The sequence below is a fragment of the Paracoccus beibuensis genome, from assembly GCF_026162625.1.
Lineage (GTDB): Bacteria > Pseudomonadota > Alphaproteobacteria > Rhodobacterales > Rhodobacteraceae > Paracoccus > Paracoccus beibuensis.
Genome location: NZ_JAOTBD010000001.1, coordinates 109,668 through 165,585, shown reverse-complemented (window position 1 = coordinate 165,585; position 55,918 = coordinate 109,668). Strand labels below are relative to the sequence as shown.

The 55,918-nt window shown below is 67.4% G+C and carries 54 protein-coding genes, 2 tRNA genes and 1 pseudogene (2 of these 57 only partly in view); 30 read left to right on the top strand and 27 right to left on the bottom strand.

The features are described from left to right. The 3 genes from OC159_RS00860 to OC159_RS00850 form a co-directional block, all read right to left on the bottom strand. On the bottom strand, positions 1–394 hold the 5' portion of the coding sequence (locus OC159_RS00860; RefSeq protein ID WP_265499259.1) for a GNAT family N-acetyltransferase. 86 nt of this gene lie to the left of the window's left edge; the window shows 394 of its 480 coding nt (coding positions 1–394); the start codon lies at positions 392–394; its stop codon lies off the left edge, out of view. After that, on the bottom strand, positions 384–1,556 hold the full coding sequence (locus tag OC159_RS00855) for an aspartate aminotransferase family protein (RefSeq protein ID WP_265499258.1): 1,173 nt from the start codon (positions 1,554–1,556) through the stop codon (positions 384–386). Before OC159_RS00855 ends, OC159_RS00860 begins: the two co-directional genes overlap by 11 nt. A gap of 141 nt (positions 1,557–1,697) precedes the next feature. Next, positions 1,698–2,516, bottom strand: coding sequence for an ABC transporter permease (locus tag OC159_RS00850; protein WP_265499257.1), 819 nt, complete (start codon positions 2,514–2,516; stop codon positions 1,698–1,700). Between the two features lie 116 nt (positions 2,517–2,632). Between OC159_RS00850 and OC159_RS00845 the strand changes: the two genes are divergently transcribed. Further along, positions 2,633–3,235: a GcrA family cell cycle regulator gene (locus OC159_RS00845; protein WP_265499256.1), complete on the top strand. Its 603-nt coding sequence runs from the start codon at positions 2,633–2,635 to the stop codon at positions 3,233–3,235. 83 nt (positions 3,236–3,318) lie between these two features. Here OC159_RS00845 and OC159_RS00840 read toward each other — a convergent pair whose 3' ends face one another. After that, positions 3,319–4,062 (bottom strand): hypothetical protein, encoded by a 744-nt coding sequence (locus tag OC159_RS00840; RefSeq protein ID WP_265499255.1) that lies wholly within the window; start codon positions 4,060–4,062, stop codon positions 3,319–3,321. Positions 4,063–4,249: 187 nt separating this feature from the next. On the opposite strand from OC159_RS00840, the gene metG reads away from it, so the two are divergent. The 3 genes from metG (at position 4,250) to rocF (ending at position 9,224) form a co-directional block, all read left to right on the top strand. After that, positions 4,250–5,965: a methionine--tRNA ligase gene (gene metG / locus OC159_RS00835; protein ID WP_265499254.1), complete on the top strand. Its 1,716-nt coding sequence runs from the start codon at positions 4,250–4,252 to the stop codon at positions 5,963–5,965. Between the two features lie 155 nt (positions 5,966–6,120). Continuing rightward, positions 6,121–8,226, top strand: a complete 2,106-nt coding sequence (locus OC159_RS00830; protein WP_265499253.1) for a TonB-dependent receptor domain-containing protein — start codon at positions 6,121–6,123, stop codon at positions 8,224–8,226. Positions 8,227–8,300: 74 nt separating this feature from the next. Next, positions 8,301–9,224, top strand: coding sequence for an arginase (gene rocF, locus OC159_RS00825; RefSeq protein ID WP_265499252.1), 924 nt, complete (start codon positions 8,301–8,303; stop codon positions 9,222–9,224). Between the two features lie 60 nt (positions 9,225–9,284). Here rocF and OC159_RS00820 read toward each other — a convergent pair whose 3' ends face one another. Beyond that, positions 9,285–11,309 (bottom strand): catalase, encoded by a 2,025-nt coding sequence (locus tag OC159_RS00820; RefSeq protein WP_265499251.1) that lies wholly within the window; start codon positions 11,307–11,309, stop codon positions 9,285–9,287. A 359-nt stretch (positions 11,310–11,668) separates the two neighbouring features. Between OC159_RS00820 and OC159_RS00815 the strand changes: the two genes are divergently transcribed. Next, positions 11,669–11,740: transfer RNA gene (locus OC159_RS00815), tRNA-Leu, on the top strand. A 5-nt stretch (positions 11,741–11,745) separates the two neighbouring features. Here OC159_RS00815 and OC159_RS00810 read toward each other — a convergent pair. Further along, a complete protein-coding gene (locus tag OC159_RS00810) occupies positions 11,746–12,915 on the bottom strand; it encodes an MFS transporter (protein WP_265499421.1) in 1,170 nt (389 codons plus the stop codon). Positions 12,916–12,953: 38 nt separating this feature from the next. Then, positions 12,954–13,505 (bottom strand): LabA-like NYN domain-containing protein, encoded by a 552-nt coding sequence (locus tag OC159_RS00805; protein WP_265499250.1) that lies wholly within the window; start codon positions 13,503–13,505, stop codon positions 12,954–12,956. 108 nt (positions 13,506–13,613) lie between these two features. Here OC159_RS00805 and folK point away from each other — a divergent pair, with 108 nt between their 5' ends. The 4 genes from folK (at position 13,614) to OC159_RS00785 (ending at position 17,502) form a co-directional block, all read left to right on the top strand. Next, positions 13,614–14,225, top strand: coding sequence for a 2-amino-4-hydroxy-6-hydroxymethyldihydropteridine diphosphokinase (gene folK, locus OC159_RS00800; protein WP_265499249.1), 612 nt, complete (start codon positions 13,614–13,616; stop codon positions 14,223–14,225). A gap of 46 nt (positions 14,226–14,271) precedes the next feature. Beyond that, positions 14,272–14,628: a DNA-directed RNA polymerase subunit omega gene (rpoZ, locus tag OC159_RS00795; protein WP_265499248.1), complete on the top strand. Its 357-nt coding sequence runs from the start codon at positions 14,272–14,274 to the stop codon at positions 14,626–14,628. 41 nt (positions 14,629–14,669) lie between these two features. Beyond that, positions 14,670–16,784, top strand: a complete 2,115-nt coding sequence (locus tag OC159_RS00790; protein ID WP_265499420.1) for a RelA/SpoT family protein — start codon at positions 14,670–14,672, stop codon at positions 16,782–16,784. An 88-nt stretch (positions 16,785–16,872) separates the two neighbouring features. Continuing rightward, positions 16,873–17,502 carry a DUF2062 domain-containing protein gene (locus tag OC159_RS00785; RefSeq protein ID WP_265499247.1) on the top strand — a complete coding sequence of 210 codons (630 nt, stop codon included), beginning with the start codon at positions 16,873–16,875 and terminating at the stop codon, positions 17,500–17,502. Here OC159_RS00785 and OC159_RS00780 read toward each other — a convergent pair. From OC159_RS00780 to OC159_RS00750, 7 genes are all read right to left on the bottom strand, one after another. Beyond that, positions 17,496–18,404: a 2-hydroxyacid dehydrogenase gene (locus tag OC159_RS00780; protein WP_265499246.1), complete on the bottom strand. Its 909-nt coding sequence runs from the start codon at positions 18,402–18,404 to the stop codon at positions 17,496–17,498. The two genes, OC159_RS00785 and OC159_RS00780, sit on opposite strands and share 7 nt — an antisense overlap. 4 nt (positions 18,405–18,408) lie before the next feature. After that, positions 18,409–19,548, bottom strand: coding sequence for a rod shape-determining protein RodA (gene rodA / locus OC159_RS00775; RefSeq protein ID WP_265499245.1), 1,140 nt, complete (start codon positions 19,546–19,548; stop codon positions 18,409–18,411). A 4-nt stretch (positions 19,549–19,552) separates the two neighbouring features. Further along, positions 19,553–21,499, bottom strand: a complete 1,947-nt coding sequence (mrdA, locus tag OC159_RS00770) for a penicillin-binding protein 2 (RefSeq protein ID WP_265499244.1) — start codon at positions 21,497–21,499, stop codon at positions 19,553–19,555. A 19-nt stretch (positions 21,500–21,518) separates the two neighbouring features. Then, complete coding sequence (locus OC159_RS00765; protein WP_265499243.1) at positions 21,519–22,040, bottom strand: rod shape-determining protein MreD; 522 nt, start codon at positions 22,038–22,040, stop codon at positions 21,519–21,521. Then, positions 22,037–22,975: a rod shape-determining protein MreC gene (mreC, locus tag OC159_RS00760; protein ID WP_265499242.1), complete on the bottom strand. Its 939-nt coding sequence runs from the start codon at positions 22,973–22,975 to the stop codon at positions 22,037–22,039. Before mreC ends, OC159_RS00765 begins: the two co-directional genes overlap by 4 nt. A gap of 24 nt (positions 22,976–22,999) precedes the next feature. Then, positions 23,000–24,034, bottom strand: coding sequence for a rod shape-determining protein (locus OC159_RS00755; protein ID WP_265499241.1), 1,035 nt, complete (start codon positions 24,032–24,034; stop codon positions 23,000–23,002). 168 nt (positions 24,035–24,202) lie between these two features. Beyond that, positions 24,203–25,765, bottom strand: coding sequence for a 2-isopropylmalate synthase (locus OC159_RS00750; RefSeq protein WP_265499240.1), 1,563 nt, complete (start codon positions 25,763–25,765; stop codon positions 24,203–24,205). 369 nt (positions 25,766–26,134) lie between these two features. Between OC159_RS00750 and OC159_RS00745 the strand changes: the two genes are divergently transcribed. From OC159_RS00745 to OC159_RS00725, 5 genes are all read left to right on the top strand, one after another. Next, the gene (locus OC159_RS00745) at positions 26,135–26,569 is read left to right on the top strand and encodes a universal stress protein (RefSeq protein ID WP_265499239.1); all 435 of its coding nucleotides are present in this window, start codon (positions 26,135–26,137) and stop codon (positions 26,567–26,569) included. 35 nt (positions 26,570–26,604) lie between these two features. Then, positions 26,605–28,146 carry an alanine/glycine:cation symporter family protein gene (locus tag OC159_RS00740; RefSeq protein WP_265499238.1) on the top strand — a complete coding sequence of 514 codons (1,542 nt, stop codon included), beginning with the start codon at positions 26,605–26,607 and terminating at the stop codon, positions 28,144–28,146. A gap of 115 nt (positions 28,147–28,261) precedes the next feature. Further along, complete coding sequence (locus tag OC159_RS00735) at positions 28,262–28,684, top strand: MFS transporter (protein ID WP_265499237.1); 423 nt, start codon at positions 28,262–28,264, stop codon at positions 28,682–28,684. Between the two features lie 73 nt (positions 28,685–28,757). Beyond that, positions 28,758–28,886, top strand: coding sequence for a hypothetical protein (locus tag OC159_RS00730; protein WP_265499236.1), 129 nt, complete (start codon positions 28,758–28,760; stop codon positions 28,884–28,886). Between the two features lie 21 nt (positions 28,887–28,907). After that, positions 28,908–29,465, top strand: coding sequence for an MFS transporter (locus OC159_RS00725; protein WP_265499235.1), 558 nt, complete (start codon positions 28,908–28,910; stop codon positions 29,463–29,465). A gap of 54 nt (positions 29,466–29,519) precedes the next feature. On the opposite strand, the gene OC159_RS00720 is transcribed toward OC159_RS00725, so the two are convergent. Beyond that, positions 29,520–30,212, bottom strand: a complete 693-nt coding sequence (locus tag OC159_RS00720; RefSeq protein WP_265499234.1) for a CDP-alcohol phosphatidyltransferase family protein — start codon at positions 30,210–30,212, stop codon at positions 29,520–29,522. Between the two features lie 64 nt (positions 30,213–30,276). Next, a complete protein-coding gene (locus tag OC159_RS00715) occupies positions 30,277–31,008 on the bottom strand; it encodes an SseB family protein (protein WP_265499233.1) in 732 nt (243 codons plus the stop codon). A 100-nt stretch (positions 31,009–31,108) separates the two neighbouring features. Between OC159_RS00715 and OC159_RS00710 the strand changes: the two genes are divergently transcribed. Then, positions 31,109–32,119: a serine hydrolase domain-containing protein gene (locus OC159_RS00710; protein ID WP_265499232.1), complete on the top strand. Its 1,011-nt coding sequence runs from the start codon at positions 31,109–31,111 to the stop codon at positions 32,117–32,119. A 3-nt stretch (positions 32,120–32,122) separates the two neighbouring features. Here the strand turns inward: OC159_RS00710 and OC159_RS00705 are convergent, their stop codons facing one another. Next, complete coding sequence (locus OC159_RS00705; protein ID WP_265499231.1) at positions 32,123–32,572, bottom strand: outer membrane protein assembly factor BamE; 450 nt, start codon at positions 32,570–32,572, stop codon at positions 32,123–32,125. Positions 32,573–32,690: 118 nt separating this feature from the next. Between OC159_RS00705 and OC159_RS00700 the strand changes: the two genes are divergently transcribed. The 4 genes from OC159_RS00700 (at position 32,691) to OC159_RS00685 (ending at position 35,756) form a co-directional block, all read left to right on the top strand. Then, complete coding sequence (locus tag OC159_RS00700) at positions 32,691–33,224, top strand: YceD family protein (RefSeq protein WP_265499230.1); 534 nt, start codon at positions 32,691–32,693, stop codon at positions 33,222–33,224. Positions 33,225–33,458: 234 nt separating this feature from the next. After that, positions 33,459–33,665 carry a 50S ribosomal protein L32 gene (gene rpmF, locus OC159_RS00695; RefSeq protein ID WP_265499229.1) on the top strand — a complete coding sequence of 69 codons (207 nt, stop codon included), beginning with the start codon at positions 33,459–33,461 and terminating at the stop codon, positions 33,663–33,665. Between the two features lie 22 nt (positions 33,666–33,687). Then, entirely contained in the window at positions 33,688–34,785 is a 1,098-nt protein-coding gene (gene plsX, locus OC159_RS00690; protein WP_265499228.1) for a phosphate acyltransferase PlsX, read from the top strand. Continuing rightward, entirely contained in the window at positions 34,782–35,756 is a 975-nt protein-coding gene (locus tag OC159_RS00685) for a beta-ketoacyl-ACP synthase III (RefSeq protein ID WP_265499227.1), read from the top strand. Before plsX ends, OC159_RS00685 begins: the two co-directional genes overlap by 4 nt. Positions 35,757–35,762: 6 nt before the next feature. Here OC159_RS00685 and OC159_RS00680 read toward each other — a convergent pair whose 3' ends face one another. Then, positions 35,763–36,041, bottom strand: coding sequence for a DksA/TraR family C4-type zinc finger protein (locus OC159_RS00680; protein WP_265499226.1), 279 nt, complete (start codon positions 36,039–36,041; stop codon positions 35,763–35,765). Positions 36,042–36,144: 103 nt separating this feature from the next. On the opposite strand from OC159_RS00680, the gene OC159_RS00675 reads away from it, so the two are divergent. The 7 genes from OC159_RS00675 (at position 36,145) to OC159_RS00645 (ending at position 41,789) form a co-directional block, all read left to right on the top strand. Then, positions 36,145–36,705, top strand: a complete 561-nt coding sequence (locus OC159_RS00675; RefSeq protein ID WP_407674033.1) for a TRAP transporter small permease subunit — start codon at positions 36,145–36,147, stop codon at positions 36,703–36,705. Then, positions 36,695–38,017, top strand: coding sequence for a TRAP transporter large permease (locus tag OC159_RS00670; protein ID WP_265499224.1), 1,323 nt, complete (start codon positions 36,695–36,697; stop codon positions 38,015–38,017). Before OC159_RS00675 ends, OC159_RS00670 begins: the two co-directional genes overlap by 11 nt. 33 nt (positions 38,018–38,050) lie before the next feature. Further along, positions 38,051–39,136 (top strand): TRAP transporter substrate-binding protein DctP, encoded by a 1,086-nt coding sequence (gene dctP / locus OC159_RS00665; protein ID WP_265499223.1) that lies wholly within the window; start codon positions 38,051–38,053, stop codon positions 39,134–39,136. Between the two features lie 108 nt (positions 39,137–39,244). After that, positions 39,245–39,547 (top strand): integration host factor subunit alpha, encoded by a 303-nt coding sequence (gene ihfA, locus OC159_RS00660; RefSeq protein ID WP_265499222.1) that lies wholly within the window; start codon positions 39,245–39,247, stop codon positions 39,545–39,547. Positions 39,548–39,562: 15 nt separating this feature from the next. Then, complete coding sequence (locus OC159_RS00655; RefSeq protein WP_265499221.1) at positions 39,563–40,495, top strand: MerR family transcriptional regulator; 933 nt, start codon at positions 39,563–39,565, stop codon at positions 40,493–40,495. 79 nt (positions 40,496–40,574) lie between these two features. Further along, positions 40,575–40,652: transfer RNA gene (locus tag OC159_RS00650), tRNA-Pro, on the top strand. A 66-nt stretch (positions 40,653–40,718) separates the two neighbouring features. Next, the gene (locus OC159_RS00645) at positions 40,719–41,789 is read left to right on the top strand and encodes a 2'-deoxycytidine 5'-triphosphate deaminase (protein WP_265499220.1); all 1,071 of its coding nucleotides are present in this window, start codon (positions 40,719–40,721) and stop codon (positions 41,787–41,789) included. Here OC159_RS00645 and OC159_RS00640 read toward each other — a convergent pair. The 8 genes from OC159_RS00640 to OC159_RS00605 form a co-directional block, all read right to left on the bottom strand. Continuing rightward, positions 41,786–42,889 carry a THUMP domain-containing class I SAM-dependent RNA methyltransferase gene (locus OC159_RS00640; RefSeq protein WP_265499219.1) on the bottom strand — a complete coding sequence of 368 codons (1,104 nt, stop codon included), beginning with the start codon at positions 42,887–42,889 and terminating at the stop codon, positions 41,786–41,788. The genes OC159_RS00645 and OC159_RS00640 overlap by 4 nt on opposite strands. A gap of 42 nt (positions 42,890–42,931) precedes the next feature. Further along, positions 42,932–43,117 (bottom strand): hypothetical protein, encoded by a 186-nt coding sequence (locus OC159_RS00635; protein ID WP_265499217.1) that lies wholly within the window; start codon positions 43,115–43,117, stop codon positions 42,932–42,934. Beyond that, positions 43,114–43,752, bottom strand: coding sequence for an SMC-Scp complex subunit ScpB (gene scpB / locus OC159_RS00630; protein WP_407674032.1), 639 nt, complete (start codon positions 43,750–43,752; stop codon positions 43,114–43,116). The genes OC159_RS00635 and scpB overlap by 4 nt, the downstream gene beginning before the upstream one ends. A 16-nt stretch (positions 43,753–43,768) precedes the next feature. Continuing rightward, positions 43,769–44,569, bottom strand: a complete 801-nt coding sequence (locus OC159_RS00625) for a segregation and condensation protein A (protein ID WP_265499419.1) — start codon at positions 44,567–44,569, stop codon at positions 43,769–43,771. Positions 44,570–44,642: 73 nt separating this feature from the next. Next, complete coding sequence (locus OC159_RS00620) at positions 44,643–45,620, bottom strand: glycoside hydrolase family 3 N-terminal domain-containing protein (protein ID WP_265499215.1); 978 nt, start codon at positions 45,618–45,620, stop codon at positions 44,643–44,645. Between the two features lies 1 nt (position 45,621). Next, positions 45,622–46,749: an SPOR domain-containing protein gene (locus OC159_RS00615; protein WP_265499214.1), complete on the bottom strand. Its 1,128-nt coding sequence runs from the start codon at positions 46,747–46,749 to the stop codon at positions 45,622–45,624. Positions 46,750–46,829: 80 nt separating this feature from the next. Then, positions 46,830–48,572 carry an arginine--tRNA ligase gene (gene argS / locus OC159_RS00610; RefSeq protein WP_265499213.1) on the bottom strand — a complete coding sequence of 581 codons (1,743 nt, stop codon included), beginning with the start codon at positions 48,570–48,572 and terminating at the stop codon, positions 46,830–46,832. A gap of 67 nt (positions 48,573–48,639) precedes the next feature. Next, a complete protein-coding gene (locus OC159_RS00605; protein ID WP_265499212.1) occupies positions 48,640–50,529 on the bottom strand; it encodes a cation:proton antiporter in 1,890 nt (629 codons plus the stop codon). A gap of 245 nt (positions 50,530–50,774) precedes the next feature. Between OC159_RS00605 and OC159_RS00600 the strand changes: the two are divergent. Continuing rightward, positions 50,775–52,319, top strand: a pseudogene (locus tag OC159_RS00600) (DEAD/DEAH box helicase); the annotation flags it as partial. A gap of 584 nt (positions 52,320–52,903) precedes the next feature. Further along, positions 52,904–54,427 carry an apolipoprotein N-acyltransferase gene (gene lnt / locus OC159_RS00595; RefSeq protein WP_265499210.1) on the top strand — a complete coding sequence of 508 codons (1,524 nt, stop codon included), beginning with the start codon at positions 52,904–52,906 and terminating at the stop codon, positions 54,425–54,427. A gap of 48 nt (positions 54,428–54,475) precedes the next feature. On the opposite strand, the gene OC159_RS00590 is transcribed toward lnt, so the two are convergent. Further along, complete coding sequence (locus OC159_RS00590) at positions 54,476–55,105, bottom strand: J domain-containing protein (RefSeq protein ID WP_265499209.1); 630 nt, start codon at positions 55,103–55,105, stop codon at positions 54,476–54,478. A gap of 81 nt (positions 55,106–55,186) precedes the next feature. On the opposite strand from OC159_RS00590, the gene OC159_RS00585 reads away from it, so the two are divergent. Both OC159_RS00585 and glpX read left to right on the top strand, forming a co-directional pair. After that, on the top strand, positions 55,187–55,438 hold the full coding sequence (locus OC159_RS00585; RefSeq protein WP_265499208.1) for a BolA family protein: 252 nt from the start codon (positions 55,187–55,189) through the stop codon (positions 55,436–55,438). Between the two features lie 81 nt (positions 55,439–55,519). Then, positions 55,520–55,918: the start of a class II fructose-bisphosphatase gene (glpX, locus tag OC159_RS00580; protein WP_265499207.1), read on the top strand. It continues 567 nt past the right edge of the window; the window shows 399 of its 966 coding nt (coding positions 1–399); its start codon is at positions 55,520–55,522; its stop codon lies off the right edge, out of view.

Below are 55,918 nucleotides of genomic sequence, written 5' to 3'. Positions count from 1 at the left end.
CGCGGACGGCGCGCAGGTTTTCGGGGTCGGGATCGATCGCCAGAAGCGACGTCCGCTCCAGCAGCTCATCAGCCAAGGCGCGCAGCCATTCGCCGCCCCGGCCCATGCCCTTGGGGCCGCCGAAGACGTCTATCGCGATGGCATCGGCGGGCAGGTCCGCGAAATGCGGCGCAGGCCAATGGTGGGCCGGAGAATATTGCGCATAGCCAAGCGGCGTGTCGCCATCCATCGCGATGACCTGCGTCATCGCCGCCTCGTCCAGATCCTCCCGGACAAGGCCCAGCTGGTGCTTCGGGTCCGGCCACCAGCGCGCAACCTCTGGCCGCGCCAGCCACAGGGCCAGCATCGGCAGGTCCCCCGCGGTGACGGGCCGGATGCGGATTTCAGGCGGCAAGGCTGCCGGCGGCGCGGTCCAGCCGCTCCACCGCCTCGGCGATCTCTGCGTCCTCGATGTTCAGGGGCGGCAGCAGGCGCAGCGTGTTGTCACCCGCCGGCACCGTCAGGATCTGCTGGGCATAGCAGGCCTTGACCAGATCGGCAGGCGCAGCGCGGCATTTCAGCCCCAGCATCAGCCCCAGCCCGCGCACGCCCTCGAAAACGTCGGGATGGGCGGCGACCAGCCCCTCCAGCTTCTGCCGGAACAGCGCGCCCTTGCGGTTCACCTCGGCCAGGAAGGCATCATCCGCGACGATGTCCATGACCTTGGCCCCGACCGCGCAGGCCAGGGGATTGCCGCCATAGGTCGAACCATGCGTGCCGGCCACCATGCCCGCCGCCGCGGCCCCGGTCGCCAGCACTGCACCCAGGGGAAAGCCGCCGCCGATGCCTTTGGCGACCATCATCACGTCGGGCGTGATGCCCGCATATTCATGAGCGAACAGGCGGCCCGTCCGGCCCATGCCGCATTGCACCTCGTCCAGGATCAGCAGCGTGCCGGTGCGGTCGCAGATCTCGCGGATGCGCCGCAGGTCGGCGTCGGGCAGCGGGCGGATACCGCCTTCGCCCTGCACCGGCTCGATCATCAAGGCGGCGGTGCGGTCGGTGACGGCGGCCTCGATGGCGTCGATATCGCCCCAGGGCAGGTGCCGGAAGCCCGGCATCAGCGGCCCGAAGCCCTTGACCATCTTGTCCCCGCCGGACGCCGCGATGGCCCCGGTGGACCGACCGTGGAAGGCGCCCTCGAAGGTCAGGATCTCGGTCCGGTCGGGCTGGTCCGCGTGGTCCCAATACTTGCGGACCATCTTGATGGCCAGTTCGGCCGCCTCGGTGCCGGAATTGGTGAAGAAAACCGTGTCGGCGAAGGTCTTGTCGACCAGCATCGCGGCCAGCCGCTCCTGCTCGGGGATCTGGTAGAGGTTCGAGACGTGCCAGATCCGCCCGGCCTGCGCGGTCAGCGCCTCGACCAGCGCGGGGTTGGCGTGGCCCAGCACGTTCACGGCGATGCCCGACCCCAGGTCGAGGTATCGCGTCCCGTCCGCCGCGATGGCCCAGGATCCCTCGCCCCGGTCAAAGGACAGGGGCGCGCGGTTATAGGTCGGCAGGACGTGCGAAATCATGGCGGATTCCCCGAAAGTCGATACAGATTGTGATGGCAGGCGTGATCGGACGGTGACTGTGCGTCAACGTCGGGGACGGGCGGAAAGGGCAGTCCATGCGATCATGCCGAATGCCATAGCCTCAAAACCTCCACCACGCAATCACGGTTTCATGCGATAGCCGGTTTTCAGCCAGCGCCAGGCGACCCACAGGACCACGGTCACGACGCCCGCGCAGATCAGCAGCCCGCGCCAGGCCGGCGCGTCGCTGACCCCGGTGACGCCATAGCGGGCACCGTCGATCAGGTAGAAGATGGGGTTCCAGTGCGAGAGCGTGTTGAAGGGCTGCGGCAGCGCCTGCACGGAATAGAACGTGCCGGACAGAAAGCTCAGCGGCGTGATGACAAAATTCGTGATGGCCGCCATCTGGTCGAACTTCTGCGCCATGATCCCGGCCAGAATGCCCAAGCCCCCCAGCAGCAGGGCCGCCAGCAGCACGAAGACCAGTGCCCAAAGCGGATGCACGATGCCCCGACCTGTAACGATGACCATGCCGGTGCCGATGACCATGGCCACCAGCCCCGCGCGCACCACTGAGCCGGCCAAATATCCTGCCAGCAACTCGCCCGCCGACAGGGGCGGCATCAGCGTGTCAACGATGTTGCCCTGCACCTTGGCCGCCGTGATCGAACTGGAGGTGTTGGCAAAGCTGTTCTGGATCACCGTCATCATCAGGATGCCAGGCCCCAGGAACACCAGGTAGGGCAGGCCCATGACCTGCCCCCGCCCCTGCCCCAGCGCCAGTGCGAATACCAGCACGAACAGCCCCGCCGTCATCAGCGGCGCAAAGATCGTCTGCTGCCAGACCGCCATGAACCGCATGACCTCTCGCGTCGCAAGCGTGCGCAGGCCCAGCCAGTTGACGCGGCCAAAGCGGCGCACGCCCATCGCGGGACGGTCGGGGATCATCTGGGGGGTCATCTTGCGGTCCTTGAATTTCTGCGCGTCGGCGGCTAAATCTCGGCATCCCGTTTGTGACGGGATCAATCGCAGGTGACAAGATGGGGCGGCACGATGACCCGCCCGGAAAGGCAGCCATGTCCTGGACGGATGAACGTGTCGAGACGCTGAAGCGCATGTGGTCCGAGGGTCAGTCGGCCAGCGCCATTGCAAAGGAACTGGGCGGGGTGACCCGAAACGCGGTGATCGGCAAGGTCCACCGCCTGGGCCTGTCGAACCGGACCGAGGAGGCCGAGGTCGCGCCCGAGCCGCAGCCCGCCCCCGAACCCGTGGCCGAGAAGAAGCCTGTGCGCCCGGCCCCCGCGCCGCAGCCGGCCGCTGCCGCCCGTCCGGCCGAGCCGCAGCCGGAACCCGAACCCGCGGACGTCGCGGCGCAGCCCGTCTTCACGCCCGTGCCGCGCCGGCCCATCGTGCCTGCGGGCCAGCCCCTGCCGCCTCAGCCCTCGGCCAACGAGATCAGCCCCGAGGCGTTGGCCTCGGTCCGCGAGGTCGAGAAGCGCGCCCGCAAGTTGACTCTTATGGAGCTGACCGAGCGGACCTGCAAATGGCCGATCGGCGACCCCGCGACCGAAAAATTCTGGTTCTGCGGCCTGCCCAGCCAGCCCGGCAAGCCCTATTGCGAGGCGCATGTGGGCGTCGCCTTCCAGCCGATGTCCTCGCGCCGCGACCGCCGCCGCTGAGGTCGCGCAGCCTTCTTGCCGAAACCACCAAAGGGGCTGCCTTTTCCGAGGTAGCCCCTTTCTGGTGCCATCACCGGCTCGCGCTATTCTGCGGCCTCCTGCTGGCGCGGCGGATGCGCCTCCGTCTGCGCTGCGTTCGGCTGAGGTGATGGTGCATGGCGAACAGCACCCAGATCTTCACCCCTCGCAGGGCGCAGCAGCATTACGCAGACGGACTGGAGGATCAGGAGAGAGCCGAACAGTTCCAGCACCTCCTCGGTTCGGCCAGCCAGGTCGTTCAGCCTCCCCGATATCTCGATGCCCCACGGGGCCAGCTTGCGCCCCAACCCGTCCAGCGACTTGGCGACAACATAAAGCGGCAGCGCCAGCCCAAGCAGCCCCCCCTGCCCATTCCTGAGGCCGGCGAGCCAAGGACCAAGGTCGCGGCGCAGCATCCGCACTCCCGCCCAGATCAGCACTGCCAGCACCAAGCTCCCTACCAGCTTCTGGCCCAGAGGGTGAGGCCCGGAGTAAAGGCCGGAGGACAGAATTCCGCGGTCGGTAAAGGCCTTGTCCCAGTCCAGTTCTCGCAGCGCCGCTGCCAGGATCAGGACCACGAGGTGCCAGCGCGGCCAGCGCCCCTGCCACAATTGGTCGGCAGCCAGCCACATCCCAGCCAGGACCAGGTACAGCGCCGACAGCCTTTCGACCGGGCCGGATTCCGAAAACAACCGGTCGGGACCCCAGCCCAGCACGACCGCCGCCAGGACCCATGCCAGCGCCAATGCGCAAGACAGGGCGAACAGCAGGACCGGGTCGCGGCGGACATGAAGATATGGATGAGGCACCTGGGTTCCGTGACGATCTGATGACGGTTGCAAACCTGAACCCTCCTGTTCTTCATGGCAACCTCCGCACGCCGGGTCACGCGGCGTCATCCGCTGCAAAACACCTGGAACACGCGCGCCCTGCCGGACTTACATTCACGCGGCAACGCGGCTAGAGATGCGGCCAATCCCGGAAAGGACGCATGCCATGGCCCGCCACCTCATCACCTCTGCCCTGCCCTATATCAACGGCATCAAGCACCTGGGAAACCTCGTCGGATCCCAGCTGCCGGCCGATCTTTACGCGCGTTACCTGCGGGCGCGGGGGCACGAGGTGATGTTCATCTGCGCGACCGACGAACACGGCACGCCAGCCGAACTGGCCGCAGCCAAGACGGGCGAGGCCGTCGCGGATTACTGCGCACGGATGCATGGCGAGCAGGCGGCGCTGGCAAAGGGGTTCGGGCTGTCCTTCGACCATTACGGCCGGTCTTCCAGCGAACGCAACCGCGTCCTGACCCAGCATTTCGCGGGCCAGCTGGCCGACCAGGGCTTCATCCGCGAAGTGTCGGAACGCCAGGTCTATTCCCATGCCGACGGCCGCTTCCTGCCCGACCGCTATATCGAGGGCACCTGCCCCAATTGCGGCTATGACAAGGCCCGCGGCGACCAGTGCGAGAACTGCACCAAGCAGCTGGACCCGACCGACCTGATCGAGCCGCGCAGCGCCATCAGCGGCTCGACCGATCTCGAGGTGCGGGAAACCAAGCACCTCTACCTGCGCCAGTCGGCGCTCAAGGACCAGATCGCCGCCTGGATCGACAGCAAGGCCGACTGGCCGATCCTGACCACCTCGATCGCGAAGAAGTGGCTGAACGACGGCGACGGGCTGCGCGACCGCGGCATCACCCGCGACTTGGACTGGGGCGTGCCGGTGAAGCGCGGCGACCGGGACTGGCCGGGGATGGAGGGCAAGGTCTTCTATGTCTGGTTCGACGCACCCGTCGAATATATCGGCGCGACCGCCGAATGGGCCGACGCGGGCGGGCTTGACGACGCCGCATGGCGCCGCTGGTGGCGCACCGACGAAGGCGCGGGCGACGTGACCTATACCCAATTCATGGGCAAGGACAACGTGCCCTTCCACACCCTGTCCTTTCCGGCCACGCTGATCGGCTCGGGCGAATCGTGGAAGATGGTCGACTATATCAAGTCCTTCAACTACCTCACCTATCAGGGCGGGCAGTTCAGCACCTCGCAGGGGCGCGGCGTCTTCATGGACCACGCGCTGGAGATCCTGCCCGCCGATTACTGGCGCTGGTGGCTGCTGTCGCACGCCCCCGAATCCGGCGACAGCGAGTTCACCTGGGACAACTTCCAGCAGTCCGTGAACAAGGACCTGGCCGACGTGCTGGGCAACTTCGTCAGCCGGATCACCAAGTTCTGTCGGTCGAAATTCGGCGAGGTCGTCCCCGAAGGCCCAGCCTACGGCCCGGACGAACAGGCGCTGATCCAGTCCCTGACGATCCGCATCCGCGCCTATGAAGGCAACATGGCCGCGATGGAGGTCCGCAAGGCCGCGTCGGAACTGCGCGCCATATGGGTGCTGGGCAACGAATACCTGCAGGCCGCCGCCCCCTGGTCGGTCTTCAAGACCGACCCCGAGCGCGCGGCGATGCAGGTGCGGATGGGCCTGAACCTGATCCGTCTTTACGCGATCCTGTCGCGCCCCTTCATCCCCTTCGCCTCGGCCACGATGCAGCAGGCGATGAACGCCGACGCCGACTGGTCCGACGATGTGGCGGCCGCCCTGTCGGCCCTGCCCCCCGGCCATGCCTTCGCCGTGCCCGACGTGCTGTTTGCCAAGATCAGCGACGAGAACCGGGCCGAGTGGGAAGAACGCTTCAGCGGCACCCGCAGCTAGGACGTCGCATTTCGGCAACATTTGCGGGCGGACCGGCTTAAGGCCTTGCCGCCCGCCGTCTGGAGTCCTATTCCCCAGGAAATCACCCAGGTAGCCGGCTTTTCCCTCTGGTCGCGACCCCAGGCAGACAATCCCTCCTTCCTCCGGAGCAAGATATGTACCTGCCCCCTCGCGCCGGGCGCCGCCTTTCGGGCCGCGCCGTCCTTTTGTCCCTCACCGCCCTGTCCAGCCCCGCCCTTGCCCAGGATGCCGAACCCTTCGCCCTGGAAGAGATCGTCATCAGCGCCTCGGGGTTCGAGCAGAACATCGCCGAAGCGCCAGCCAGCATTTCCGTCATCAGCGGCGAGGAACTGGCACGCCGCAACATCACGGACCTCTCGGACGCGCTGCGGGGCGTGCAGGGCGTCGTGACCACCGGCGTGGCAAATGAACAGGACATTTATATCCGCGGCCTGCCGGGCCAGTACACGCTGATCCTGGTCGACGGAAAGCGGCAGAACACCCGCGATTCGCGCACCAACGGCAGCGCGGGCTACGAGCAGAGCTTCATCCCCCCTGTCAGCGCCATCGAGCGCATCGAGGTCGTGCGCGGCCCCATGTCCTCGCTCTATGGCTCGGACGCGATGGGCGGCGTGATCAACATCATCACCAAGCCCGTCAGCGACACCTGGACCGGCTCGGTTTCGGTCGAGACGACGCTGCAGGATACCGAGGGGTTCGAGAACAGCCGCCAGATGTCGTTCTATACCTCGGGGCCGCTGATCGTTGACAAGCTGGGGCTGCAATTGTGGGGTCGCAAGTTCGACCAGGACGCCTCGACAATCCCTTCGGGTCCCGCCGCATCGGACGACTATGATCTTGGTGGCCGCCTGACCTGGATGATCGACGACCGGAACGAGATCCTTGCCGAGGCGGGCCGCACGCGCATCACCAGCGAGGAATATGATTCGGACAGCTATCGCGACCACCTGCGCGATCACTGGTCGCTGACCCACAAGGGCAGCTATGGCGCCATGCAGACGGAACTGTCCTTGTCGCAAGAGGTCGGAGAGCGGAAGTCCTTCGGCCCGAACGAGGATACCGGCGAAATCGTCGAGGACCTGCGCTCGCCCGAGGTGAAGAACTCGGTCCTCGACGCCAAGGCGACGATGCCCTTCGACTGGCGCGGCAGCCACCAACTGACCTTCGGGGGCCAGTTCCGGCGCACCACGATCAGGGATCAGAACCCCGGCGCCCAGGCCAACCTGGACGAAGAGGACCGCTTCGACGAAAAGCTGTCGCTGGACGAATGGGCCATCTTCGCCGAGGATGAATGGCGCCTGCGCGACGACTTCGCCCTAACGCTCGGCGCGCGGTTCAGCGACCACGAAGCCTATGGCGGCCAGATCACTCCGCGCATCTATGGCGTGTGGAACGCCACGTCGGCGCTGACCGTCAAGGGCGGGATCTCGACCGGCTACCGCGCGCCGGATATCCGCACGATCACGCCGGGCTATGCCTATACGACCGGCGGTGGCGGCTGCGCCGACGTGGTGGACGCCGACGGCAACCCGCGCATCCCCAGCTGCGGCGTGATCCTGGGCAACGAGAACCTCGACCCCGAAGAGACGGTCAACGTCGAGATCGGCGGCATCTACGAGGCACCGACCTACAGTCTGGGCGCAACCGTCTTCCACACCCGCTTCAAGAACAAGCTGCAGCAGATCCGCACCGAAGAGAAGTGGACCGACGGTCCGCGCTACCAGGGCGACGACGGGGCGTTCTATCGCTATGACATCTTCCGCAACTTCAACGTCGACCGGGCCGAGATCACCGGACTGGAGCTGACGGGCGACTGGAACGTGACCCGGACCCTGTCGCTGCGCGGCAGCTATACCTATACGGATTCGAAACAGAAGACCGGCGCCTTCGAGGGCTTTCCGCTGGCCCGCACGCCCGAGCACATGGCCAGCCTCCGCGTGGACTGGATGACCCCGGTGCAGGGCCTCGATGCCTGGGGAAGCGCCAATTACCACGGCAGCGAGATCGCCTCGGGGCTGCGCATCGGGGACAGCGGCCGCGAGATCGAGATCAACGGCCAGACCGGGCGCAAGTACGACGCTTATGCGACCGTCGATCTGGGCGTGAACTATGCCCTGACCGACAACGCGACGCTGGATGCGGCGGTCTACAACGTCTTCGACAAGGAGGTCCGCGAAGGCGACTTCAACACCGTCGAGGAAGGGCGTCGCCTCTGGCTGGGCCTGACCAGCGAATTCTGAGATCCAACGCCCGGCCGGTGGACTTCCCCCCGCCGGGCGCGTTTACTTGCGGCGATCCGCAACCGGAGACCCCGATGACGCACTGCATCCTGATCGGCGCCCCCGTGGACGAGGGCCAGCGCCGCCCCGGCTGCCTGATGGGACCCGCCGCCTATCGCACCGCTGGCCTGGCCGGCACGCTGTCCGCGCTTGGCCACAGCGTCGAGGACAGGGGCGACGTCGCCCCCGCCCCGCCGGGACCCGAGACCTGCGACAACCCCGCCGTCCATCACCTGCCCGAAACCATCGCCTGGACCCGCGCCCTTTCGGCCGCAACCGCCGCCGCGCTGCCCGACGGCATGCCCATCATCATGGGCGGCGACCACTCGCTGGCGCTCGGAACCGTGGCGGGCGTGGCGGCCCATGCCGCCGCGCAGGGCCGCCAGCAGTTCGTGATCTGGCTGGACGCACACAGCGACTTTCACACCGTCGCCTCGACCACCTCGGGGAACCTGCACGGCACGCCGATGGCCTATGCAAGCGGCCTTTCAGGCTTTGCCCCCTTCCCGCCCTTCCCCTCCCCGATCCCGGGCGAGAACATCTGCATGTTCGGCATTCGCAGCGTCGATCCGGCGGAACTGGCCGCCATGCAGCCGACCGAGATCACGGTCAACGACATGCGCGTCCTGGACGAACAGGGCATCGTGGCGCCGCTGCGCGCTTTCCTCGACCGGGTGCGGGCGGCCGACGGCCTTCTTCATGTCAGCCTGGACGTAGATTTCCTCGACCCTTCCATCGCACCGGCTGTCGGCACCACCGTTCCGGGCGGCGCGACGTTCCGCGAGGCGCATCTGGTGATGGAGCTTCTGCACGAATCGGGCTTGGTGACCTCTCTTGACCTGGTCGAGCTGAACCCGTTCCTGGACGAGCGCGGGCGGACCGCCAAGCTGATGGTCGACCTGGTCGGCAGCCTGATGGGCCGCAAGGTCTTCGACCGCCCGACCCGCAGCTATGGCTGACCGGGTGTCTTCGCGTCGAACCCGTCGGGGTCCGGGGGCGCGAAGCCCCCGAGCCGCCGGTTACCAGATCGCCTCTTCGCGTTCATAATACCGTCGGGACGCCGCCTCGACGAAGGCCGCCGGCTCCAGTGACGGTACGCCCTTGTCAGGGACCACCCCGGCGGCCGACAACAGCTTCGCGGCCGCCTCGTCCGCGCCGATGGCCTTGCAATGGGCGAAGGCGTCGGACACGAAATCGATGGCGGGCTTGTACTTCGACAGCTTCGCGGCATCCTCGGTCGACATGACCAGCGCGACCGCATCGAACAGGACCGAGGGAGAACCTGCCAGCTGCGCCTCGGCCTTGCCACGCTCTTTCGCGATCAGCATCGTGCTGCCGCCTTCGGCTTCGACGGCCGCGACCAGCGCGTCCACCTGCGCCTGATCGCCGTTGTCGCCGACTAGGATGCCAACCTTTCGGCCCTTCAGCGTGTACTTCGCGCTCTTGGCGATCGACAGCGCGTCCGAGGTCGGCATGTCGATCGGCTCTCGGAAGGGCTTGGCGGATTCCGGCAGGTCCTCGGCCAGGCCTTCGGCGACCATTTCGGCCAGTTCCTCGTCGATGACCCGCAGGTGGCCCAGCATCCGCTGGATCACGTGGCCCAGGCCGACCTTCGACAGTTCGAACGTGACCGCCTCGGCGATGTGGCGCTGCTCGACCTCGGTCTGGCTGCGATAGAACATCCGGGCCTGGCTGTAGTGATCGCCGAAGAGTTCAGGCCGCACCCGCAGCTTCTCGTCCGGCCGGTTGCTCAGGTCGGTCATCGACCTTGCCGTGGCGAACCCGTGATCGATGGCGCGCGGACCCGGATACTCGCCCGCCTCGTCCAGGCTGTTCGGTTCATAATTCGCCCGGCCCTTCGGCACCGCCATCTGCATCATCCCGTCGCGCTGGAAATTGTGCATCGGGCACTTGGGCGCATTGATCGGCAGCTGGTGGAAGTTCGCCGTCCCCAGTCGCGACTTCTGCGTGTCCAGATAGCTGAACAGCCGGCCATGCAGCAGCGGGTCGTCGCTGAAGTCGATGCCGGGCACGATGTTGGCCGGGCAGAAGGCCACCTGCTCTGTTTCGGCAAAGAAGTTGTCGGGATTGCGGTCCAGAACCATGCGACCGACGATGCGGACGGGGATGTCCTCCTCGGGGATCAGCTTCGTGGAATCCAGCACATCATAGGGCTGGCGGGCCGCCCATTCGGCGTCGAAGGTCTGGATGCCCAGGTCCCATTCGGGAAAGTCGCCCGAATCGATGGCCTCCCACAGATCCTGCCGGTGATAGTCCTGGTTGGCGCCGGCAGTCTTCACCGCCTCGTTCCAGACCTGCGACTGCAGGCCAAGCCGCGGCTTCCAGTGGAACTTGACGAAGGTCGACTTTCCCTCGGCGTTGACCAGCCGGAAGGTGTGGATGCCAAAGCCCTCGATCATGCGCAGGCTGCGAGGGATGCCGCGGTCCGACATCGCCCACATGATCATGTGCATCGATTCGGGCATCAGCGACACGAAGTCCCAGAAGGTGTCATGCGCGCTGGCGGCCTGGGGATAGCCCTTGTCGGCCTCCATCTTCACGGCATGGATCAGGTCGGGAAACTTGATCGCGTCCTGGATGAAGAAGACCGGGATGTCGTTGCCGACGAGGTCCCAGTTGCCTTCCTCGGTATAGAACTTCACGGCAAAGCCGCGCACGTCGCGCGGCGTGTCTACGCTGCCCGCGCCGCCCGCGACCGTGGAAAACCTGGCAAAGACCGGCACGCGGCCCGGCTTCGACAGAAGGCCTGCGCGGGTCAGTTCGGGGATAGGGTCGGTGCATTCGAAGTAACCGTGCGCGCCCGAGCCGCGGGCGTGGACGATCCGTTCGGGGATGCGTTCGTGATCGAAATGGAAGATCTTCTCGCGCAGCACGAAGTCCTCCAGCAGGGTCGGCCCCCGCGCGCCGGCTTTCAGGCTGTTCTGGTTGTCCGATACCGGGGTGCCCTGGTTCGTGGTCAGGGTCTCGCCCCCGCGCTGGTGCAGTTCGCCGCCGTTGCCCTGCGTCTGGCTGATCTGGGACATCGTTCCCTCCTGTTTCCCATGTGCGGGACAACCTTGGGCCGGTGGCGCGGTTCCGCTTTTTCGCGTCCCGACCGTCGGCAGCGGCTTGTCCAAGCGCGCGCCGCCTGCAATATGCTGCTTCATGGTCACGCGGACGTGGCGAAATCGGTAGACGCAGCAGACTTTGACAATTGGAGTGCCCGCGCGGGAAACCGTCGGTGCAGAACCGCTCAAATTCGGGGAAAGCTCTGGGTTCGCCCGTGCCGATCCCGAGCCAAGCCCCGGCCCGCCGGGGAAGGTGTAGAGACTAGACGGGCGGCGCCTAAGGCTGAAGGCTAGGGCGAAGGGATAGTCCAGACCACGAACGGGGAAACCCGGCGGCGAAAGCCGAAGTGGTACGAAAATCTGTTTTCCGAATGGAAGTGCGGGTTCAAGTCCCGCCGTCCGCACCACCCCTCTAGCGCCGGCCCCCGGCCAGCACGGCCGCCTGCGGCAGCGCGCGCAGGCGCAGCATTGCCCAGGCCCCGGCCGCCGGGCCGGGCACCAGCGCCAGGAACGCCCACCGCCAGCCGCCAAGCGCCGCGGCGACATGCGGCATCAGCCAGATCGCCAGCACCGTCAGCGCAAAGCCCAAGGCGAGTTGCAGCGTCAGCGCCGTGCCGACCAGGTGGCGGTCCGAAAGCTCGGTCACCGCGGTCGAGAATTGTGCGCTGTCGCCGATGATGCTGATGCCCCAGACCACCGCGATCAGCGCCAGCAGCCAGCCTGGACCGCCCCAGGCAAGGCCCATCAACCCGGCGCAGGCCCCCGACACCGCCATCATGCCGGCCGTTGTCCAGCACCGCCCGATGCGGTCGGACAACCAGCCGCCAAGCGCGCAGCCGAAGACGCCAGAGGCAATGGCCAGGAAAGTGAGGACCGAGGCGCTGACCGGCAGCGACCCGGCCTGCCCCGCAGCCAGCGCGAACGTCAGGAACCAGGCCCACATCGCATAGAGTTCCCACATGTGGCCCAGATATCCGACCGTGGCCAGGCGCAGCGGCGGGTCGCCCAGCACCCGCAGTGTCTGGCGCGGATCGAAAGCGGCCCGCGCGAAACCGTGCGGCCCTTCGGCCACGGCACGTCCGAAGATCGCCGCCGAGCTGAGCGCGCCGATGCTGGCCCCCGCAACCACGACACGCCAGTCCAGCCCGCCGCCAAGCGCCCGCAGCAGGTGCGGCATCGCGGACCCCAGCGTCAGCGCACCGACCAGCAGCCCCATCGCGAAACCGCGCCCGGCGACGAACCACGTCGCCATCAGCTTCAGCGCCGGCGGATAGACCCCGGCCAGGGCGACGCCGGTGACCAGCCGCGCCAGCAGCAGCCCGGTGAAGTCCGGCTGCAGCAGGACGGCGGCGTTGGCGGCAGCCGCCAGCAGGGCCGATACGGTGATCAGCCGCGTCATCGGCAGGATGTCGGGCAGGTTCACCGCCGAGGACGCAAGCGCCCCCACCACGAAACCGATCTGCACCGCGTTCGTCAGCCAGCCTGCCTCGGCGGGCGACAGCTGCCAGACCCGGGCCAGTTCCGGCCCGATGGCGGTGGTGGAAAACCAGCAGGCCATGGCGCCGATGACGCCGGCGCAGATCAGCGCCAGCGCCGTCCAGCGTCCGGGGGCCGGCGCGGTCAGGTCTCGACCTGCTGCGGTTCGCGCGGCGGGCGGCCGATGATGTCGCGCAGCGCGTCCAACTCTATGAAGTTGTCGGCCTGCCGGCGCAGGTCGTCGGCGATCATCGGCGGCTGGCTGCGGATCGTGGACACGACCGAAACGCGCACGCCCTGCCGCTGCAGCGCCTCGACCAGCGGGCGGAAATCGCCGTCGCCGGAAAAAAGCACCGCGTGGTCAAGATGCGGCGCCAGCTCCATGGCGTTCACCGTCAGCTCGATGTCCATGTTGCCCTTGATCTTGCGGCGTCCGGCGGTGTCGGTGTATTCGCGGGCGGGCTTCGTGATCACGCAAAAGCCGTTGTAGTGCAGCCAATCCACCAGCGGGCGGATGGGCGAATAGTCGTCGCCCTCGACCAGGGCGGTATAGTAGTAGGCTCGCATCAGCTTGCCGCGGCGGTCGAACTCCTGGCGCAACAGCTTATAGTCGATGTCGAAGCCAAGCGACTTCGATGCCGCGTATAAGTTGGCGCCGTCTATGAAGATCGCCAATCTGTCGTCTTTGTAAAACATCGGTGTTGCCTTTGTCGGAGTTCTTCTTGCAAGGCGGGACAAACTGCCAGGGTGAGGGGCCCGCGCGGCCTGTCCGTCGCCTTGAACCTGTATTATAGAGGAGAAAGCGTGGTTAAGCTGTCTTTTGGTATCGTTGCTCTGGGTGCCAATCTTCCTCTGTCGCAGCGGGATCCAAGGGCGACCCTGCGTGCGGCCCTGAACATTCTGCATAGTGGCCCCGGCATTTCAATATCTGCGCTGAGCCGGTTCTGGCGGACTCCTGCCGTTCCGACGGGCAGCGGTCCCGACTTTGTGAACGCCGCCGCGACGATCCGGACCGACCTGCCGCCGGACGAGGTGCTGGCCCACCTGCACCGGATCGAGGCCGAGTTCGGGCGCGACCGGTCCGGCGGGCGCTGGTCGGCACGGTCCCTGGACCTGGACCTGGTCGCGATGGACGACCGCATCCTGCCGAATGCCGATCACCTGCGGCGCTGGATGGGGCTGGACCCGCAGGCGCAGCGGACCCTGGCGCCGGACCGGCTGATCCTTCCGCACCCGCGCCTGCAGGACCGCGCCTTCGTCCTTGCGCCGCTGGCCGAGATCGCGCCCGGCTGGCGCCACCCGCTGACGGGGCAGAGCGTGTCGGACATGCTGGCCGCGCTGCGGCCCGAGGCACTGGAGGGGATGGTGCCGATGGGGACGTCGGACCTTGACATCCGGCGCCCAAGCGAACAGTAGTCCCTTTTCGCCCCGAATGTCCGATTCGCAACTGCACAGGTGATTCATGGCCCGCGTAACGGTTGAAGACTGCGTCGACAAGGTTCCCAACCGCTTTGATCTGGTGATGCTCGCCTCGCATCGCGCACGCGAGATCACGGCCGGCAGCGCGCCGACCGTCGACCGCGACAACGACAAGAACCCGGTGGTCGCCCTGCGCGAAATCGCCGAGGAAACCCAGCCCGTGGACGAGCTGCGCGAGCGGATGATCGAATCCACCCAGACCCAGATCGAGGTCGACGAGCCCGAGGAAGACGCGATGGCGCTGCTTCTGGGCGCCGAGGTGGACCGTCCCAAGCCCGCCGACGAGGAGTCCGAGGAACGTATGCTGCGCATGATGCTGGAAGCCAACCAGCGCAGCTGATCCCGGACGGAATGCCAGAAACAGAGGTCTTCGGCAGCATCATGATCGACGTCGAGGACCTTCTGGCGCTGGTGCGCAACTATAACCCGCGCAGCAACGCAACCCTGATCCGCGATGCCTACGAATACGGGATGCGGATGCACGAAGGGCAGTTCCGCCATTCGGGCGAGCCCTACTTCACCCATCCCATCGCCGTCGCCGCCATCCTGACAGAAATGCGGCTGGACGACGCAACCATCGTCACTGCGCTTCTGCACGATACGATCGAGGATACCCGGTCCACCAAGGACGAGGTGTCGGCAATTTTCGGCGCCGAGATCGCCGACCTGGTCGACGGCGTGACCAAGCTGACGAATCTCGAACTTTCCAGCGCGCAGTCGAAACAGGCGGAAAACTTCCGCAAGCTGTTCATGGCGATGTCGCGCGACATGCGCGTGATCCTTGTCAAGCTGGCCGACCGGTTGCACAACATGCGCACGATCCGGTCGATGCGCCCCGACAAGCAGGTCAAGAAGGCGCGCGAGACAATGGACATCTATGCGCCCCTGGCCGGACGCATGGGCATGCAGTGGATGCGCGAAGAGCTCGAGGATCTGGCCTTCAAGGTCATCAATCCCGAGGCGCGCAGTTCCATCATCCGCCGTTTCGTCAGCCTGCAGAAGGACAGCGGCGACATCATCGGCCAGATCACCGCCGATATCCGGGCCGAGCTGGAAAAGGAAGGCATCGACGCCGATGTCTTCGGCCGTGCGAAGAAGCCTTTCAGCGTCTGGCGCAAGATGCAGGAAAAGCAGCTGGCATTTTCACGGCTGTCGGACATCTATGGCTTTCGGATCATCACACGCTGCGAGATGGACTGCTATCGCGCGCTTGGCGTGATCCATCATCGCTGGCGGGCGGTGCCGGGGCGGTTCAAGGACTATATCAGCCAGCCCAAGTCGAACGGCTACCGGTCGATCCATACCACCGTGTCGGGCCGCGACGGCAAGCGGGTCGAGGTGCAGATCCGCACCCGCCAGATGCACGAGGTCGCCGAGGCCGGCGTCGCCGCCCACTGGGCCTATCGCGACGGCGTGCGCACCCGGAACCCCTTCGCGGTCGATCCCGCCGAATGGATCGCCCAGTTGACCGACCGCTTCGACACCGAGGACCACAACGAGTTCCTCGAGCACGTCAAGATGGAGATGTACCAGGACCAGGTCTTCTGCTTCACGCCCAAGGGCGACGTGATGCAGCTGCCGCGCGGCGCGACACCTATCGATTTCGCCTATGCGATCCACACGCGGCTGGGGAACTCCTGCGTCGGCGCCAAGATCGACGGCATCCGCGTACCCCTGTGGACGCGGCTGAAGAACGGCCAGTCGGTCGAGATCATCGCCGCATCCGGCCAGCGCCCCCAGTCGACCTGGCTGGACATCGTCGTCACGGGCCGCGCCAAGGCTGCCATCCGCCGGTCCCTGCGCGAAGAGGACCGCGACCGCTTCATCCGGCTGGGGCGCGAACTGGTGCGCGTCAGCTTCGAACATGTCGGCCGCAAGGTCACCGACAAGGCGCTGCGCACGGCGGCCAAGCAGATGGGCCTGCCCACGGCCGAGGAGCTGCTGGCCCGGATCGGCAGCGCCGAGAATTCCGCAAAAGAGGTTCTGGCCGTCCTTTATCCCGAATTGGCCGACCACCAGGACGAGATCGACGGCAAGCGCCCCTTCGCGGGACTGGAGGCCGACGCCAACTTCAAACGCGCGCCCTGCTGCAATCCGCTGCCGGGCGAACGCATCGTCGGGATCACCTATCGCGGCGCGGGCGTGGTGATCCACGCCATCGACTGCCCGGTCCTGGCCGAGTTCGAGGACAGCCCGGACCGCTGGGTCGACATCCAGTGGCGCGACGGGCGTCACCCGGCGGCCTATTCCAGCGTCCTGAACCTGACGATCCGCCACGATGCGGGGGTGCTGGGGCGCATCTGCACCTTGATCGGCGCGCAGGGGGCGAATATCTCGAACCTGGAGTTCATTGCCCGCAAGCCGGATTTCTATCGCATCGAGGTCGAGGTCGAACTGCGCGACCAGGAACACCTGCACAACCTGCTGACCGCGGTGGAAGCGGAAAGCGACGTCGCTCAGGTGTCCCGCGTCAGGGACCCGGCGCTGAAACCCTGACGGGCGGCCCGCCCGCAGATACCATCGGATCGGGTGTCCCTTGTTCAAACGTCGCAAACCCCGCAGCTATGGCCGGATAGCCAGCGAGATGATCTATCCGCGCGGCGGATGGCGACGGGCCGGGACCTATGTGATCCACCGCCTGCGACGCCTGCCCGACCAGCCGCACCGGATCGGGCGCGGCGTGGCGGCAGGCGTCTTCGTGTCCTTCACGCCGCTTTTCGGATTTCACTTCCTGTCGGCGGCGGCGGTTGCCTGGATCATCGGCGGCAACATCCTGGCGGCGCTGCTGGCGACCTTCGTCGGCAATCCGGTCACCCTGCCCTTCATCGCGCTGGCCTCGGTCGGACTTGGCCGAGAGATCCTGGGCCTGAAGGGGGAGCTGTCACCGAACTTCATTTTTCGGGAATTTTCACAGGCTACCAGCGAGATCTGGCACAACATCCAGTCCGTCTTCGGACCCGAGGTGGCTCACTGGGTGCGCCTCGAGGATTTCTTCTGGCAGATCTTCTGGCCCTATGTCGTCGGCGGGACGATCCTGGGGCTGATCGTCTCGGTCGGCACGCATTACCTGACGGTGCCCGTCTTCCGCGCCTATCAGCGGCGCCGGGAAAAGCAGATGGCGACGCGCATTGCCCGCGCATCGGGGCGTGCGGCGGAACTGGCGCGGGCCCGGGCGGCGCGGGGCGACAGGCCGCCGACCGATCGGGGTCAGTAACCCTTCGCGCGATCCACCAGGTGCAGGATCGGCCGCCCCGACATGGCGCGGCGCAGGTTCTCGGCCGCGACCGGGGCAGCGGTCTCGGGGCGCGTCTCGGCCGCGATATGCGGGGTGACGGTGATCCCAGGATGCGCCCAGAATGGGTGGGCAGGCGGCAGCGGCTCGGTCCGCAGGACGTCCAGAACCGCATGGGCAAGGCGGCCACGATCCAGCGCCTCCAGCAGGGCGTCGTCAGCGATCAGCGTGCCGCGTCCCGGATTGACGATCCACGCCCCTTCGGGCAGCAGCGCCAGCCGCCGCGCGTCCAGAAGGTTCCGGGTGTCGGGCGTGTCGGGCAGCAGGCAGATCAGGATCGAGGCCTGCCCCAGCACTCGGACCAGATCGGCCAGCGGATGGACCGCCACCCCCTTGACCGAGCGCCCCGAGGCGCTGACGCCCGTGACGCCGAACCCGATCCCGCGCAGCATGTGGGCGACGGCGCGGCCAAGCTCTCCCATGCCGAGGATCGTGACCTGACGGTCGGTTGCCAGCGGGGGCGACAGGTCGTTCCGCCAGATGCCGTCCTGCGCATAGCGGTCCATGCCCAGATGTGCCCGCATCGCCCAGCCCGCGCAGTATTCCGCCATCCCCTGCGCCAGCCCCGGATCGACCATCCGCGCCAGCGGCTGGGTCAGCGTGCTGTTGGTCACGATCCGCTCGACCCCGGCCCAGAGGCTCTGGACCAGGCGGACGTTGCGATATGGCGCGAAATCGGTGATGTCGCCGCCGGGGGCATAGATCATCGCGTCAAAGCTGGCGGGGTCGCCGTCGCGCGCCAGTTCAGCCTCGGGCAGCGCCGCGCGCAGGACGGGGGCCCATTTGGTCCAAGCCTCGGCGCTGGCGGAAAACCGGATCTTCATCGCGTCACCTCGGCCTGTGGACATGGGCGGCCTGCACCAGGCCGAAGCCCAGCATCAGGATCATCAGCGACGTGCCGCCATAGCTGACCAGCGGCAGGGGTGACCCCTTGGCCGGCAGAAGCCCCATCACCGTCGCCATGTTGATCGAGAAATACAGAAAGAACGTGCCGCTGATGCCGATGGTGATCAGGCTGGCGAAGCGGTCGCGGTTCGACAGCGCCGAATAAAGACAGAAGCCCACGATCAGCATGTAGAGCGTCAGCAGGGAAAACGCGCCGATGAAGCCGAATTCCTCGGACAGGACCGTAAAGATGAAGTCGGTGTGCTTTTCGGGCAGGAAGTTCAGCCGCGACTGCGTGCCCTGCATGAAGCCGCGCCCCGACCAGCCGCCTGACCCCAACGCGATCTGGCTCTGGATGATGTTGTAGCCTGCCCCCAGCGGGTCGGCATTCGGATCAAGGAACGTGTCGATCCGCTTGAACTGGTAATCCTTCAGCAGCTGCCAGTCGGTCCCGCGGCTTTTCATCACGGCCGCCACAAGCCCCACGCCGGCGGCGATGACCACGCCGAAATACCACAAGGACACGCCGGCTGCGAACATCACGATCCCGCCCCCAGCGATCAGCATGATCGAGGTGCCGAGGTCGGGCTGGATCAGCACCAGCGCCGTCGGCGCCAGGATCAGCACGACGGGGACCAGGACCCAGAACGGCCGCGACACGCGGCGCAGGTCCAGCCAGTCGTAATAGGCGGCCAGCAGCAGGACGAGCGCGATCTTCATCAGCTCGGACGGCTGGACCCGCACCGGGCCGATGTCGATCCAGCGCTGCGCGCCCATGCCGATGGTCCCGAACAGGTCGACCGCGACCAGCATCAGGAAGCACACCACATAAGCCGCGATCGAGATCCCGCGCCAGAACCACATCGGCACGAAGGCCAGCCCCAGCATGATCACCATGCCGACGGCAAAGCGGTACATCTGCGGCTCGGCCCAGGTCTCAAGCACGCCGCCGGCGACGGAATACAGCATCAGGAACCCGATGCAGCAGACCGCCACGACCAGCACGACCAGCGGCCAGTTGATATAAAGGATCTTGCGAAAGCCGGTCGGAACCTGTGCAACTTGGTAGTCGAGATAGGACATGCCGCTAGGCCCTGCTGCGGCCCGGGCGCGGGGGCTCGGGCTTGTAGAGGTGCATGGCCTCGTGGCGGGCGTCCATCGCGGCGCGCTGGTCCGACGGGATGGCGTCCGGCGGCGGCAGCCCGCCGTTCAGCGCGAACAGCAGGATGTCCCGCGCGATGGGCGCCGCGACGGCGGAACCCCCGCCGCCATGTTCCACGACGACCGAGACCGCATAGCGCGGCGCCTCGAACGGAGCATAACAGACGAAGAGTGCGTGGTCCCGCCGATCCCACGGCAGCTGCTCGTTCGAGATGACGCCCCGCGCCCGTTCGGCGGCGGTGATGTTGCGCACCTGGCTGGTGCCGGTCTTGCCGGCCATGCGCCAGTCCTCGCGCGAGATCCGAGAGCTTCGGGCCGTGCCGCGGGCGCTGTTCATCACCGCGTCCATCCCGGCCCGCGCCACCCTGAGTGAGTTTTCCGAGATATCCAGCGGCGGATATTCCGCCACCTGCTGCCGCACCCCGTCGATGGACCGGATCAGCTGCGGCTCGACCTGCCGCCCCGAGGCGATGCGCGCGGTCATCACCGCCAGCTGCAAGGGAGAAGCCAGCACATAGCCCTGCCCAATCGAGGCGTTCAGGCTGTCGCCGATCTGCCAGGACTGCCCATATCGGGCCTGCTTCCATTCGCGGTCAGGCGCGATCCCCTCGGCCACGGCCGACATCGGCAGGTCGTGGCGGGTACCCAGGCCCAGCTTGCGCGCCATGGCCGCGATCCGGTCGATTCCGACCCGCTGCGCCAGTTCATAGAAGTAGACGTCGCAGCTTTCCTCCAGGCTTTTCACGGCATCGACGGTCCCGTGCCCGCCGCGCCGCCAGCAGTGGAAGCGCCGCGTGCCCAGTTCGGTATAGCCGGGGCAGTAATAGCGGCTGCCGGCGTCGATCACGCCCGCCTCCAGCCCCGCCATCAAGGTGACCATCTTGAAGGTCGACCCCGGCGGATAGACCCCTTGCACCGTCTTGTCGGCCAGCGGGCGGTGGTCGTGATCCATCAGCGCCCGGTAATCCGCGCTGGAGATCCCGCGCACGAACTTGTTCGGATCGAAGCTGGGGGAGGAACAGATCGCCACCAGGTCGCCGGTCTGGCAGTCCATGACCACGGCGGCGGCGCTTTCCTCGCCCATGCGCTGCGCCGCGTAGTTCTGCAGCGCCGCGTCAGCGGTCAGTTGCACGGCCGCGCCCTGCTCGCCCTCTTGCCGCGACAGCTGGCGCATCTCGCGGCCGGTGCTGTTCACCTCGACCCTGCGGGCACCGGCCTTGCCGCGCAGGACCTCCTCCATCCGTCCCTCGACGCCGATCTTGCCCAGTTGGAAGTCGGGCAGCAGCAGGACCGGTTCCGGATCCTCGATCTTCGACAGGTCATAGTCGCTGACGGGGCCGACATATCCCATCACATGGGCGAAGTCGCCCGCACGCGGATAGGCCCGTGACAGCGCGGATTCCGGGGTCACGCCCGGCAGCGATGGCGCGTTGACGGCGATGGCGCTGAATTGGTCCCAGCTGAGCCGGTCGGCCAGCACGATCGGCGTGATGGCCGAACGTTTGGAAAACTCTTCCAGAAGCTCGTCGATTCGAGCTTCCGGCATGGGGATCAGCTGTGCAAGGCGGCGCAGGACGGGCGCGACCTCTCCGCCCGCTTCCTCGCGCGTCAGTGTCACGCGATAGTTCTGTTCGTTGTTGGCGATGATCAGGCCGTTGCGGTCCAGGATCAGGCCCCGTGCCGGCGGCAGCAGGCGGATCTTGATCGAGTTGCCGTCGGCCAGCATCCGGTATTCCTCGGCATGGTCCAGCTGCATCGACCGCAGCTTGAGCGCAAGCGTCGTCACCGTCGCGATCTGCACCCCCGCCAGCATCAGCCCCCTGCGGGTGATCTGGCGATTGCTGACCATGATTTCGCGCTGTGATTTCTTCATGAAACCCTCGTCATGCCGTTCAGGTCGCCTCGCCGCGCCGGATCCTGCGCAGGCCGATCAGCCAGCGCGCCAGAAAGATCACGACGGGATAGGCGGCCACCGTCGCAAGGTATTGCAGGATCACCTGGCCCAGTGCCGGAACCGGCAGCATGAACAGCACCTGAGCGATCCGGTAACCGAGCATCATCAGGCCGATCAGCACCCCGACCCCGATCCATTCAACCATGAATGGCTGGTCGCGCCAACGGGCTTCGCGCGATCGTGCCGCCTCGGAGCCGATAAGGACGATGGCGGTCCACAGGCCCAGGGGCCGCATCAGCATCACTTCCTCGACCAGGACAACCAGCACGACGACCGGCGCGGACAGTTGGTCCGGACGGCGCAGCACCCAGGCGAGGATCAGCGCAAGGCCCATGTCCGGGCCCGGCCAGCCCATGAAGCCCTGCGACAGCGGCAAGAGGCGCAGGAACAACAGCGCCCAGGCCGCGAACAGGAAGACCAGCGTGCCCAGCACGAAACTGCGGTTCGGCAGCTGGATCATGGCACGGTGCCGGGGTTCAGCGGGTCGCTGGCCGAGGCTGCCTCGACGGGAGATTCGGGCAGTTGCGGGCCGATGAAACCCTCGTTGCCGCGGCGGATGACGGCATCGCTGTCCACGACGGCCTCGGCCGGGTGCGATCGCAGGACGCGCAGGAATTCCAGCCGTTCGTAGTCGGCCGCCATGCGAAGCCGCATCCGGCCGTCGCCGCCTTGCACCACCTGACCGACCAGCAGGCCGGCCGGGAAGACGCCACCGTCGCCCGAGGTCACCACCCGGTCGCCCGGCCGCACGTTGTCGCCCGATTCGATGAACTCCAGCAGCGGCAGGGGCGTGTTGTCGCCCGCCAGCAGCGCCCGTTCACCGGTCGGCTGGATCGTCACGGGCAGGCGCGACGACGGGTCGGTCAGCAGGATCACGCGGCTGATCCGCTGTCCGACGCCGGCGATGCGGCCGACAAGACCCAGCCCGTCCATCGTGGCCCAGCCTTCGATGATGCCGTCGCGCGCGCCGACGTTCAGCAGCACCGACTGGCGAAAGGCCGATCCGCTGTCGACCATCACCACGCCCGTGACGCTGGTCAGCGCCGGATCGATGCGGGTGTTGTTCAGCGCCAGCAGCTTCGAGTTTTCCTGCTCAAGCTGGACGGCAGCCTCTTTCCAGGCGGTCATGCGCTGCAATTCGCGGCGCAGTTCCTGGTTCTGTTCGTAAAGCCGGGCATAGCTCTGGAAGCCCGACACCATCTGCGACAGCTGCGTCACCGGCACCAGCGCCCATTCGAACCGCGGCACGATCCGGTCGATCAGCGCGGTGCGCATCATCTCGGCCCGGGGGCTGTCGATGCGCCAGAAGAGAAACAGCGCCAGCAGCGCCAGCGCCAGCAGCGCGATCAGCACGCGCCGGACGGGGGTGGCGAAGTCGGGACCCTTGCGCGCCATTCTGGCGGCCCTCCGGTCGTCGGATCAACTGTCGTAGTCGATGACGTGGCGCAGCTGCTTTTCGAATTCCAGCGCCTTGCCGGTGCCAAGCGCCACGCAGCTCATCGGCTGGTCGGCCAGGCTGATCGACAGGCCGGTCTGCTCGCGCAGCGCCAGGTCCAGCTCGCCCAGCATGGCGCCGCCGCCGGTCAGCATCACGCCGCGGTCGACGATGTCGGCTGCCAGGTCCGGGGGCGTGGCTTCCAGCGCGACCATCACGGCCTCGCAGATCGACTGGACGGGTTCGGCCAGCGCCTCGGCGACCATGGCCTGGCTGATCTCGATTTCCTTGGGAATGCCGTTCAAAAGGTCGCGGCCGCGCACCATCAGCGTGGCGCCGCGCCCGTCATCGGGCATCCGGGCGGTGCCGATGCTGGTCTTGATGCGCTCGGCGGTGCTGTCGCCGATCAGCATGTTCTGGTTGCGGCGCAGATAGTTGATGATGCCTTCGTCCATGCGGTCGCCGCCGATGCGGACCGAACGGGCATAGACCACGTCGCCCAGGGACAGCACCGCGACCTCGGTCGTGCCGCCGCCGATATCGACGACCATGCTGCCGGTCGGTTCGGTGATCGGCATGCCAGCGCCGATGGCGGCCGCGATGGGTTCGGCGATCAGACCCGCCTTGCGCGCGCCGGCCGACAGGACCGACTGGCGGATTGCCCGCTTCTCCACCGGCGTCGCCCCGTGCGGCACGCAGACGATGATCTTGGGCTTCGAAAAGGTCGTGCGCTTGAACACCTTCTTGATGAAGTGCTTGATCATCTGCTCGGCGCTGTCGAAGTCGGCGATGACGCCTTCGCGCATCGGGCGGATCGCCTCGATGCTGCCGGGCGTGCGGCCCAGCATCAGCTTCGCATCCTCGCCCACGGCCAGCACCTGCCGCTTGCCGTCCTTGACGTGGTAGGCCACCACCGACGGTTCGTTGAGGATGATCCCCTTGCCCTTGACATAGATCAGCGTGTTCGCCGTCCCGAGGTCGATTGCGATGTCGGTCGAAAACAAACCGCCGAATGCCATGCCCGTATCCTTTCGCGCCGGTTTCTCCGGCCTGCCTTGTTCTGAGGTCCCGCAAGGGCATCGCGCCCTGAATCGCCTGTGCAGGCGTGGCCCCGTATAGAGCCACGCAGCCGACCGGAAAAGCCCCCGATGCACAGGAAGCCGCGCAAAGGCGGCTTCCGGCCGCGATCAGTGCGAATACATGCTGATCTGCTTGGCGTCGCTGCCCTTCGCGGTCATCGAGCGGCGCACGATCAGCCGGTTCAGCGCGCCCACATAGGCCTTGACGGACGCAAGGATGGTGTCCGTGTCGGCGGCCTGGCCGGTGACGATGCGGCCCTCCTCCTCCATCCGGACGCTGACGGTGGCCTGGGCATCGGTGCCCTCGGTCACCGCATGCACCTGATAGAGCTGCAGCCGCGCCTCGTGCGGGAAGATCCGGCGGACGGCGTTGAAGCAGGCGTCGACCGGACCGTCGCCGGTGGTCTCGGCGCGCTTCTCCTCTCCGTCGACGATCATCGTCAGATCGGCCGACTGGCCATCGCTGCCGCAGACGACGCGCAGGTGCTTGACCTGCAGGTGGTCGGCATCGGTATTGGCGGCCGCGTCCAGGACCAGCGCCACGATGTCCTCGTCGTAGACCTCTTTCTTGCGGTCGGCCAGGGCCTTGAAGCGCACGAAGATGTCCTTCAACTGGTTGTCGCCCACCTCGTAGCCCAGGTCGGCCAGCTTGGCGCGGAGCGCCGCGCGGCCGGAATGCTTGCCCATCGCGATGTTGTTCTCGGTCAGGCCGATGTCGGTGGGGCGCATGATCTCGAAGGTCTCGACGTTCTTCAGCACGCCGTCCTGGTGGATGCCGCTTTCGTGCAGGAAGGCGTTCTTGCCGACGATCGCCTTGTTGAACTGCACGGGAAAGCCCGACACCGCCGCCACGCGGCGAGAGATGCCGATGATCTTCGTGGTGTCGATCCCGGTCTGGTAGGGCATGATGTCATTGCGGACCCGCATCGCCATCACGACCTCTTCCAGCGCCGTGTTGCCCGCGCGTTCGCCCAGCCCGTTGATCGTGCATTCGATCTGGCGGGCGCCTGCCTCGACCGCGGCCAGGGCGTTGGCGGTCGCCATGCCCAGGTCGTTGTGGCAATGCGTCGCGAAGACGATGTTTTCCGACCCCGGCACACGCTCCAGCAGCATGCGGATCAGGTCGGCGGATTCGCGAGGCGCGGTGTAGCCGACCGTGTCGGGGATGTTGATCGTGGTGGCGCCGGCCTTGATGGCGATCTCCACCACCCGGCACAGATAGTCGTGCTCGGTCCGCGTCGCATCCATCGGCGACCACTGCACGTTGTCGCACAGGTTGCGGGCGTGGGTCACGGTCTGCTCGATCCGCTCGGCCATCTGGTCCATGTCCAGGTTCGGGATCGCCCGGTGCAGCGGCGAGGTGCCGATGAAGGTGTGGATGCGCGGACGGCGGGCGTGGCGCACGGCCTCCCAGCAGCGGTCGATGTCGGGGATCTGCGCGCGGGCCAGGCCGCAGATCACGCTGGTCTGCGCCATCTTGGCGATTTCGCTGACGGCGGCGAAGTCGCCTTCCGATGCGATGGGGAAGCCGGCCTCGATGATGTCGACGCCCATCTCGTCCAGCATGCCGGCGATCTCCAGCTTCTCGGCATGGGACATGGTGGCCCCAGGCGATTGTTCGCCGTCGCGCAGCGTGGTGTCGAAGATCACGACGCGGTTCTGTTCAGTCATTTGATGCGGTCCTTCTTACGGATGTCTGGCTGTGGGAACCGGGCGCCGACCTGACTGAGCGGTGGCCCGGGGACCCGCTCAGCGCAGCGTAAGAAGCAGCAGACCGCGACGCTGCACGGCCAGTCGCGCGCCTTGAGGCGCGGTCGGGGCGGTGGCGATGTGGCGCATCCGGGTCATGGCGCGACTATGCCGCCTTGCACAGCGATTGAAAACCCCAAACCTGCGGCACACAGCGCCCGATCGCAGGGCAGACCGCCCGCCATTCCGCCGGACGTCATTGTAGCGACACATTTCCGCTGGCCGGATCGGCCTCGCCTGCCTATCCTTTCGGCACCAAAACAAGAACGACAATCAACAGATGAGGGAACGATGTCACGCAAGATCGTCGTCGGATTCGACGGCAGCGACGCCTCACTGCGCGCGCTCGATTTCGCCATCACGCGGGCCCAGGCCCAGGGCGACAACCTCCTGATCGCCCACGTGCTTGAATGGTCGCCCTACAGCTTCCTGACCCCCAGCGAGGTCGAGGAACGCCACCGCCGCCGCAATGAGGAGTTGAAGCGCGCGGAAAGCGCCATCCTGACCCCGGTCGTCAAGCGCGTCGAGGATGCAGGCATCCCGGTCGCCACGTCAATCCGCTATGGCCACATCGCCGAAACGCTGTGCCGCATCGCGCGCGACGAACAGGCGGCGATGATCTTCATCGGCCGCATGGGCGCTTCGGGCTTCGCTTCGCGCATCTTCGGGTCGGTTGCGGCGACGCTGGCGCAGGTTGCGCCGGTGCCCGTGGTGATCGTGCCATGACCCGTCCGGCGCAGCGAACAAGAGGGGCAACCACAATGACCGCATTTCCACGACCGCTGATCCCCGCCGCCGCCATGGCGCTGGCCGCCGCACCCGCCGCCGCCCAGGGCATCGACGAGACGGTGAACGAGGTCTTCGCCAACTCGACCGGCTGGTTCGTCAGCCTGATCTTCTCGAACTTCCCCGGGACAACCTTCCCCTGGATCGTGGGCTGGCTGGTCGTCGCCGCAACGATCTTCACGATCTATTTCGCCTTCATCCAGTTCCGGGCCTTTGGACACGCGATCGCGCTGGTGCGCGGCGACTACTCGGATCCCGACGACGCGGGCGAGGTCAGCCATTTCCAGGCGCTGACGACGGCGTTGTCGGGGACCGTGGGCCTTGGCAACATCGCGGGCGTCGCCGTGGCCGTCGGCATCGGCGGGCCGGGCGCGACGTTCTGGATGATCCTCGCGGGACTTCTGGGCATGGCCACGAAGTTCACCGAATGCACGCTCGGCGTCAAATACCGCAACGAATACGCCGACGGGACGGTCTCGGGCGGGCCGATGTACTACATGACCAAGGGCTTCGCGGCGCGCGGTCTGCCGGGCGGCAAGATTTTGGCCGTGATCTTCGCGATCTTCTGCATCCTGGGCAGCTTCGGCGGCGGGAACATGTTCCAGGCGAACCAGGCGCATGCCCAGATCATCAACGTCATGGGCGACTATCCCGGCTGGATCACCGGCCTGATCATGGCGATCATCGTCTTCCTGGTCATCGTCGGCGGCCTCAAGTCCATCGCCAGCGTGACAGAAAAGGTCGTGCCGTTCATGGCCGCGCTCTATGTGATCACGGCGCTGATCATCATCGGCATGAACTCCGACATGATCGGCACGGCCTTCCGGCAGATCTTCGCGGGCGCCTTCACCAATGACGGCGTTGTCGGCGGGGCCATCGGCGCGCTGATCCAAGGCTTCCGCCGCGCCGCGTTCTCCAACGAGGCCGGCGTGGGCTCTGCCGCCATCGCCCACAGCGCCGTGCGCACCAAGGATCCCGTGACCGAGGGCTTCGTGTCGCTGCTCGAGCCCTTCATCGACACGGTCGTGATCTGCACCATGACGGCACTGGTGATCATCATCACCGGCCAGCTGGTCGTCGACCCGGCCACCGGCCTCTTCGTCCAGAACGAGGCCGGCACGCAGATCCAGACGATCACCGGCAACAGCGGCGTCGCGCTGACATCGGATGCGTTCAGCAGCGCCTTCGGCTGGTTCCGCTACATCCTTGTCCTGGCGGTCGTGCTGTTCGCCTTCTCGACGATGATCTCTTGGAGCTATTATGGACTCAAGGCATCGACCTTCCTCTTCGGAGAGGGCCACACGAAAGAACTGATCTTCAAGATCATCTTCTGCCTGTTCGTGGTCATTGGAGCCGCCGCCAACCTTGGCCCGATCATCGACTTCTCGGACGCGGCGATCTTCGCGATGTCGATCCCGAACATCATCGCGCTGTACCTGCTGATGCCGATCGTCAAGGCCGAGACGCGCAGCTATCTGGACCGGCTGAAGACGGGGCGCATCCGCAAGTTCGCCTGAACCAAAGGCGGGCGCGACAGGCGCCCGTCCGTGCTTTCTTTGCGGCGGCGGGACGATGGTCACCGGCGGCGGGCTCTGGCAGACGGCGCCACCCTGACCGCCGTCGAGAGGAACGATGACCCCGCCCTTCGTCCACCCCGGCATGCGCCTGCCCTTCCTGCTGCTTGTGACCTGCTTCGCGGCCTGGGGAATCGCGGCCAACATGACCGACCCGCTGGTGCAGGTTTTCTCTCGCATCTTCTCGATGACCACGGTGCAGGCGTCGCTGGTGCACTTCGACCATCACGGCGCGAATTTCCTGCTGGCCCTGCCCGCGGCCTTCATACACCGCCGCTTCTCGTTAAAGACCGGCATCCTGACCGGGCTCGGCTGCGCGGTGCCGGGCGCGTTCCTCTTCTATCCGGAGGCGCAGGCGACGACCTCCGCCTTCTTCCTGGCGGCGCTGCTCCTGCTGGCGGGCGGTCTGTCGATCCTCGAGACCTCGGCCAATCCCTTCGTCATGGCCATGGGACCCGAGACGAACGCCACCCGCCCCTGAACCTGGCGCTGGCCTTCATCCGGTCGGCATAAATATCGGCGTCTTTCTGGCAACCACCCTGATCCTGCCCCGGTTGAACCTGGCCAACGCCGCCGACCGCGCCGCCATGGCGCCCGAAGCCCTGCGCGCCATCCGCGAGGCCGAGATGCAGGCCATCATGACCCCATATGTCGGCCTTCCGTTCGTGCTGCTGGCGATCTAGGCCGCCATCGCGCTGATCCGCATGCCGACCCGCCGCGAGGCGGCAGAGGAGACCGCACCGGACCGCCTCGGCGCGACCCTGCGGCGCCTGTCGCGCAATCCGCACTATGTCTTCGGGGTCCTGGCGCGCTTCTTCAACGTCGCGGCGCAGACCTGCATCTGGACCTTCACGATCCAGTACGCGATGGCGACGCTTGGCGGAACCGAGGCCGGGTGGTACCTGCAGGCCACCATGATCGTGTTCCTGATCTCTCGTTTCGCAATGGTCGGCCTGATGGGCGTGATCCGCCCGGCCCTGCTGCTGGCGGGCATGGCGCTGGTCGGGACGGTGCTGTGCCTTTTCGCCGCCGGAGGACCGGGCATGGCCGGGCTGTGGGCCGTGGTCGCGCTGTCGGCCTGCCTGTCGCCGATGTTCCCCATCATCTACGGCATCGCCACGGAGGGGCTGGCCGAGGACACCAAGTTCGGTGCGGCGGGCCCGGTCATGGCAATCCTGGGCGGCGCGGTGATGCCGATGGTGCAGGGCACGATCCTGGACGCGCGCGGGACGCAGTTGTCCTTTGTCGTGCCGGGCCTGTGATTTCTGGTTGTCGCGGCCTTCGGCGCATTCAATCTGCGGCGCCGCCGCCGAGGGTCAGTCCCGCGCCGGGATCAGCTGCTGCGCGGCCCCCGCCAGCAGCAGCCAGATCGAGGTCAGCACCAAGCCCCAGTTCGCCCAGCTGGCCGGGTGAAAGTCCACGACAGCCGCCCAGCAGGCGAACAGCACCCACAGGACCGCGATCGGCAGCGACACCATGCGCCACCGCTCGGTCCGGACGGGATGGATGAACTTGATGTTGGTGAACATCGCGATGCTGAGAAGGACGACGACCGCCAGGATGATCGTCCAGTGTGGCTCGACCGCGAAAAGCACCAGGATCACCATGTTCCAGCAGCCGGGAAAGCCCGCAAAGGAATTGTCGCGCGTCTTCATGCGGGTGTCGGCGAAGTAGACGACGCTGGCGAAGACGATCAGGATGATCGCGAACCAGCCCGTCCAACCCGACAGCAGACCCGACTGGAACAGCGCGAATGCCGGAATGAAGACATAGGTCAGATAGTCGATGATCAGGTCCATCAGGACGCCGTCATAGGACGCCCAGTTGGTCTTGACGTCGTAACGGCGCGCCAGCGGACCGTCGATGCCGTCCACGGCGAAGGCTGCAACGAGCCACAGGAACATCAGCGCCCATTCCTCCTCGGTCGCGGCCAGCATGGCCAGCATCGAAAGGACCGCCCCGGTGGCGGTCAGAAGGTGAACGGCAAGAGCTTTGTATTTCAGCTGCATGTCGGTTTTGTCGCAGGTTGACTGCCGCTCCGCAACCGCGCAAGGCCGGGCCGGGGCAGGAAGTTCAACGCAGGATCGGCGGACGCGGGACTTTCGGGGCCTCGGGTTCCGGCTGCGGCGGCGTCAGGTCGAACAGCAACGCGCCCGGCGGCGGCGAGGGTTCCGAGAAGCTGATGTCCACGCCGCCGGGCTGCGGCGGCAGGAAGGCCAGCGTCTCGGCCAGGGCCTTGGCGACGGCGGCATGCCGATCGGCGGGCGCACCGGCGACCAGCAGCAGGTGCCCCTGCCCGCCCGCAACGCCGACCAGCGCCGCCCCGGCGATCAGCCCGCGCATGTCGGCCAGCCGCTGCCCCAGTGGGGCGGCCAGCGCCTCGGCCACGTCGGGCGCGGGGGCAGTCAGGCGCAACCGGGCCTCGGCTTCCTCGGGGGTGGCCGCCAGAGCGCCGGTCAGCCAGTTCAGCATCGCCGCGTCCAGCAGCATCTCGGACGGCTGGCCGGGATTGACCAGCAGCCCCGCCCCCTCGGCGCGCAGCAGCCCCGCCAGGACCCGCCCCGGCATTGCCGCATAGGCCACCGGCTGGCCGAAGAAGCCTGCCAGCCGATCCTCTCCGTCGCAGGCCAGCGCGACCTGCGCCCCCTCCAGCGGGAACATCCGCAGCTCGATCCGGTCGCCACGGGGCTCTTGCACCAGCGCCACGGCCAGTTCGGTGTCAGCCAGCCGCGACAGCATCCGGGCCCGCTGCGGGGCGTCGGCGTCATGAAAGGGAACGGTGGCAAGATCATCCAGCGCGGTCACGGGCACGGCCTTTCCTTTGATCGCCCCTGCCCTAGTCCCGCGTCCGCCCGCACGCAAGCGTGATTGCCGCAACGCCGCCCCAGCCCCCATATTCGACGGCATGAAACGCCGCACCCTGATCCTGACCACCGCCGCCGCGCCGCTTCTGGCCGCCCCGAGCCTGGCCCGCGCCGCCCTGTCGCCCGTCCTGTCCGCCGCCGCGGGGCTTCAGCCGCTGCGCGCCGTCGCTGTCTGGCGGGGCGACGGCAGCGGCGGAGAGGAGATCGCCGCCGAGGGCTTCCACGGCTTCACGCCGGACAGCCCGACGAACATCAAGTCGGCCTCGAAGTCGATCATCTCGGCCCTCGCGGGCATCGCCATCGACCGCGGGTTGCTGGAGGGTCCGGACCAGCCCATCGCCCCGCTGCTGCGGGACGACCTGCCCGACAATCCGGACCCCCGGCTGGCGCGGGTGACCCTTGGCAATCTCTTGTCGATGCAGGCGGGGCTGGAGCGTCAGTCGGGCCCGAACTATGGCCGCTGGGTCAGCAGCCGGAACTGGGTCCGGGCGGCGCTGGCCGCGCCCTTCACGCAGGACCCAGGCGGAAGAATGCAGTACTCGGCCGCCTCGACACACCTGGTGGCGGCGATCCTGACCGGTGTGACCGGGCGGCCCCTGATGCAGGTGGCCGGCGACTGGCTAGGGCCGATCCCGGGCTTTCGCATCACCGGATGGGACCGGGACCCGCAGGGCATCTACCTGGGCGGCAACCAGATGGCGATGAGCACGCGGTCGCTGCTGGCCTTCGGCGCGACCTATGCACGGGGCGGCGAAGCAGGAGGCGTCCAAGTGGTGCCGCAGGACTGGATTGCCGACAGTTGGCGGCGCCGGACCTCCAGCATCTTCAGCGGGCAGGGATACGGCTATGGCTGGTTCCTGGGCCGGATGGAGGGGCGGGACGTCCGCTATGGCTGGGGCTATGGCGGGCAGATGATCTATGTCTTCCCGGCAATGCGCGGCCAGCCGGCGCTGGCAATCGCCATCACTTCGGATCCCGACCAGCCGTCGGCGCGGACCGGATATCGCGACAAGCTGCACCGGCTGGCGCAGGACATCCTGCGCGCCGCCTGATCGTCAGTCGATGAAGTCGCCGGCTTGGAAGTTGCCCAGGTTGCCCAGAAGCTGGCCGATGAACGACACTTCTGACACGCTGCCCTCGGTCACCCGGCGCGACAGCGTCACGACGCGGCCCTGTTCCAGCCCGAAGCGCTCGACGTTGCTGACGACACCGTCCGGCGCGAACGAAATGGCGACGACCTCGCGATTGATCTCCTCGGGGGCGGCGGGGCCGATCCGGCGCCAGCGCGACCCGACATAGTACCACCCCGACCCCGTCAGCAGCCCTTGCGCCGAGGGCCGTCCCACCAGCGCCGGCAGGTCGTCGCGCGTCGTCTGGCCCGGCACCACCTGCGCCAGTTCCAGGTCCGGCGGCACATAACCGTGGTTGCGATAGATCGGCGCGCAGGCGGCAAGCCCGAGGATGGCCAGAAACGCCAGTGTCATCAGGCTTCTGATCGCGGCCATGTGGGGTTATCTCCTTGGGGCGGTTGACGCGGCCCGCCCTGCCTAGCAAACTCGGGCACCCTGCTCAAGAATGTCAATCTGCGGGCCGCGCCCCGCCCCCAAGATCGCGAAGGCCGCCATGACTGCACCCGAATCGCACCCGCAGCGCCTGCGCGTCGCGCATCTGAACCCCAACACGCCCACGCCCTTTCACCTGGCGCCGGACGCGGAAACCCGTGCTGCCCTGGCCGGAGAACTGGGGCTGGACGTCCTGTCGCGGCTGGATTTTCGCGGAGAGCTGCGCGCCCATGGCCGCGACGGCTGGCTGCTGACCGGCAACCTTGCCGCCCGCGTGACGCAGCCCTGCGTGGTGACGCTGAGGCCCGTGCGCAGCGACATCCGCGACGACGTGCACATCCAGTTTTCCCCCCATGTCGCCGCGCCCGAGGGCGACGAGATCGAGATGCCGGACGAGACGCTGGAGCCGCTTGGCACCTTCATCGACCTGAGCGCGATCATGGTCGAGGCCCTCAGCCTGGCGCTGCCGGAATACCCACGCGCCGAGGGTGCCGAGCTTCCCGCCCCCGATCAGCCCGACGAACCGGCAGGCGATACCCGCCGCCCCTTTGCGGGCCTCGACAAGTTGCTGGGGGGCAAGTCCGGCGAATCCTGACCGTGGCGCGGCCGCAACAGGCCGCGCCGAAAGACGCGCCGCCTGCACGGAAGGGGGCGAAATCGAACGGAAAACGCGCCACAGGGGGCAGAACGTGGCGCAATTCCCGACAACCGCTGGCCTTCGGGGCTTGCGGGCGCGGCGTTCATCGCGTATCTGCGCGGTTCATTTACGAATTCAAATCTCCGGTGCCCTCGCGTCAAGGCGCAGCACCCTGACAACCGAGGTGGTGACATGGCTGTCCCTCAGAATCGCGTAACCCGCTCCAAGCGCAACATGCGTCGTGCGCATGACTCGCTGGTTGCCGGCAACCCGAACGAATGCTCGAACTGCGGCGAGCTCAAGCGCCCGCACCACGTCTGCCCGTCCTGCGGCCACTATGCGGACCGCGAAGTGATCGCGCAGGCGAACGAGGTCGACCTGGACGACGACGCGGCCTGATTCGGGAACGCAGCGCCCCTTGATGACCGTTGATTCCGCGACCACGCCGGCACCGCGCGCCCCCGGGACTGGGGGCAGCGTGGTGATATCGGTTGACGCCATGGGCGGTGATCGCGGACCCGCGGTCGTTGTCGCCGGCATGGCCGAAAGTGCCGAGAAGAACCCCGAGATTCGCTTCATCGTCCATGGCGACGAGGCCGAGCTTGCGGGTCTGATCGCGCGCCGAAAGGTGCTGCAAGGCCGCTGCGACATCCGCCACGCGGCCGGCGTCGTGACAATGCACGACAAGCCCAGCCAGGTCGTCCGCAAGGGCGAAGGCAGTTCGATGTGGTCGGCCATCGAATCGGTCAAGCAGGGCGAGGCATCCGTAGCCGTGTCCTGCGGCAACACGGGCGCGCTGATGGCCCTGTCGATGCTGCGCCTGCGCAAGCTGCCGGGCGTGAACCGCCCCGCCATTGCCTGCCTCTGGCCGTCGCGCAATCCGCAGGGCTTCAACATCATGCTGGATGTCGGCGCCGATATCCGGGCCGATGCGCATGACCTGCTGCAATACGCCCTGATGGGCGCGTCCTATGCCCGCAACGGCCTGGGCGTGAAGATGCCTCGCGTCGGCCTGCTGAACGTCGGGACCGAGGAACACAAGGGCCGGGCCGAGCTGAAGCAGGCCAACGACCTGATCGAAGCTGCGGCGACTGACAACTTCACCTATGTCGGCTTCGTCGAGGGCGGCGATCTGCCGTCATCGCGCGTGGATGTGATCGTCACCGACGGCTTTACCGGGAATGTGGCCTTGAAGACCGGCGAGGGCGTTGCCAAGCTGGTCGGTGATTTCCTCAAGGACGCCTTCTCGAACTCCATCATGTCGAAATTCGCGGCCGTTCTGGCCATGACCTCGCTGAAGCGCCTGCAAAAGCGCATCGACCCCCGCCGGGTCAACGGCGGCATTTTCTTGGGCCTGAACGGCACCGTGGTCAAATCGCACGGCTCGGCGGATGCGACAGGGGTTTCGGCGGCGATCAAGCTGGCCTTCACGCTGGCCAAGTCGGGCTTCCAGGACCGCCTGGCCGCCCGCGTGGCACAAAGCGCGGCCACCCCGACAGGAACCGAGGCATCGTCTTGACCCGCCGTTCCGTCATCCGCGGCACCGGCCACTACCTGCCCGAACACGTTATCGAGAACAGCTGGTTCGAGGGTCGGCTGGACACGACCGACGAGTGGATCCGCTCGCGCACCGGGATCGAGCGTCGCCATTTTGCGGCCGAGGGGCAGACCACAAGCGATCTGGCGATCCGCGCCGCCCGCGTCGCGCTGGACCGGGCAGGCATGACTGCCGGCGACATCGACGGAATCGTTCTGGCGACCTCGACCCCCGACTTCACCTTTCCAGCGGTCGCGACGATGGTGCAGGCGGGCTTGGGAATGCGCCGCGGCTTTGCTTTTGATGTGCAGGCCGTCTGCGCGGGCTTCGTCTTTGCGCTGGCCAATGCGGACGGGATGATCCGGTCCGGCCAGGCCGACCGCGTCCTGGTCATCGGGGCCGAGACGTTCTCGCGCATCATGGACTGGACCGACCGCGGCACCTGCGTGCTGTTCGGCGACGGCGCCGGCGCCGTGGTGGTCGAGGCGCAGGACGGTGCCGGCACCAGTGACGACCGCGGCATCCTGTCCAGCGACCTGAACAGCGACGGCACCTATCGCGAACTGCTCTACGTCGACGGCGGCGTGTCGGCCACGGGGACCACGGGTCAACTGCGGATGCAGGGCAACCTGGTCTTCCGCCACGCGGTGGAAAAGCTGGCCAAGACCGCGCATACCGCGCTGGACAAGGCGGGGCTGACCGGCGCCGATGTCGATTGGCTGGTGCCCCACCAAGCCAACATGCGGATCATTACCGCCACCGCCCACAAGATGGGCCTGCCGATGGAAAAGGTCGTGCTGACGGTGGCCGACCACGGCAACACCTCGGCGGCCTCCATCCCGCTGGCGCTGTCGGTCGCAGACAGCCAGGGGCGCTTCCAACCTGGCCAGCTTTTGGTGACAGAGGCGATCGGCGGCGGGCTCAGCTGGGGCTCTGTCGTCCTGCGCTGGTAGGCGGCGCTATTTCAACAAGGCATCCTTGCTGGCGCGGCGATTCATCCCGCCGGTGGGTCGGCGCGCGTGATCGTGCCCCGACTGGCAGTCCACGCACAACTTGACGCCCGGCTGCGCCTTGCGGCGTGCCTCGGGGATCGGATCGGCGCACTCGGCGCAATGGGTCGCACTGTCGCCCTGCGCGGCGCGACGTGCCGCGGCCTCGCGCGCCCGCGCGACGGCCTCTGCCGTGCTGATCTCGATCTGCTCGTTCACCGCGTCGTCGCGGGCCCACCCACCGGCCATGCGCATTCTCCTAGATGTCTGAACAAGATGGGGCTGCGGGCCGACAAATGCAAATCCTGAACGACTGTTGACAGGATGGCGGGCAGCGGAAAGACTGCACGCAATGCAGGTGCAGCGACAGCCACCTGCCGCCTTGGGGAGGGCTGAAATCTTGCCGATCGTCCGTCTGATCGACGGCATCAATGAGGTCGTCGGCCGCATTGTGTCCGTCGTCGCGCTCATCTTTGCCGCCATCATCATCTATGACGTCTTCATGCGCTATGTGCTGGGCCAGCCAACACGGTGGGCGTTCGACGTCACCAAGCAGCTGTACGGCTTTTATTTCGTAATGCTCGGGGGCTATGCGCTGCGCCACCAGTCGCATGTGCGCGTCGACCTGCTGACCGCGCGCATGGGGATCGGCCTGCGCCGCTGGGTCGAGATCGCGGGCTACGTGATCTTCTTTTTTCCATTCGCCTGGATCTTCGCGCGGCGCAGCTGGGATTTCGCCCTGACGTCCTGGAACCAGGGAGAGCTGACCTATGGTGCGGTCCAGCTGCCGGTCTATCCGCTGAAGATGTCCATGTTCGCCGCCGCCTGTCTGCTGCTGATCCAGGGGGTCAGCGAGGTGCTGAAACTGGTCCTGAACCGGGCCGATCATCTGGAGCCGCGCGATGTCGGGTGAAACGATCGCCCTTGTCATGTCGGGGCTCCTGGTGCTGGGCCTCTTCATGGGGCACCCGCTGGCTTTCGTGCTGGGCGGGACGGCGGTCCTTGGCGCCTTCATCGCCGGCAAGCCGATGGTGCTGGGCATCGTCATCAACCGCATCTTCGGCGACGTGCTGGACAACTATGTCCTGATCGCCATTCCGCTCTTCGTGCTGATGGCGCGGTTTCTGTCCGACAGCGGCGTCACCGACCGCATGTTCGAGGCGCTGCGCCACCTGATGGCGCGCGTGACCGGTGGCCTGGGGCTGGCCGTCGTCTTCATCTCGATCCTGCTGGCGGCGACGACGGGGATCATCGGCGCGTCGATCACGGTGATGGGCATGATGGCCCTGCGCCCGATGCTGCAATACGGGTATGACAAGCGGCTGGCGACCGGCCTCATCGGGGCGTCGGGCTGCCTGGGCATTCTGATCCCACCGTCGATCATGCTGATCCTGATGGCGTCCTATGCGCCGGGCCTGTCGGTCGGACAGCTGTTTGCAGGCGCGATGATCCCCGGCCTGCTGCTGGGCATCATGTATGCACTTTATGTCGTGGTCATTGCCTGGCTGAAGCCCGAATGGGCCCCCAAGGTCACCGAGGAAGAAAAGATCAGCCGTGGCGCCCTGTGGCGGATGCTGATCGTCGAGGCGGTCCCCCCGCTGATCCTGATCCTGGGCATCCTCGGCACGCTGCTGGCCGGCATCGCCACCGCGACCGAAGCCAGCGCCATTGGCGCAATCCTGGCCCTGCTGATCGTGATCGCGCGCGGCCGCTTTCAGTGGGCGACGTTCTATTCCGCGCTGCTGGAGACCGGGCGCACCAGCGCGATGATCCTCTTCATCGTGGTCGGCGCGACCGCCTTCACCGGCGTCTTCAACATCACCGGGGGCCTCCGCGCCAGTCAGGACCTGATCCGGGGCCTGGCCGACGATCCCTATACGCTGATCGCCGTCATGCTGCTGGTCGTGTTCATTCTGGGCATGTTCCTCGACTGGACCGGCATCGTGCTTCTGTCCTTCCCGATCTTCCTGCCCCTGGTCGGAGAGATGGGGATCGACCCATTGTGGTTCGTCGTGCTGATGGCGGTGGTGCTGCAGACCAGCTTCCTGTCACCACCCTTCGGATATGCGCTCTTCTACATGCGGGCCATCGCGCCCCCCGACGTCACCACCAGCGACATCATCATCGGCGTGCTGCCCTTCATCGGGCTGGTGCTGGTGATGTGCCTGCTGATGATTCTGTTCCCCGCGCTGGTCACCTGGCTTCCCGTCACGCTCTACGGCTGACCCGCGCCGCTTTCACCCGAGGAGGAGTTCTTGATGAAACATCTGATGACCGCCGCCGCCCTTGCGATGGCCGCTGCCACCCCTGCCCTGTCCGAGAACTGGACGATGACCTCGACCTGGCCTTCCAGCCTTGAACTGATCGAGATCGACAAGCACTGGGTCGACCTGGCCAATAAGCTGGTCGACGACGACAAGCTGACGATCGAGTTCTACGAGGGCGGCGCCCTTGTTCCCGCGGGCGAGGTTTTCGGTGCCGTCGAATCGGGCACCATCCAGGCCGGCGCCGACTGGCCGGGATACTGGGCGGGCCGCGACAGCGCGTTTTCGCCCCTTTCGACCACGGCGAGCCTCTTCAATGCCGTCGACTACGTGAACTGGATCCAGGAATGGGGCGGCAAGGATCTCTACAACGAGGTCTATGGCAAGTTCGGCATGGTCTATCTGCCCTATGGCGTGACCAACAACGAATCGGGCTTCCGCACGGTCAGCCAGCCGATCCGCACGCTCGATGACCTGCAGGGCCTGCGCCTGCGCCTTTCGGGGCTGGAGCAGGGCAAGCTGCTGGAGAAGCTGGGCGGCAACCAGGTCAGCATGGCCGGTGGCGAGATCTACCAGTCGCTGGAGCGCGGCGTGATCGACGGGGCGGAATTCTCGACCCCCAACGTGGACTATTCGGGCGGCTTTCAGCAGGTCACGGACTTCTGGTCCACGCCCGGCTGGCACCAGTCGTCCTCGGTCTTCGGTGTGATGATCAACAAGGGGGCCTGGGACGCGCTGGACGATGAAACCCGCGAGCGTCTGCAGATCGCGGCCGACGCCACCATGCTGTGGAGCCTTTCCTTCACCGAAAAACGCGCGACCGAGGCTTATGTCCAGTTCCAGGAGGCCGGGACCGAGATCACCCGCCTGGACGACGCCGCACTGGAGCAGGTGCAGCAACTGGCAAACGAGACCATCACCGAAGTCGCCTGCGAAAACCCGCTGTCGGCCAAGGTCTATGCCAGCCAGCTCAGCTATCTGCAGGACTACGCGACCTGGCGTGACGCCTCGGCGCCGTTCAACCTGGGCCGGACGCCGAACGGTCCCGACCTGGCCGCAATCCAGGAATGCGCGAACTGACATGGGCTGACAGAACGGACAAGTCACGGGCGGGGAACGATTTCCCCGCCCGCCTCGTTGACAGGGACTGCAAAGACAACCATCCTTCCCCCAATCAAGAGGACGACCATGGGCGACAAGACCTTGACCCGGATGGACCTGGCCGAAGCGGTGTTCCGCGACGTCGGCCTGTCACGCCACGAATCGGCGCAGCTGGTCGAAAGCGTTCTGGAACACATCTCGGACGCGCTGGTGCGGGGCGAGCAGGTGAAGATCTCGTCCTTCGGCACCTTCTCGGTCAGGGACAAGAACGAGCGGATCGGCCGCAATCCCAAAACCGGTGAAGAGGTTCCGATCACTCCGCGCCGGGTCCTGTCGTTCCGGCCGTCCCATCTGATGAAGGACCGCGTGGCCGCGGGCAACAAGCGATAGGATCACCCGCACAGGATGGCAAAGGGCGCAGAGGCATTCCGGTCGATCGGTGAGGTCGCCAACCTGATCGGCGTCGCGCCCCATGTCCTGCGTTACTGGGAAACACAGTTCCCGTTGCTGCGGCCGATGAAGCGTGCCGATGGGCGCCGCTACTACCGCCCTGCCGATGTTGCGCTGGCCGCCGGTCTCGTGGAGCTGCTGCGCGACAAGGGTCTGACCATCCGCGGCGCGCGCATGGCGCTTGCGCCCGACCGTGGAGAAACAGTCCGCGCCCGGGGGCTGGCGCGGCTGTCCGGGCTGGCGCCGGACGAGGAGGAGCCGTTCACCAAACCGCCCGATGGGCGGCCTCAGGCTGCCGTTGATGGCAGGACCGACGCGTCGTCGGTCAGCGAAACCGGCGGCGTGGCCGTCGACGTCGCTGGCGCGGCGGATCCCGACACGCCTGACGAGGCAGAGACGACGGCTCACCCCGATCCAATGTTCGACCCCGACCTGGACGAGCGGCCGCACCACCGGTCTGAAGATCCCGCGCAGATGGACCAGAGGTTTCAGCCGCTGACGGAAGCTGCTGCCGGAGACGAGAGCGCGGGGACCAACATTTCAAGCGCGGCGCATGTCCCCGACGATCCCGCGTCCCGCGTGGCTTCTCGTGACACGACGCTGCCGGACCCTGCGGAGGCCGGCGAACCTGTCCAACCCCTCGCAGACACCCTCCTGCAGGCTCCACACGAGCCCATGCCTGACGCGCCCCCTCCCGCGCCAGCCCCGCCATCGATGGCGGAGCATCCCATTCACTTGCCAGACTGTCTTGAAGCCGCACCGCAATGGCTGGGCCGCCTGACACGTCTGGCGCGTCTGCTGCAGCATGTTCCGGTCCTTGATCCGCAGACCGACGCCGCGCACGCCGTAGCGTTGCGGCTCGCTCGGGCGATGCTTCGCCTTTCGTGACAACTCCGCGACATTCGGCGCAGATTTCCGCAATGTTGCCCTTGTGCTGGCCTGCCGGATCGCTCTATACGATGCGCGTCGGGCCGTGGCGCAGCCTGGTTAGCGCGTCCGTCTGGGGGGCGGAAGGCCGCGAGTTCGAATCTCGCCGGCCCGACCATTCCGAAAACGCCCGTCCCCTTCCGGGGATGGGCGTTTCCCTTATCTGCAGCCGAGAGTGTCCAGGATGAACGGTGTTTTGCCCGACAGCGAGATCCGCAAGCTGATCGGGTCCGGCGCGATCAGATACGATGCGCCGATCCTGCCCGAACAGATCCAGCCAGCTTCGCTGGACCTGCGCCTCGGTGCGGCGGCTTATCGCCTGCGCGCCAGCTTCCTTGCCGGTCGCGGGCGCCGCATCGCCGACCGGCTGGAAGATTTCCAGATGCACCAGATGGACCTGACCGGGGGCGCGGTTCTGGAACGCGGCTGCGTCTATCTAGTGCCCCTGCAGGAAGGCATCGCCCTGCCCGCCGGGCTGACGGCTGTCGCCAATGCGAAATCATCCACGGGCCGGCTGGACCTGCTGACGCGGCTGGTGACCGATGACGGGACCGAGTTCGATCGCCTGCCCGAAGGCTATGACGGCCCGCTTTACGCCGAGATCTGCCCGCGCAGCTTCTCGGTCCTCGTGCGCCCCGGCATGCGGCTGAACCAGTTGCGGCTGCGGCGCGGACAAGCGGTGCTGTCAGACGCCGAGCTGATCGCGTTGAATGCACAAGAACCGCTGGTCGGCGAGGGCCCGGCGCTGATCGACCAGGGCTTGGGCTTCTCGGTGGATCTGCGGCCGTCAGCGGGGGACCTGGTCGGCTACCGGGCGCGGCCGCATAGCGGAGTGATCGACCTCGACCGCATCGGCGCCTATTCCGCCCGCGACTTCTGGGACGAGCTGCACACGACCGACGGCCGCCTGATCCTGGACCCGGGCGCGTTCTACATCCTCGTCAGCCGCGAATCGGTGGCGATCCCGGCGGATTACGCGGCCGAGATGGCCCCCTACCTGGCGATGGTCGGCGAATTCCGCGTCCATTACGCGGGCTTCTTCGACCCGGGCTTCGGCATCGGCGCGACCGGCACCGGCGCGCGCGGCGTGCTGGAGGTCCGCTGCCACGAGGCGCCCTTCGTGCTGGAGCATGGGCAGGTCGTCGGGCGGCTGGTCTATGAACGCATGGCGGCCCGTCCCGAGCGCCTCTATGGCGAGGGGATCAAGTCCAATTACCAGGGCCAGGGCCTCAAGCTCGCCAAGCAGTTCGGCTAGAGCGGTCCGGTCTGCCACAGGCGGACCTTCAGCCCGCCATGCGCCACGATCGGCCCCGGCGCCTGCCAGGGCAGCCCCGTCGCCTTCGCAAGCCCCGCCTCGCTGGTGACGATGCCGATGCGCCAGCCCTGGAAGCGGGTGCGGAACACCTCTCCCATCTGCGCGTGCAGGCCGAACAGCGGACCCTTGTTGCCGATTCGCGCGCCATAGGGCGGGTTCACGATCACGATGCCGGGCTTGCAATCGGGACACTGACGGTCGGCGATCTGGCACGCTTCGAAACTTACGACACCGCCCACCCCCGCCCGTTCGGCATTGGCATGGCTCATCCGAATGGCGCCGGGGTCGCGGTCGCTGCCGAAGAAGCGGGCAGAGGCATCGCGGCGGGGCGCCGTCGCGAGCCGCGCGATGGCGGCAAGGTCATGGTTCGCCAGATGCTGGAAGGCAAAGCCCCGGCTGCGTCCCGCAATCAGCCCCAGCGCCATTTCGGCCGCCTCGATGACGAAGGTGCCCGAGCCGCACATGGGGTCCAGCACCGGCTGGCTGCCGTTGAAGCCCATCTCGGCCAGGAACATGGCCGCCATCGTTTCGCGCATGGGGGCCTTGGCGACGGCCTCCTTGTGGCCGCGCTTGTGCAGCGACTCTCCGGTCGTGTCGATGCTGAAGGTGACGAGGTCGTCTTCGATCCGCACCTTGATCGTGATCGGCGCATCGGCGGCCAGTGGCGCGCCAAGCTCCTCCGAGATCGCCCGCTCGATCCGCTGCGTCGCCGCTCCGGCGTGATAGATCTTCGAGGCTCGGCAGACCGTCTCGACCTTGACCGGCACATCGGGGCGCAAGAGGTCGGCCCAAGGGAACTTGCGCGCGCGCTTGTCCAGCTGCGCCAGGTGCATTGCGCGGAACCCGCCGATGCGCGCCAGCACCCGCGTCGCCCCGCGCAGCATCAGGTTCGCGCGCCAGACGTCGCGCCAGGTGCCGCGGATGGTGACGCCGCCGGGCTGGATAACGGGCTGCCAGCCAAGGGCCGCGGCCTCGGCCGCCAGCGGCGCCTCAAGCCCCGGCGTGGCGACCAGGAAGATGTCGAAATCGGTATCGCTCATCCCGCAGCCCTAGCCTCTGCCGCAGGGAATGGCGAGAGGGGTTCAGTGCCGCGTCAGCCGGCTCAGCACCCGCATCTTGCGGGCAAGATCGCGCGCCTGCCTGTTCTGATGGTGGCCGCGGCCGTGCTTCTTGCCGGACAGCGTGTTGATGCCCTTGTTGATCCCCCAGTTCATCGCGCGGCGCGCGACGAGGCGGGTGAACATGTTGAACAGCTGGTTCATATTCATGGGCGGTCTTGCTCCTCGTCGAAGAGGTCCTCGGCTGATTCCTCCGGCTCCTCCGGCTCCTCATCGGGGTCGTCCCCGGCCCCCGCAAGGGGCAGGCCCAGCCCTTCGGCGGGCGGCCGCGACTCCAGAAGGCCCGCTGCCCGCAATTCGGCAAGCCCCGGCAGGTCGCGCGCCGATTCCAGCCCGAAATGGTCAAGGAACGCTTCCGTCACGATATATGTTGCCGGGCGGCCGGGCGTCATGCGGCGGCGTCCGACGCGCACCCACTCCATCTCGATCAACTGGTCCAGCGTGCCCCGGCTGACGGCGACGCCGCGGATCTCCTCGATCTCGGCGCGGGTGACGGGCTGATGATAGGCGATGATCGCCAGCGTTTCGACGGCGGCGCGCGACAGGCGGCGGGTCTCGACCGTATCCGCCTGCATCAGGAAGGACAGGTCGGGCGCGGTGCGAAAGGCGTGACCGTCGCCGATCCTCTCCAGCACTACGCCGCGATCCTGGTAGGTCCGCCGCAGGCCCGCCAGCGCCTCGGCCGGGTCGCAGCCATGCGGCATCCGCGCCGCAAGCTCGCGGACCGTCAGGGGCTGCGCGCTGGCGAACAGGATCGCCTCGACCATGCGCTCCTGCTGAGGCATGGGAGGGGGCGGAAAGTCAGGCGGGGTCGTCATGGGCTTTGGGCCGATAGCTGATGGGCGCGAAGGTGTCCGTCTGCCGTATCTCCAGCCGGCCCTGCCGCGCAAGTTCCAGCGAGGCTGCGAATGTCGCCGCCGTCGCGCTGCGGCGGCGCTTGGGGTCGGCCCCCCAGCCTTCGGGCAGGAAGACGGCCAGGTCGGTCCAGTCGCCGGTGAAGCCAATCAGGCGGCGCAGACGCTCCAGCGCCTGCTCCATCGTGAAAACGTCATGACGGTCGAAGGCATAGGGCCGGAATTCGTCGCGCGTCTTCAGCCGCGCATAGGCGCGCATCAGGTCGATCAGCCCGGCCTGCCACTGGGTCCGCCGGGTGCGTGCCACGGTTTCGGGCGCGCCGCGCGGAAAGCGCGACTGTCCCAGGCGGTCGCGGCCCATCAACTGCGCCGCCACCCGGCGCATGGCGGCCAGACGCTCCAGCTGGAAAGCCAGATGCTCGGCCATGTCCTCGGCCGAGGGGCCGTCGGCCTCGGGGTCGGGCGGCAGCAGCAGGCGCGACTTCAGGAAGGCCAGCCAGGCAGCCATGACCAGGTAGTCGGCCGCCAGCTCGATCCGCAGGGCGCGGGCGCTTTCGACGAAGTTCAGGTACTGCTGGGCCAGGTCCAGGACGCGGATCTTCAGCAGGTCGACCTTCTGCGTGCGGGCCAGCGTCAGCAGCAGGTCCAGCGGCCCCTCGTAGCCGCCGACATCGACGATCAGCGCCTCTTCGGCGCGGCGTTGCGCGACCTCGGCGGGGTCGAGGCCGTCTGGGGGAACGGGCGTCAGATGGGGCACATGGGGTTTGGCCACAGGGCCTCCTTGCGTCAGGCGGGCAGAGTTCCGCCGCGCCGCGGTCCTGTCAAGAAAGCAGCCCGCGAAGTTCCGTTGTCAGCGCGACGATGTCGGTCCCGACCAGGGGGCGGCGCAGCGCCAGGGCCGCATCCGCCCGGCGACAGGCCTCGGCGGACATGGGGCCGGATGCCGCGACGACCGGCTCCATCTGCGCCACGGTGCCGTTGCAGTGCAAAACAAGGTCGCAGCCCGCCGCGATGGCGGCTGACGCGCGCTCGGCCTCGGTCCCCGACAGGGCGTTCATGGTGATGTCGTCCGTCATCAGCAGCCCGTCGAACCCGATCCGGTCGCGGATCAGGCCGATCATCCGGGCCGAGGCCGTGGCCGGCGCATCGTCCAGCGCGGTGAAACGGATGTGTGCGGTCATCCCCATCGGCAGATCGTTCAGGGCGCGGAAGGGCGCGAAATCCATGTCCAGCCCGGATTCTGGCGCATCCACGACCGGCAGGCCATGGTGGCTGTCCACGACGGCGCGCCCATGTCCGGGCATGTGTTTCATGACCGGCAGCACGCCCGCCGCCAGCATCCCGTCGGCCGCGGCGCGGCCCAGTTCGGCGACCGCCGCCGGGTCGGTGCCAAGACAGCGGCTGCGCAGGAACGGGTGCGTCTGGGCCTGGGCGACATCCAGTGTCGGGGCGCAGTTCGAATCTATGCCGACGGCCCGCAATTCCTGCGCGATCAGGTGATACCGCAGCCACATCGCGCGCGGACCGGCGGGGGCCTGGTCCAGCGGCTCGGGCCAGTCGGCCCAGTTGGCGCCGCGCAGGCGCTGGACGCGCCCGCCCTCCTGGTCGACGGTCACGACGGCATCCCGCCCGACCGCGTCCCGAAGATCGGAGGTCAGGCGGATCAGCTGCTGCGGGCTGTCGACATTGCGACTGAACAGGATGAAGCCCCAGGGGTCGGCGTCGCGGAAGAAAGCGGCCTCGTCGGCCGACAGCGTCAACCCGGCGATCCCGCCGAGAATGGTGGCGTTCGCGGCCACATCAGCCGCCGAGCGCCAGGCAGTCGGTGCCCGACGACTGCAGCGCCGAACAGAACTGCCGCGCTTCGCTGAGCGAGCCGAAGCCTGCGACGCGCAGACGCCAGAAGGTGCGGCCGTTCGACTGATGCTCCTGGATCACCGGCGCCTTGCCGGAGAAGAGCGAGCCGTTGCGACCGGCCAGCCGCTGCCATTCCCCTTGGGCGATGGCGTTGCTGTCGAAGGCGCCGACCTGGACGACCGGTCCGCTGGCCGAGCTGGCGACAGGCGCCGGTTCAGGCGCGCGTGCAGGCGCAGGCGCGGCGGCGGCAGGGGCCGGTGCGGGCGCCGCGGCGGCGGGGGCTGCGGCCACCTGCATGACGCGCGGGCGCGGTGCCGGCCGGGACGAGGCGACCAGCACGCCGGGATTGGCCTGGGCCTGGGCCAGGGCTTCGGCAATGGCCGCGGCCTGAGCAGGCATGCCGTTTTCGTCCGTGACGACTTCGTTGACCGGACCTTCGGTCGCGGGGGCGTCGATGATGGCGGCCTCGTTCACGGCCTGGTCGGCCAGCGCGCGTTCGGCCGCGGCTGCAGCCTCGGCTTCCGCCATGGCGCGGGCCTCGCTGTCAGAGAGGGGGACGACCGGCTCTCCGTCGAAGGTCAGCGGCGTTTCGGACGGGTTCGACGGCTCGCGCACAGTGGCGCCCAGCTCGCCCATGGCGACGTCATCCTCGGCCAAGCCGACCGCCGGAGGCGCGATGGCGACCTGGTCGACCGGCGCAGCCTCCTTGCCGCCGGCAACGGTATTGATCGCAAGGCCGGTGTGGTTCGTCAGCTGCCCGCCGGGATTTTCGGGCGTAGTCCGGGCCTCGCCCTCGACCGCGCGAATGACCGGGACGGCAGAGACGTCGCGCGACACCAGCTGCCAACCCCAGGCCAGTAGCACCACCATCAGCGCGACCGAGGCAACCGCGCCGATGTAATGCGTCAGCCGCGCCAGGCGCGCCGACAGGCTGTCGGGGGCCACACCCTCGTCGTGCCGAAGCACATCGCGACCCGGATCGCGGCTGTCGGTCCAGCCCGCCTGGTCGTACGAAAATTCGCGCTTCACCTTGTGACGCGAGAACACATAGCCGCCTTCGCGGAAATCCATCACTGCCATGTCTGCCTGCCTGCCGGTTGTTCCGGGTTTACTTTGCCTGCTTCAGCCACGACCGGCAGTGGCGCTGTTGGTCAGCGCATCTCTTCCGCCGGCGTGACCCCAAGAATAGCGAGACCGCTTGAAATCACAACGCCAACCGCCCGCACCAGCGCAATTTTTCCCTGGGACGTGACCGGATCGCCATCCTGGATGAAGCGCAGCGACGTGTCCTCGTTGCCGCGATTCCACAGCGAATGCAGGTCCGATGCGATGTCATAGAGGAAGAAGGCCACCCGGTGCGGTTCATGCGCGCGGGCGGCATGCTCCACCAGCCGCGGCCATTCGGCGACCTTGCGGGCCAGCTCCAGCTCGGCCGGGTGGGACAGGACCGACAGGTCGGCCGCCGCAAGGGCGCTGTCGCCGGCATCGATTCCCGCCTCGGCCGCACGGCGCAGGACCGAATGGACGCGGGCGCTGGCATACTGGACGTACCAGACCGGGTTGTCCTTCGACTGTTCAAGCACCTTGGCGAAGTCGAAATCCAGGGGCGCGTCGTTCTTACGGGTCAGCATGATGAAGCGGGTGACGTCGGCGCCCGCCTCCTCGACCACGTCACGGAGCGTGACGAAGGTGCCGGCGCGCTTGGACATCTTGAACGGCTCGCCGTTCTTGAACAGCTTGACCAGCTGGATCAGCTTGATGTCCAGCGGCACGCGCCCGTCCGACAGCGCCTTCACGGCGGCGTTCATGCGCTTGACATAGCCGCCGTGATCGGCGCCGAAGACGTCGATCAGCTGGTCGAAGCCGCGGTCGATCTTGTCCCAGTGATAGGCGATGTCGGGCGCGAAATAGGTCCAGGCCCCATCCGATTTCTGGATCGGGCGGTCCACGTCGTCGCCATGCGCGCTGGACCGGAACAGCGTCTGTTCGCGTTCCTCCCAATCCTCGGGCAGCTTGCCCTTGGGCGGTTCCAGAACGCCGCGATAGATCAGGTCCATGCCGCGCAGCCGTTCGATCGCGGCCTCGATCCGGCCGGTGCCGTAAAGCGCCTTTTCGCTGGAATAGACGTCCATCTGAACGCCAAGCGCGGCCAGGTCGCCGCGGATCTCGGCCATCATGGCCTGGGTGGCGAATTCGCGGATCGGGACCAGCCAGTCTTCTTCCGGCTTGTCCAGCAGGCTGTCGCCGTATTCGGCCTTCAGCGCCTCTCCGACCGGGATCAGGTAGTCGCCGGGATAGAGCCCCTCGCGGATCTCGGGCTCCAGCCCGTTGGCCTCGCGATAGCGCTCGTATGCCGACCGCGCCAGCACGTCGACCTGCGCACCGCCGTCGTTGACATAGTATTCCCGCGTCACGTCATGGCCGGAAAAGTCCAGAAGGCGCGCCAGTGCGTCGCCGAAGACCGCGCCCCGCACGTGGCCCACATGCATCGGACCGGTGGGGTTGGCGCTGACGAATTCGATATTGACCTTCTGGCCGGCGCCCAGGTCCGACCGGCCGAATTCGGCGCCTTCCGTCAGCGCGGCCTTGACCACGCCCTGCCAGACGACCGGCGACAGCCGAAGGTTCAGGAAGCCCGGTCCCGCGACCTCGGCCGCGCCGATGCGCGGATCGGTCAGTCGGGCGGCCAGCTTCTCGGCGATGTCGCGCGGCTTCATGCCGGCGGGCTTGGCCAGCACCATCGCGGCGTTGGTGGCCATGTCGCCATGCGCCGGATCGCGCGGCGGCTCGACCGTGACATTGGCGGTATCCAGGCCCGCGGGCAGCTCGCCCGCCGCAGCCATCTGGTCCAGCGCCTCGACGACGACGCCGCGGAGATCCGTGAAAAGGTTCATGTGAAGCTTCCTGGTTGACCCCCGCGGGTTAACGCCAGAGGTCGCCCGAGGTCAACCGAAAGCCCCTTCAGCTGCCCGTTTCGCCCCGTTCGCGCCGCTCGCGGGCGACATCGGCGGCCTCGGCGGCCAGTTCCGGGGCGGGCGCATCCGAGGCCTCGGACTGCTCGGGCGGCAGAAAGGCCGTGATCCAGTCGCCCGCCTGCACCGCCACGGGCTGGTCGGGACCGGCAAAGCGCAGCACGCCTGCCTTGGTGACGACGGCGAAAGGCTCGGCGCCCGGACGCTCGGCCTGCCAGTCGTCCATGTCGTATTCGTCGGTCAGCCGCGTGCTGCGCAGGGTCCATCCCTCGGCCAGCCGCTGGTTCACCGCCTCGAAGGTGGGACGGCCGGCCAGCCGCTGCCCGCCCAGCTGCGCCGGTAGCGCGTGGCGCGACCGGTCGCGCACGCGGCTGATCTGCCAGACGGCGTCGCGGCCCAGGTCCGGGCCAAGGTCGGTTGCGACCAGCGTGTTGTAGGCGTCATTGTCGGACGCGGCCAGAACGACGGGATAGGCGATGAACTCGACCTGGTGCTCGGCCGCCTCGCCCAGGATGTCGCCGTAATAGGTCGGCAGCCCAGCATGGCGCGCGGGCGCCAGGTGCTGGCGGTTCGTATCCGCGATAAGGGCGTCGACGCCCGCCTTCTCCAGCGCCTGCGCCAGGGCCACCGCGAAGGGCGATCCGCCGATGATCAGCAGGCCCGGACGTTCCGGCCCCGAAAGGCCAAGCCGCCGGGCCAGTGGCGCCAGGGTGAAGCCGTAGATCAGCACCGTGGCCAGCACGATGATGAAGGCCAAGGGCGCCAGCGTCGCGCCGTCCTCGATTCCCGCATCGACCAGCTTGGCCCCGAACAGGCCCGAGACCGCCACCATGACCACGCCTCGCGGCCCGGTCAGCGCGATCAGCCAGCGTTCCTTCATCGGCAGCTGCGTCCCGATCAGCGGCAGCATCACCTGCAGCGGGCGTGCCAGCGCCACGGTGAACAGCACGAACAGCGCCGCCCGCCAGGTCAATTGCCCCAGCGTGGCGAAGTCCAGCGACGCCGCCATCAGCACGAACACGCCCGACACCAGCAGGATCGTCGCATGCTCCTTGAAGCGGTGCAGCTCGACATAGGATGAGAGCTTCGCGTTGGCCAGCATCATGCCCATGATGGTGACGGCCAGCAGACCGGTTTCATGCAGCACGCTGTCGGTGACCGCAAAGACGGCAACCACGCTGACGAACAGCACCGGCACCTTCATGTATTCCGGCACCCAGGCGCGGCCAAAGGCCACCGCCATGCCCTTGCCCGCGACCCAGCCCGCGACGGTCGCAAAGCCGATGCCGGTGCCCAGCACCCAGGCCGCAGCGCCCACCGAGACGCCCGTTTCCAGCACCAGCACGACCTCGAGCACGAGGACCGCGATCAGCACGCCGATCGGGTCGTTCAGAATCGCCTCCCATTGCAGGACCTGGGCGGGGCGGGCGCGCAGACGGGCCTGGCGCAGCATGGGCGCGATGACGGTAGGACCAGTCACGACCATGACGCCGCCGAAGACCGCTGCCGACTGCCAGGACAGCCCGACCGCCAGCCACAGGACCAGCGCCGATAGCGCCCAGCCAAGCGGCGCGCCCAGATAGACCAGCCGCTGCACCGGGGCCCGCGCGTCCCGCAGCCGGGCATAGTCGAGCGTCAGCCCCCCCTCGAACAGGATGATCGCCACGGCGACCGCGATCAGCGGGCGATAGATGGGGCCAAGGTCGCGTTCGGGCAGAAACCACCCCATCACCGGACCCACCAGCAAGCCTATTGCCAGCATCAGCACGATGGCGGGCAGTCGCAGGCGCCAGGCCAGCCATTGCGCGCCCACGCCCAGCACGCCCACCAGCGCCACCACCTGCACCGGGGTCAGCCCCTGCACCACCTCATGCTCCATCCGGGTTCCTTCGCTTCGGGCCGTCGCAGACAATCCGGTGGTCGCCCTGCCGGTTCCGGTCACGGGCCCGGATGCAAAAGATTGACGCGGCAGCGACTTTCGTCTAGGGAACGCGGGCCTGCATCCGGCGGGCACAAAGGCGGGGCGTCCGAGACTGCGTCCCACATCTGCCGCCCTAGCGCCGAACGCGCGCGGCATTGGAACGCAACGCGCCATAACGGGCGCGGCTTATTGGAAAGCCCCGAATGACGAAATTCGCTGATCTGAAGCTTGACCCCAAAGTGCTGCAGGCCGTGGTGGAAGCCGGCTATGAAAGCCCGACGCCCATCCAGCAGGGGGCGATTCCGCCTGCGCTGGAAGGCCGCGACGTGCTGGGGATCGCTCAGACCGGGACCGGCAAGACGGCCAGCTTCACGCTGCCGATGATCACCCTGCTGGGCCGCGGTCGCGCCAGGGCTCGCATGCCGCGGTCGCTGGTCCTCTGCCCGACCCGCGAACTGGCCGCGCAGGTCGCCGAAAACTTCGACGTCTATGCCAAGCACACCCGCCTGACAAAGGCGCTGCTGATCGGCGGCGTCAGCTTCGGCGAACAGGACAAGCTGATCGACCGCGGCGTGGACGTGCTGATCGCGACGCCCGGCCGGCTTCTGGACCATTTCGAACGCGGCAAGCTGCTGCTGACCGGCGTTCAGATCATGGTCGTGGACGAGGCCGACCGCATGCTGGACATGGGCTTCATCCCCGATATCGAGCGTATCTTCCAGCTGACGCCCTTCACGCGCCAGACGCTGTTCTTCAGCGCCACCATGGCCCCCGAGATCGAGCGCATCACCAACACCTTCCTCCATTCGCCCGAACGGGTCGAGGTTGCCCGACAGGCCACCGCAAGCGAGACGATCACGCAGCGGCTGGTGGAAATCACCCCCGCCCGCCGCGACGCTGCAGCCAAGCAGAAGCGTGACCTGCTGCGCGCCCTGATCGATGCCGAGGGCGAGGGGCTGACCAACGCCATCATCTTCTGCAACCGCAAGACCGACGTGGACATCGTCGCGAAATCGCTGGCCAAGTACGGCTATGACGCGGCGCCGATCCACGGCGACCTGGACCAGAGCCAGCGGACGCGGACGCTGGAAAGCTTCCGCGACGGCAAGCTGCGCCTGCTGATCGCGTCCGACGTGGCGGCGCGCGGCCTGGACATCCCGGCTGTCAGCCACGTCTTCAACTATGACCTGCCCAGCCATGCCGAGGACTATGTCCACCGCATCGGCCGTACGGGCCGCGCCGGCCGCCTGGGAACCGCCGTCAGCATCTCGACCCCGTCCGACGAAAAGTACCTTACCGCGATAGAATCGCTGCTGAAGAAGTCCCTCCCGCGCGTCGAGATCCCTGCCGGCTTCGCTCCGTCCGATGTGGTTGCCGCACCGGCCGAACGCGAGGAGCGCCGCGGCGGATCGCGCGAGCGCGGCCGTCGCCGCCGCCGCGATGAGGACCGCCCCGAGGCGGTCGCGGAACCGGCGGCCTCCGAAGCGAACCGCTCGCGCCCCGAGCCTCGGCCCGAACCGCGCCCCGAGTCCCGGTCCGAGGCGCGCAAGGACGAGCCGCGCCGCGAAGAGCGCCGTGGAGACCGCCGCGACGGTCGCCGCGGGCGCGACCAGGATGGGCGCGGCCATGACCGTGGCCAGCCGATCGTCGGCATGGGCGACCACATTCCGCAGTTCATGCTGGTCGAGATCCGCAGTGACGTGGCAACCGCCGAACCCGTGGCAGAGCCGCAGCCCGCGCCGGCGGAACCCGAAGCCAAGCCTGCCAATCGCCGCTCTCGTGGACGGCGTAAGACCGAGGCGCCTGCCGTGGAAGCCGCACCAGAGGTCGTGGCCCAGCCCGAAGCCGTAAAGCCGGTCGCGGACACGCCTGCACCCGCCGATTCTCCGGCAGAGGCTCCCGCGGTCGAGGCCGCGGAAACCGCCGCAGAGGTGGCGCCGAAGCCCAAGCGCACCCGCCGCAAGAAGGCCGAGCCCGAAGCTGCAGTGTCCGAAGCGGAAGCTGCGGCTCCGTCGCCCGAAGCTGATGCCTTGGCACCCGAAGCCGAAGCCGAAGTCGTCAAGCCCGCGCGCACCCGCCGCAAGCCTGCGGCAGACGCGCCCGCCACCGAGGAAGCAGCCGAGAAGACCAAGCGCACCCGTCGCAAAAAGGCCGAGCCCGAGGCGGCAGCACCCGAAGCCGAAGCGACCAAGCCCACGCGGACCCGGCGCAAGAAGGCCACCGACGAGCCTGCCGCCGAGGCAGCGGCCGAAAAGCCCAAGCGCACCCGTCGCAAGAAGACCGAGCCAGAGACTGCGGCCGAACAACCGCGGGACGCAGACGCCGAGGCGTGATGACCCGCGACGCGTCAAGATCAAGGCGCAGGGGCCGTCCGCCCCTGCGCCATCTGCTTGTCGACGCCGGCCTGGGGATCGTTGCAGCCTTTGGCCTTGCGCCCTTCGGCATCTGGGCCGCCACCCCCATCGCGCTATCGATCCTTCTGTGGCGCATCGCGTCGGTCCGGCCCGTCACGGCGTTCTGGCATGCATTGGCAAGCGGCTTCGGCTGGTTCGCCCTCGCGCTGTCCTGGATCGTCGAGCCGTTCCTGGTCGAACCCGAAATCTATGGCTGGATCGCGCCGTTCGCGCTGCTTCTGATGGCGCTTGGCGGCGCGCTCTTCTGGGCGCTGCCGATCTGGGCCGCCGCCAGCGTCTCCTCGGGTCGCGGCCGCCTGCTGGCCGTCGCGGCCGCCCTGATCCTCTCGGACTGGCTGCGGGGCTGGATCTTCACCGGGTTTCCCTGGGCGCTGATCGGCCACGCCTGGATCGACACACCGGTCGCGCAACTGGCTGCCTGGATCGGTGCGCCGGGGCTTGGCGTGCTGACCATGACTGTTGCCGTGCTGCCGCACCTGCTGCGGCGCCAGGGGCAGCCACGAGTCGCGGCGGTCCTGCCGGGTCTGATCCTGGCGTTGCTGGCGGTCGGGGCGGCATGGGCCGCGGGCCTTGCCCGGCTGGCGACACCCGGCCCTGCCGACACAAGCACAACGCTGCGGATCGTCCAGCCCAACGCGACGCAAAGCCTCAAGTGGGACCCCGAGTGGTCCACCGTCTTTTTCCAGCGACTTCTCGACCTCTCGACACAGCCCGGGCAGCGCGACCTGGTCATCTGGCCGGAAACGGCCGTCAACTTCCTGCTCGACGAAGCGTCCGGGGTCTTACCCGCCATGTCGGACGCCGCCGGCGCGCCCCTGGTCATGGGCATCCAGCGGCGTGAGGGCAGCCGGTTCTACAACAGCCTCGCCGTGATCGACGGTGGCCGGGTCCTTGGCATCTATGACAAGTTCCACCTTGTCCCCTTCGGCGAATACATCCCGTGGGGCGATGCGCTGGCGCGGTTCGGCATCGGCGCCTTTGCCGCCCAGCAGGGCAACGGCTACTCGGCAGGCCCCGGTCCGGCGGTCCTTGCCGCACCTGGCGCGCCCGACTTTCAGCCGCTGATTTGTTACGAGGCCATTTTCCCGCAACATGTGCGCGGCCTCGACGAACGGCCGGAATGGCTCTTGCAGGCGACGAACGACGCCTGGTTCGGCCGCATCTCGGGGCCGTACCAGCACCTTTCGCAAGCCCGCCTGCGCGCGATCGAGACGGGGCTTCCGCTGATCCGGGCCGCGAATACCGGCGTCAGCGCCGTGATCGACGCCCGTGGCCAGATCCGCGACAGCCTGCCGCTGAACACCGCCGGCAAGATCGACGCCCACCTGCCGGGCGCTCTGCCCCCGACGGTCTGGATGCGCATGGGCAACATGCCCCTGGTGACGCTGCTGATCCTGGTCCTGCTGGGCGCGGCCCTGACGCAGCGCCTCCGCCGGTCCTGACGCAACGCCAGCGGGGCGGGCGGGGGCAGCCCCCCTGCCCGCGACCGATCAGTCGCGGATGAAACGGCTGTCCTTGATCTGGTCCCAGGCCCAGACCACCTCGGACAGGCGATCCTCGTCGGACCGGTCGCCGCCGTTCATGTCGGGATGCAGGTCCTTGACCAGCGACTTGTACTGCTTGCGAATTTCCATCCGCGTCCAGCTGTCCTTGGCTTCCAGGATGTCCAGGGCCCGACGTTCCGTGGGCGGAAGCTTGCGGGCGGTGGACTGGGCGCGGGCCTCGGGCGCGGTGCCGTTGGCGCCCAGGATCTCCAGCGGGTCGCTGACGCCGTGGCGGGCCCACTTGTCCTCTTGCGCGGACCGGCCGAAGGGCTTCGTCGGACGTTCCCACACGGTCGCGTTGTCGATGAACTGCTGGAACTCTTCCTCGGACTGGCCCTGGAAATAGTTCCAGTTCGCGTTGTATTCGCGGACATGCTCCTTGCAGAACCAGAAATAGTCGTCGAGGTTCCGCGGGTTCTTGGGCGCGCGGTACTGGCCCGGCTCGTTGCAGCCCTCGCGCTCGCAGATGCGGGTCGAGGTCTCGAACGCCCCCGACATCCCACGCCGTCCCTTGGTCTTGCGCTTCTTGTCCTTGGCGGCGGAGATATCAAAACCGAACGGGTCGTTCTTGCTCATGAGGGGCACCTTTGCGACTCGGAGGCGGCAGTTTAGGGTATTTGGCGGCACATGAAAGGCCTTGACGGAAAGGAACTGCAGATGATCGCCGACAAGATGCGGGCGCGCCTGGCAACGCTGGACCCGACACAGCTGGAGATAAGCGACGAAAGCGAACAGCATCGCGGTCATGCGGGCTTTCGCGAAGGCGGGGAAAGCCACTTCCATATCCGCATCGCCTCGCCCGCCTTCAAGGGCCTGTCGCGGGTCCAGCGGCACCGTCTGGTCCATGCCACCCTGGGCGACATCGTGCCGCAGATTCACGCGCTGTCGCTGGATCTGTCAGAAAGCTGATACGTTAGCGCCGTCACCCTTGCCGCCCCCCGCCGCGCCACCTAAGACACCCGTGAAGCCAAGGAGAGAGGGACGAGGGACATGACCGCGCCTAAGGATTTCAACGACCGGATGCTGTCACTGGGCCTCGCCCGCGTCAGCGAGGCTGCCGCCCACGCCTCGGCCCGGCTGATCGGTCGCGGCGATGAAAAGGCCGCCGACCAGGCCGCCGTCAACGCCATGCGCGACCAGCTGAACATGCTGGACATCAAGGGCGTCGTCGTGATCGGCGAGGGCGAGCGCGACGAGGCCCCGATGCTGTTCATCGGCGAAGAGGTCGGCACCGGCGAGGGCCCCGAGGTCGACATCGCGCTGGACCCGCTGGAGGGCACGACGCTGACCGCCAAGGACATGCCGAACGCGCTGACGGTGATCGCCATGGCGCCGCGCGGCACGCTGCTGCACGCGCCCGACGTCTACATGGACAAGCTGGCCATAGGG

Bases quoted from the DNA above. Each gene is read 5' to 3' on its own strand.
- OC159_RS00855 (WP_265499258.1), bottom strand. From the start codon at position 1,556: ATGATTTCGCACGTCCTGCCGACCTATAACCGCGCGCCCCTGTCCTTT.
- OC159_RS00850 (WP_265499257.1), bottom strand. From the start codon at position 2,516: ATGACCCCCCAGATGATCCCCGACCGTCCCGCGATGGGCGTGCGCCGC.
- OC159_RS00845 (WP_265499256.1), top strand. From the start codon at position 2,633: ATGTCCTGGACGGATGAACGTGTCGAGACGCTGAAGCGCATGTGGTCC.
- metG (WP_265499254.1), top strand. From the start codon at position 4,250: ATGGCCCGCCACCTCATCACCTCTGCCCTGCCCTATATCAACGGCATC.
- OC159_RS00830 (WP_265499253.1), top strand. From the start codon at position 6,121: ATGTACCTGCCCCCTCGCGCCGGGCGCCGCCTTTCGGGCCGCGCCGTC.
- rocF (WP_265499252.1), top strand. From the start codon at position 8,301: ATGACGCACTGCATCCTGATCGGCGCCCCCGTGGACGAGGGCCAGCGC.
- OC159_RS00820 (WP_265499251.1), bottom strand. From the start codon at position 11,309: ATGTCCCAGATCAGCCAGACGCAGGGCAACGGCGGCGAACTGCACCAG.
- OC159_RS00805 (WP_265499250.1), bottom strand. From the start codon at position 13,505: ATGTTTTACAAAGACGACAGATTGGCGATCTTCATAGACGGCGCCAAC.
- rpoZ (WP_265499248.1), top strand. From the start codon at position 14,272: ATGGCCCGCGTAACGGTTGAAGACTGCGTCGACAAGGTTCCCAACCGC.
- OC159_RS00790 (WP_265499420.1), top strand. From the start codon at position 14,670: ATGATCGACGTCGAGGACCTTCTGGCGCTGGTGCGCAACTATAACCCG.
- OC159_RS00785 (WP_265499247.1), top strand. From the start codon at position 16,873: ATGATCTATCCGCGCGGCGGATGGCGACGGGCCGGGACCTATGTGATC.
- OC159_RS00780 (WP_265499246.1), bottom strand. From the start codon at position 18,404: ATGAAGATCCGGTTTTCCGCCAGCGCCGAGGCTTGGACCAAATGGGCC.
- rodA (WP_265499245.1), bottom strand. From the start codon at position 19,548: ATGTCCTATCTCGACTACCAAGTTGCACAGGTTCCGACCGGCTTTCGC.
- mrdA (WP_265499244.1), bottom strand. From the start codon at position 21,499: ATGAAGAAATCACAGCGCGAAATCATGGTCAGCAATCGCCAGATCACC.
- OC159_RS00765 (WP_265499243.1), bottom strand. From the start codon at position 22,040: ATGATCCAGCTGCCGAACCGCAGTTTCGTGCTGGGCACGCTGGTCTTC.
- mreC (WP_265499242.1), bottom strand. From the start codon at position 22,975: ATGGCGCGCAAGGGTCCCGACTTCGCCACCCCCGTCCGGCGCGTGCTG.
- OC159_RS00755 (WP_265499241.1), bottom strand. From the start codon at position 24,034: ATGGCATTCGGCGGTTTGTTTTCGACCGACATCGCAATCGACCTCGGG.
- OC159_RS00750 (WP_265499240.1), bottom strand. From the start codon at position 25,765: ATGACTGAACAGAACCGCGTCGTGATCTTCGACACCACGCTGCGCGAC.
- OC159_RS00745 (WP_265499239.1), top strand. From the start codon at position 26,135: ATGTCACGCAAGATCGTCGTCGGATTCGACGGCAGCGACGCCTCACTG.
- OC159_RS00740 (WP_265499238.1), top strand. From the start codon at position 26,605: ATGACCGCATTTCCACGACCGCTGATCCCCGCCGCCGCCATGGCGCTG.
- OC159_RS00735 (WP_265499237.1), top strand. From the start codon at position 28,262: ATGACCCCGCCCTTCGTCCACCCCGGCATGCGCCTGCCCTTCCTGCTG.
- OC159_RS00725 (WP_265499235.1), top strand. From the start codon at position 28,908: ATGCCGACCCGCCGCGAGGCGGCAGAGGAGACCGCACCGGACCGCCTC.
- OC159_RS00720 (WP_265499234.1), bottom strand. From the start codon at position 30,212: ATGCAGCTGAAATACAAAGCTCTTGCCGTTCACCTTCTGACCGCCACC.
- OC159_RS00710 (WP_265499232.1), top strand. From the start codon at position 31,109: ATGAAACGCCGCACCCTGATCCTGACCACCGCCGCCGCGCCGCTTCTG.
- OC159_RS00705 (WP_265499231.1), bottom strand. From the start codon at position 32,572: ATGGCCGCGATCAGAAGCCTGATGACACTGGCGTTTCTGGCCATCCTC.
- OC159_RS00700 (WP_265499230.1), top strand. From the start codon at position 32,691: ATGACTGCACCCGAATCGCACCCGCAGCGCCTGCGCGTCGCGCATCTG.
- rpmF (WP_265499229.1), top strand. From the start codon at position 33,459: ATGGCTGTCCCTCAGAATCGCGTAACCCGCTCCAAGCGCAACATGCGT.
- plsX (WP_265499228.1), top strand. From the start codon at position 33,688: ATGACCGTTGATTCCGCGACCACGCCGGCACCGCGCGCCCCCGGGACT.
- OC159_RS00680 (WP_265499226.1), bottom strand. From the start codon at position 36,041: ATGGCCGGTGGGTGGGCCCGCGACGACGCGGTGAACGAGCAGATCGAG.
- OC159_RS00675 (WP_407674033.1), top strand. From the start codon at position 36,145: ATGCAGGTGCAGCGACAGCCACCTGCCGCCTTGGGGAGGGCTGAAATC.
- OC159_RS00670 (WP_265499224.1), top strand. From the start codon at position 36,695: ATGTCGGGTGAAACGATCGCCCTTGTCATGTCGGGGCTCCTGGTGCTG.
- dctP (WP_265499223.1), top strand. From the start codon at position 38,051: ATGAAACATCTGATGACCGCCGCCGCCCTTGCGATGGCCGCTGCCACC.
- ihfA (WP_265499222.1), top strand. From the start codon at position 39,245: ATGGGCGACAAGACCTTGACCCGGATGGACCTGGCCGAAGCGGTGTTC.
- OC159_RS00655 (WP_265499221.1), top strand. From the start codon at position 39,563: ATGGCAAAGGGCGCAGAGGCATTCCGGTCGATCGGTGAGGTCGCCAAC.
- OC159_RS00645 (WP_265499220.1), top strand. From the start codon at position 40,719: ATGAACGGTGTTTTGCCCGACAGCGAGATCCGCAAGCTGATCGGGTCC.
- OC159_RS00640 (WP_265499219.1), bottom strand. From the start codon at position 42,889: ATGAGCGATACCGATTTCGACATCTTCCTGGTCGCCACGCCGGGGCTT.
- OC159_RS00635 (WP_265499217.1), bottom strand. From the start codon at position 43,117: ATGAATATGAACCAGCTGTTCAACATGTTCACCCGCCTCGTCGCGCGC.
- scpB (WP_407674032.1), bottom strand. From the start codon at position 43,752: ATGCCTCAGCAGGAGCGCATGGTCGAGGCGATCCTGTTCGCCAGCGCG.
- OC159_RS00615 (WP_265499214.1), bottom strand. From the start codon at position 46,749: ATGGATTTCCGCGAAGGCGGCTATGTGTTCTCGCGTCACAAGGTGAAG.
- argS (WP_265499213.1), bottom strand. From the start codon at position 48,572: ATGAACCTTTTCACGGATCTCCGCGGCGTCGTCGTCGAGGCGCTGGAC.
- OC159_RS00605 (WP_265499212.1), bottom strand. From the start codon at position 50,529: ATGGAGCATGAGGTGGTGCAGGGGCTGACCCCGGTGCAGGTGGTGGCG.
- lnt (WP_265499210.1), top strand. From the start codon at position 52,904: ATGACCCGCGACGCGTCAAGATCAAGGCGCAGGGGCCGTCCGCCCCTG.
- OC159_RS00590 (WP_265499209.1), bottom strand. From the start codon at position 55,105: ATGAGCAAGAACGACCCGTTCGGTTTTGATATCTCCGCCGCCAAGGAC.
- OC159_RS00585 (WP_265499208.1), top strand. From the start codon at position 55,187: ATGATCGCCGACAAGATGCGGGCGCGCCTGGCAACGCTGGACCCGACA.